We start from the raw sequence: 46259 nt of genomic DNA on the forward strand, positions 1-46259 counted from the left end.
GGACCTGGTCGGTGAGCTCCTCGTCGTAGCCGAACTCGTCGACCTCGTAGTCACCCGCCCTCGCCTGGCAGCCGGAGGAGGTCTACCTGTACCCGTTGTACGTGCGCCCGCTCACCGGGCTCAGCTCCCGCCCCCACCCCGCCACGGCCCCGGCTCCCGGCCCGGGCACGCTTCCCGGCGGCAACCCCGCCCCCGCCCCGGCTCCCGGCCCGGGCTCGCTTCCCGGCGGCAACCCTGCCCCCGCCCCGGCTCCCGGCCCGGGCACGCTTCCCGGCGCCAACCCCGCCCCCGCCCCGGGCACGCTTCCCGGCGCCAACCCCGCCACCGCCCCGGCTCCCGCCCCGGGCTCGCTTCCCGGCGGCAACCCCGCCCCCGCCCCGGCTCCCGGCCCGGCTCCCGGCCCGGCCGCCGTCCCCACGGCCGGCACGCCCGCCGCCCTCGCCGCCGATCCGCTCGACGAACTCGCCGACCGGCTCGACGCGTTCGCCGCCGTCGCCGTCCACCCGGACGAGATAGCCGCGCTCCTCGAATCCGACGGCATGACCGACGACCACATCCGCCTCACCTACGGCCGCGCCGACTCCTTCGCCCTCGCCGAGGACCTCTACGCCAGGACCGAGCGCCGCCACCCAGCCCCCGAGGCACCGCCCACGCGGCCCTGGCACGCCGGCCTCGGCGGCTGCCTCCTGCGGGGCCTCGTCTTCGCCCTCCCCGGCCTCGCCTACGTCCTCGGCGCCCCGCTCCTCGCCGCCGGACCCGGCCGCCACGGACTGCCGCCCGGCGCCGTCCCGCTGTTCGCCGGGGCGGTCACCGGCTGGGTGTGGAACCAGGCCCTCGCCCACCGCGCGTACACCTGGCTCGGTCTGGGCGACCGCCGCGCCGCCGTCCGCGCCCTGCTCCTCGGCGCCCCCGCCGGCGCGTTCGCCGGGGCGGCCGTCGCGGCCGCCGCCGCTCGGCCGGGGGAGGGGCCCGCCGTCCTGTTCGGGACCGGGCAGGCCCTCTACCTGGCCGCGGCCACCGTCCTCCTCGTCCTCGGCCGGGAACGGGCCCTGCTGTGCGCGCTGCTCCCGCTCGCCGGCGCCGTCCCCGCCTTCCGCCACGACCTGCCCGAGCCACTGCGGATCGCCCTGCTGCTCCTGTCGCTCACCGCGACCGTCGCCTTCGCGGCGCTGGTGCTGCGCCCCGGGCTCGCCCGGCCCGTCCGGGGCCGGGGAGGGCCGCCGCTCGCGGCCTCCGTCCCGTACGGCCTGTTCGGCCTCGGCAGCGGACTGCTCGTGCTGTACGCGGGCACCGACGCCGTCATCGCCCTGACCCTCTCCATGGGCCCGGCCGAATGGCTCCTGCACCGCTTCCGCGGCGCCACCCTCGCCCGGCTGCGGCTCCTGACGACGGCGTCCGCGTTCCGCCGCGCCGTCACCGTCACGCTCGCCGGCTGCCTCGGCGGCTATCTGGCCGTGCTGCTCGCCCTCACCGTCACCGCCGCGCTGCTGTGGCCCGGCGCCGCGCCCGTCTCCGCCCCGCGGATCGGCTCGCTGCTGCTCGTCGGCGCCGTGCTGTGGCTGGGGCTGCTGCTCCAGGCATTCGGGGCGGTCGTCGCGGCGGCCGCGGTCTGCCTGCTCGCCGCCGCCACGCAGGCCCTCGCCCCGGCGGCGGGGCCGGTGGCCGCGGGCGCGGCGGCGACGCTGCTCGGGGTGCTGACGTGTGTCCTGCTGGTACGACCGACCGCGCACCGCTTCTAGGGGGCCCGACGTGACTCCTCCGCCCACCACCCCGCCCTCGCCCTCCCTCCTGGTGCCGTTCTACGAGCATCCCGCCGACCGCCCCGAGGACTGGGCCGCCGTCGTCGCGGCGGCCGCGGCCCTCTACGGCGTCGTCCTCAACCCGGCGAGCGGCGCGGGGCAGGCGCCCGACCCGGCGTTCACCGAGGTCGCCGCCCGGCTCCGGGACGCCGGGGTGCGGGTGCTCGGCTACGCGGACACCGACTACGGCCGCCGCCCGCACGCCGAGGTCGTGGCCGACCTGGTCCGGCACCGCGACTGGTACGGGGCCGACGGCGCCTTCCTCGACCAGGTGCCGACCGAGCCGGGCGCGCTGCCGCACTACCGCCGCCTCGCGGTCGCCGCGCGGGCCGCCGGGGCGCGCACCCTGGTCCTCAACCACGGCGCCCACCCGGCCCCCGGCTACGAGGACCTGGCCGACCTGCTGGTCACCTTCGAGGGGCCCTGGGACTCCTACCGGGGCCTCGACCTGCCGGTCGCCGACCACTACTGCCACCTGGTGTACGCGGCCCCCGCCGACGCCCGCCCGACGACCCCGGTCCACTGCGCGGTCCCCGGCACCGGGGCGCACCCCTGGGGCACCCTGCCCCACACCCTGGAGCCCGCCCGGTGAGACGCCTCCTCCCGCTCCTGGCCCTGCTGCTGTGCGCGGCGGCCTGCACGACCGCGCCGTCCCCGGACGACCGGGGCCCCGCCCCCCGCTGGCAGCCACGCCCCGGGCTCGCCTGGCAGTGGCAGCTCAGCGGCCGCCTGGACCCGTCCGTGGACGTCCCCGTCTACGACATCGACGGCTTCGACCACCCGGCGGCCACCGTCGCCGACCTGCACCGCCGGGGCCGCAAGGTCATCTGCTATCTGTCCACCGGCGCCTGGGAGGACTTCCGCCCCGACGCCGGCCGCTTCCCGAAGTCCCTCCTCGGCAAGGGCAACGGCTGGCCCGGCGAACGCTGGCTCGACATCCGCCGCACCGACCTCCTCGCCCCCCTGATGGCCGCCCGCCTCGACATGTGCCGCGCCAAGGGCTTCGACGCCGTCGAACCCGACAACATGGACGGCTACACCCACGACACCGGCTTCCCCCTCACCGCCGCCGACCAGCTCCGCTACAACCGCCTGATCGCCCGCCTCGCCCACGACCGCGGCCTCGCCGTCGGCCTGAAGAACGACCTGGACCAGATCCCCCAGCTCCTCGACGACTTCGACTTCGCGGTCGACGAACAGTGCGCCCAGTACGACGAGTGCGAACTCCTGACCCCCTTCGTCCGGGCCGGCAAGGCCGTCTTCCACGCCGAGTACGAGCTCGCCCCGGAGGACTTCTGCCCCGAGACCCGCCCCCTCGGCCTCAGCTCGATCCGCAAGCAGTACGACCTGGGGGCCTGGCGCCTGGGCTGCTAGGACTCACCCCGCTTCGTGGTGAGGTAGCAGGTCACCCGGCCCTTGGCGGACCCGCCCGCGGGCTCCGGGGTCCACCAGGCCCAGATCCGGGCCACCTTGGGCATCCAGCCGGGCCGGGCGACGTCGTGGGCGTACTGGCACGCGGTGTCCGCGCGCTCCTGGGTGTCCTTCCGGGTGGTGCCGGCGCGCAGCGTGATCTGGGTGAACACGCGGGCGTCGTGCGGCCCGGAGCAGGAGACGCGCACCACGATGTGCGCGAGCCGCTGACCGTTGTCGAAGTCGACGCAGCCCCCGTCCTTCACGTCGCGCAGGGGCAGGACGTCCTTCGAGGCCGTGCGGACGTCGCCGGTGGGGGAGGCCGTCGTCGCCGACGTGCCGTGCCCGCGGAGGGTCAGTTCCATGGTCAGCCCGGTGAAGCCGGCGAAGGGGCCGTCCTTCCGGAGGAGACGGGTGAGATCGGCCCGGGCGCGGGTGATCCGGCCCTGCCGGTCCGTGGTCACGGTGAGCGGAACCGGCTCCTGCGTGACGCTGGTGCCCAGCGTCACCGCCAGATGCCGTCCCAGGTCGTCGGGGAACAGGATCCGCAGAACGGGAAACGGCAGCCCGGCCCGGTAGGTGCGGCCGTCGGGGCCGTCGCTCCGCGCGCTCGCCTCGGCGCTGCCGATGCCCTCCAGGAGGGTGCCGCCGACGGGTGCCTCGGTGCCCCGGAGGTGCTCCAGCGGGCCGTTCGGGCCCTGTTGGGTGGTGTCGGCGGTGGTGTAGCGGATCCAGTAGGAGGAGGAGTCGGCCCGGTAGTGGATCCGCTGACCGTCGACCAGGTACGCGGCGGAGGGGGCGCCGGGCGTGCGTGCGGCGGTCTGGCCCACCAGGACGGTCCGGGTCGGCTCGGGGAGTCCCGCCGGAGTCGTCCACGCCACGTCGGCCTGTCCCCGCCCGCCGGCGAAGTCCAGGCGCCCGCTCGTCGTCCGGACGACGTCGCCCTTGCCCGAGGCGGACTTCCCCGAGGTGAACGTCAGCTTCTGCGTGAAGCTCGCGTCGCCCGCCTTCCGGGTCTCGCGCACGGCGAGCAGCAACTGCCGGTCCAGCCTCCCGTCGAACACCGGGTGCTTCGCCGGCGCCGCCTTCGGGGCGGGGGAGCCGCCCCCGGAGCAGGCGGTCAGGAGGAGGGACGCGGCGCCGAGTATCGCGCCGGTGCGGGCAAGGCGTCTGATCATGTTCACATGACCGCGCGGGGTGGCGGATGGTTGCGTCGCAAACCGGACGCCGTCGGTTCAGCCCAGCGTCAGCGCCACCAGGGCCACCGTCAGTGCCGTTTCCTCCGCCGCGCCGAAGACGTCTCCGGTGACCCCGCCGAAGCGCCGCACGCACCGCCGCAGCAGGAGTTCCGCCGCGCCGAGCGCGGCCGCCGAGGCGAGCAGGGTGCGGACGGCGTCGTACGGGGAGAACAGGGCGCCGGACGCGGCGCACAGCAGGAGGACCGCCCCGGTCGCGAGGGCGGCCGCGCGGGTGGGGACGGTGGCGGCGACGAGGGCGCCGAGGCCGTCGGGGCGGGCGGGCGGGACGCCGTGGCGGGAGGCGTGGGTGAGGGCGAGGCGGGCGAGCGTCGCGGCGAGGGCGGCGGCGACCGCCCCGTGCGCCCAGCCCCGCCCGTAGAGCTCGTGCAGCGCGGCCACCTGGGCGAGCAGGGCGAGGAGCACCGTGATCACGCCGAAGGGGCCGATGTCGGACTGCTTCATGATGCGCAGGGCGTCCTCGGCGGGCTTCGCGCTGCCGAGGCCGTCGGCGGTGTCGGCGAGGCCGTCGAGGTGCAGCCCGCGGGTCAGCAGGGCCGGGACGGCGACGGTGAGGACGGCGGCGAGCAGCGGGCCCGAGCCGAGCAGCAGGAATCCGCCGCCGACCCCCGCCGCGGCGAGGCCGACGACCAGGCCCGCGAGCGGGGCGCAGAGCATCCCGGCGCGTGCCGCGTCGCGGTCCCAGCGGGTGACGCGGGCGGGGAGCACCGTGAGGGTGCCGAAGGCGAAACGCAGGCCGTCCATCCGCGGAAGGGTAGTGCCCCACCCCGACCATCAAATCGGCCATACTGGCACGAAACTGACCAACCGGCAGAGGGTGGCATGGGTCACTGGTTCTCGCGCAACATCGTCGAACCCGGGAAGCTCCCGCTGTTCCTGGCCCTGGCCTCCTTCCTCCTGACCTTCCTGGCCACCCGGACCGTCACCCGGCTCATCCGGGCCGGCAAGGGCCCCTTCCGCAACGTCTCCTCGGGCGGACTGCACATCCACCACGTGGTGCCCGGGGTGGTCCTCACGGTCCTCGGCGGCTTCGGGGCGGTCGCCAGCGGCCGGCACGGCGTCGGCTCGGCCGTCTTCGCCGTGGTCTTCGGGATCGGCGCCGGGCTCGTGCTCGACGAGTTCGCGCTGATCCTCCACCTCGACGACGTCTACTGGTCCGAGGACGGCCGCAAGAGCGTCGAGGTCGTCGTCCTCACCGCGGCGCTCGTCCTGCTCGCCCTCGCCGGCTTCTCCCCGCTCGGCGTGGACGACATGACGGCCGACGAGCGGCAGGACCGGGCCTCCTTCCTGCTGACCCTGGCCCTGAACTTCCTGCTCGTCCTCGTCACGGCGGTGAAGGGCAAGTTCCGGATGGCCGTGATCGGCACCCTGATCCCCTTCGTCGCGATCGTCGGCGCGGTACGGCTCGCCCGCCCCGGCTCCTGGTGGTCCCGGCACCTCTACGCCCGGCGCCACCGGGCGCGGGCCCGCGCCGAGGTCCGCGCCCACCGGCACGACCGCCGCTGGAGCCGGGTGCGCCGGAAGGTTCAGGACCTGATCGGCGGCTTCCAGGAGCGGGCCTCCGGCCGAGGCCCCACGCCACCGCGCTGACGCCGCCCCCACCACTCCCGGACGGCGACGATCACCAGCACGGCCGCGATCGCGGCGAGGTGCTCCTTGCCGGCCAGGTTGTTCTTGACCATCACCTCGACGACCATCGCCACGATCACCAGGCCCCCGGTCCACCAGGCCCGGTAGCGCCGGCACACGTATACGGCGAGGCCGACCACCGCCGCCGAGGGGCCGGTGTCCACCACCAGCCGGTCGGAGGCGGGCAGCCCCAGCGGGCCGTCGGGCCCGAGGGCGATGCCGACCCGGGCGTACAGCGTGCCGGCGAGCGTCGCCGCGTACGCGAGCGCCAGCGTCCGCCACCGGCCCAGGCAGATCTCGGCGATCCCGAAGACCAGCAGGATCTGCGCGAGCGCCCCCCACACCGGCAGGTCGAGCGCCGGCACGAACAGCGACAGCGGGGTACGCAGCAGGGCGAGCCACAGCGGGTCCTCGGCCCGCACCGAGCCGATGTCCTGCACCGGCTGGTAGCCCCAGTCCTGGTTCTGCACCAACTGGAACAGCGAGGTGAGGCACACGGCGGCCAGTGTCATCGGGACCGCCCGCCACCCCCTGGCCACCAGCGCCGCCCGTACGGTCCCGAACAGCGGGCCCCACTCGCGCCGGGCGAAACCTCTGAGCGAGGGGCTCACCGCCGGCCCTCCAGGTGCTTGCGGTGCAGCCACTTGGGCAGCCCCGGAGCCTCCAGGAAGCCCTCGGCGCGCCCCGCCGCGAGGCCGATCCGCAGCAGGTCGGCGCTCTTCTCGAAGAGCATGAATCGGGGCTCCCAGATCGGTCGGTACTTGGCGTTGGCGCGGTACAGCGACTCGATCTGCCACCAGCGGGAGAAGAAGCCGAGCAGCGAACGCCACAGGCGCAGCACGGGTCCCGCCCCGAGCTTCGAGCCGCGTTCGAAGACGGACCGGAACATCGCGAAGTTCAGCGAGACCTGAGTGATCCCGATCTCCTTCGCCCGCTGCAACAGCTCGATGACCATGAACTCCATCAGGCCGTTCTCGGAGTCCCGGTCACGCCGCATCAGGTCCAGCGACAGCCCCTTCGGCCCCCACGGCACGAAGGACAGCAGCGCCCGCAGCTCCCCTTGGCCGTCGGTGCACTCCAGCATCACGCACCGGCCGTCGCGGGGGTCGCCGAGCCGTCCGAGCGCCATGGAGAAGCCGCGCTCGGTGGCCCCGTCGCGCCAGTCGTCGGCCTTGCGCAGCAGCTCGTCCATCTCGTCGGCGGGGATGTCCTCGTGCCGCCGGATGCGGACCTCGTAGCCGGCCCGCCCGACCCGGTTGTAAGCCTGCCGGACCGTGCGCATGGCCCGCCCGTCGAGGGTGAACTCGGCGGTCTCCACGATGGCCTCGTCCCCCAGCTCCAGCGCGTCGAGCCCGTGCCGGGCGTAGATGGTGCCGGCCTCCTCGCTCGCCCCCATCACCGCCGGGATCCAGCCGTGCTCGCGGGCCTGGGCCAGCCACGGCTCGATGGCGCCGGGCCATGCCTCCGGGTCGCCGATCGGGTCGCCGGAGGCCAGCGACACCCCGCCCACCACCCGGTAGGCGACGGCCGCCTTCTCGCTCGGCGACCACACCACGCTCTTCTCGCGGCGCAGCGCGAAGTAGCCCAGCGAGTCCCGCTCGCCGTGCTTGTCGAGCAGCGCCCGCAGCCGGTCCTCGTCCTCCTCGGTGAGCGGGTCGACGGCCCGCCGGGAGCGGAAGGCGGCGAAGAGCACCGCGAAGAGCAGCACGGTGGACATGACGTTGATGACGACGTCGACCCAGCCGGGTGTGGCGATCCCGGCGAAGCGGCTGTCGTCGGCGGCCAGCGTGACCAGGCGCATCACCCCGTACCGCCAGCGCTCCAGGAAGGTGGAGGGCCCGGTCGCGGTGTTGGTGGCCGTGACCAGCGCGGCGGCCAGCAGGGAGGTGACGAGCAGCCCGCCGGCCGCGACCACCGCCGCCAGCAGCGGGTTGGAGCGGTCGCCCTTGGCGTAGAACTCCTTGCGTCCGAGCAACAGCGCGAGGAAGAAGGCGGCCGTCAGGACCAGGGAGATCCAGTTCTGCGCGTGCCGCCGGATCTCGGGGAAGAACATCACCAGCGTGAACAGCAGCAGGAAGAGCCCGCAGAGCACCACGTTGAGGATCCACGCGGCCCGCTTGCGGCGGCGCATGGTGATCGCGAGGAAGAGCGTGAAGACGCCGGAGGCGAAGCCGGCGGTCAGCAGATACGGGGTGAAGTAGTCGTCCTCGTTGTGCCGGCGCAGGTCCTGGCCGAAGGAGACCCAGACGGCGCTCAGGAAGTTGACGAACGTGACGGCCCGCAGATACCAGACGGCGAACGCGGCGCTGCGCCGTGAACGGACCGTGCCCTGGGGCGCTCCTTCGGTGGACAAACGGACCTCTCCCATGAAAAGCGATCATATGGGGCATCGCTTCGCATGGCCGGGCGCCGGATGCGCGCGCTCGCGCGTCGCACCCGGTGCCCTGGTCCTCCGGCTCAGCTCTCCTCGGCCGCCACAGCGTCCGGAATGGTCACTTCCGGCAGCTCCGCCGCCAGCGCGGCGGCGGCTCGGACGAGCGGAAGCGCGAGCAACGCCCCGGTTCCCTCGCCCACAGTGACGCCGTGGTCGAGCAGAGGGTTGAGCGCCATCCGGTCCAGCGCCTTCGCCTGCGCCGGCTCCCCGCTCACCTGACCCGCCAGCCACCAGTCCGGCGCCCGGAACGCCGCCCGCTGCGCCACCAGCGCGCAGGCCGCGCCCACCACACCGTCGAGGATCACCGGCGTCCGCCGCACCGAGCACTGCAGCAGGAACCCGGTCATCGCCGCCAGGTCCGCGCCGCCCACCGCCGCGAGCAGCTCCACCTGGTCACCGAGCACCGGCCGGGCCCGCCGCAGCGCGTCCCGGATCGCCGCGCACTTGCGCATCCAGGCCAGGTCGTCGATCCCGGCGCCGCCCCGGCCGGTCACCACCGAGGCGTCCGTCCCGCACAGCGCCGCGATCAGCGTCGACGCCGGCGTCGTACCCCCCACACTGACGTCCCCGAGGACCACGAGATCGGTCCCCGCGTCGGCCTCCTCGTCGGCGACCGCGACGCCGAGCTCCAGAGCCGCCCGCGTCTCCTCCGCCGTCAGCGCGTCCTCGACGTCGATCCGCCCCGAACCGCGCCGCACCCGACGCCGCGTCACCTCCGCGGGCAACAGCTCCGGATCGCAGTCCAGACCCGCGTCCACCACCCGCACCGGCACCTGCTGCGCCCGCGCGAGCACCGCCACCGGGCTCGCCCCGTCGAGCACCGCGCGCACCAGCTCGTACGCACCGCCCGCGGCCCGCCCGGACACGTCCAGCGAGGCCACCCCGTGGTCGCCCGCGAACAGCACCACCTTCGGCTGCTCCACCGGCCGCACCGGCACCCGGCCCTGCGCCGCCGCCAGCCACTCGCCCAGCTCGTCGAGCCGCCCGAGCGCACCGGGCCGGACGGCCAGCCGAGTCCGGCGCTCCTCGGCGTCGCGCCGTATCCCCCCGTCCGGGCGCTCGATCAGATCGGAGAAGTCGTCGAGGTTCACGATGGATTCCACCTACGGAGTCAAACAGTCATGGGGCTCGCACCCTACCCGCGCAGCACCAGCGCCTGCCCGGCCACCACGAGCACCACCTGCTCGCACTCGTCCCCGAAGGCCGCGTTCAGCCGCCCCAGCTCGTCCCGGAAGCGCCGCCCCGCCGCCGTCGACGGGACCACCCCGGATCCCACCTCGTTCGTCACCGTGACCACCGTGCGGCTCGTCTCCCGCACCGCCGTCACCAGCTCCGCGATCCGGGCGGCCAGCTCCTCCCGGCCGCCGGCCGCCCACCGCTCGTCGTCCCAGGCGCCGACCCGGTCCATGGCGTCGGTCAGCCACAGCGACAGGCAGTCGATCAGCAGCGCGCACCCGTCCTCCCGCAGCAGCGGTACGAGGTCGCAGGTCTCCGCCGTCCGCCACGACCCGGGCCTGCGCTCCCGGTGCAGGCTCACCCGCCGCGCCCACTCCTGATCGCCCTCCCGCGTGCCGCCCGTCGCCACGTACAGCACTTCGGGGAAGGTCTCCAGACGCCGCTCGGCCTCCACCGACTTGCCCGACCTGGCCCCGCCCGTCACCAGCGTCCGCCGCGGCACCTCCGGTACGGCGTGGTACTCGCCGACGTACAGCGTCGTCCCGTCCGGCACCGCCCGCGCGCCCGCCGCCGCGAGCCGCCGGTCCAGCTCGGCGCCCGTCGGGGTGTCATGGTCCAGGTGCACCGCCACCACGTCCGTACTCGCCCCCACGGCCCCGCTCGCCCGCAGCCGGGCCAGAGCGTCCGGCCGACCCGTCACGTCCGCCACGACCATGTCGTACGGGGTACGGCCGTCCTCCAGGCCCGCCGGAGCGCCGCCCGGCGGCAGATACAGCAGCCGCTCCCCGTCCGCCGAGGTCACCTCGTACCCCGTGCCCGGCGCGTCCATCGGCACGGCCCGCACCGTGTGCCCGCTGATCAGCGTCAGCTCCCGCCCGTCCGGCACCCGCCCGGCCGCCGGCAGCCCCGCCGGCACCTCCACGGCGGGACCGTCGTGCGGATGCGTCAGCAGCACCTGCCGCACCCCGACCAGCGAATGCCCCGACCGGGCCGCCGCCAGCGCGGCGCCCGGCGTCAGATCGAGCAGCAGGGCTCCGTCCACGAGCAGCGAGGTCGCGGCCCGCGCCCGCTCCCCACGGGACAGCGCGCACACGGCGCAGGGGCAGCCGGGGCGGGGGAGTCCGAGGGGTGCGCCGGTGCCGAGCAGTGTCAGTTCCACGCTCAGATCCTCCCGCGTCACCGCGAGGGGTGCGCGCCCGGCTACGCTGCGGGCAGGAAACCGATCATCCGGAGGCGGACATGGCATGGACGTGGCGGTTCGAGAAGTCCGACGGCACCGAGGTCACCCCGTCGGTGACGCCCGAGGAGTTCACCACCCAGGGCGACGCGGAATCCTGGATCGGTGAGCACTGGCGCGACCTCCTGGACGGCGGCGCCGACCAGGTGACCCTCTCCGAGGACGGCACGAAGGTCTACGGCCCGATGCCGCTCGACGCGGAGGGCTAGAACGCCCGGCGGCCACACGAAAGCGGGGGCCGACCCGGCCCCCGCACACCACCCGCCCCGGGCCCTCGCACCACTCGCCCCGGGCGTCCGTCGCCTGCGGACCACCTGCCCCGGCCCCGGCGCCTGCGGACCACCTGCCCCTGGGCCTCGGTGCCCGCGCGCCACTCGCCCCGGGCGTCCGGCGTCTGCGTACCGCCCGCCCCCGGGCCCCCGGGCCCTCGCGCACCACGCGCCGCCCCCCGAGCCCCCGGCCCCCCGGCCCCCCGCACACCCACCCACCCCCTAGATCTCGCCGAGCGTCACCTCGGCCCTGTTCTCCCGCGCCCCGCGTGTGAAGACCACCGTCACCTTGTCGCCCGGCTTCCGCGCGGCCAGCGCCTCCGCGAGCGAGGTGATCGTCGTGATGGGCTCGTCGCCCACGCGGGTGATGACGTCCCCCGCCCGCAGCCCCGCCTTCGCGGCCGCCCCGCCCGCCGTCGCCTCGACGATCGCGACCCCGGCCGGCCGGTAGTCGTCGTCCAGGACCGTGCGCCCGGTGATGTTGAGCGCGGCCCGGCCCGAGTCCGTCACCTTGCCCGTCCTGATGATCTGGTCGGCCACGGTCCGCACCATCGACGCGGGGATCGCGAAGCCGATCCCCGGCGCCGAGCCGCCGCCCAGCTCCGGGTCCGTCGCCGCGAGGGTCGGGATGCCGATGACCTCGCCGTCCAGGTTCACCAGCGCGCCCCCGCTGTTGCCGGGGTTGATCGCGGCGGAGGTCTGGATCATGTTGGCGATCGTCGCGCCGGTGCCGCCGCCCCGGCGGCCCTCGCTGACCGTGCGGCCGGTCGCGGAGACGATGCCCTGGGTGACGCTGCCGGACAGGCCGAGCGGCGAGCCCATCGCCAGGACGATCTGCCCCATGTCGACCTTGCCCGAGTCCCCGAACCGCGCCGCCTTCAGCCCCTGCGGCACGTCGTCGAGCCGGATCACGGCGAGGTCCTGCTCGGGATAGGCGGCGACGAGCCGTGCCGTGATGGGTTGGCCGCCGGTCGCCGCGGTGACCTTGAAGGACCTCTCCCGGCCGACGACGTGCGCGTTGGTGACGATGTGCCCCTTGCCGTCGTAGACGACCCCGGAGCCCAGGCTCTCCGACGCGTCGATCTGGACGACCGACGGCAGGACGTCCCTGATCACGGCCTGGTAGTCGTCCTGGAGCTCGTTGGAGACGAGCGGGGCCGCGGCCTGGGTGGACCGCTCGGCGCGGGGCACCGGAGCCGGGGAGCAGCCGCCGGCCAGGGTGACGGCACAGGCTCCGGCGGCGAGGGGGAGCAGGAGGCGTCTCATGTCCGCAGTCTCCGTGCCGCCCGCCCGGCGCGCCTCGGCAAGGCACCCGAACAGGGGGCCCGGGCCGCGCGAGGCTCCGGCCCGCACGCCCCGCACCCCCGGCCCGTCAGGCCCGCCCGCTCAGCCCCGTACCCCGCACAGGTGCAGCAGCCCGGCGATCCGCCGGTACGGGTCGGTCCGCCCGGCCCGGTCCTCGGCGGCCAGCAGCCGTTCGAGCTCGTCGGCGGCCGGGAGGCCGAGGTCGCCGGGGATCGTGTCGGTGAAGACCCGCACCCCGTACCAGGCGTGCAGCGGCGCCGCGATCCCGGCCAGGGTGGAGGTGAGCGTGTCGAGCCGGTCGGCCCGGACCTTCACGCCGGCGCCGTCCTCGTACACGTCGGAGTCGAAGCCGGCGAGCGCGCCCACCCAGTCCCCGGCGAGACCCGGCCGCATGGCGAGGGCCTCGGCGTTCCGTACCACCAGGGACAACAGGCCGCCCGGGGCGAGCATGCGGGCCAGACCGGCGAGCAGGGCGTCGGGCTCGTCGGCGTACATGAGCACGCCGTGGCAGAGGACGATGTCGAAGCTGCCGGGCAGGAAGTGCACCCCGGTCTCGCGTCCGTCGCCCTCGATCAGCCGGACCCGCTCGCGGATGCCGGCCGGTTCGGTCGCCAGCGAGTCGCGGGCGGCCTTGAGCAGCTCCGGGTCGGCCTCCATGCCGGTCACGGTGTGTCCGGCGCGGGCGAGGCGCAGGGCCTGGGTGCCCTGCCCCATGCCGACGTCGAGGATGCGCAGCCGCTGCCCCACGGGGTAGCGGCCGGCTATCTGCTCGTCGAGCTGGCGGGCGATCAGTTCCTGGCGGACGGTGTCACGCAGCCCACCGGGAACGACCGGCCAGTGGCCGACCACGGGCAGCGCCTCGCCCGGACCGGAGTCGGCGCTCAGGGCCGCTCTCCGCGCTTGACCTGCGGCTTGGGCAGCCGCAGTCGGCGCATCTGGAGCGTGCGCATCAGGCCGTACGCGACGGCGCCGCGCTTGGGCTCGTTCGGGAACCGCTCGTTGAGCTGCTTGCGCAGCCGGATGCTCAGCCCGATCGAGTCGATGACGATCATGACGATCACACCGGCCCAGAGCAGCAGCGAGATGTTCTGCAGGGAAGGGTTGGCGTTGCCGAACAGCGACAGCACGAGGATCACCACGGCCATCGGCAGGAAGAACTCGGCCACGGCGAAGCGGGAGTCGACGAAGTCGCGGACGAAGCGCCGCACCGGGCCCTTGTCGCGGGCCGGCAGATAACGCTCGTCACCGCTGGCCAGGGCCTCGCGCTGGCGGGCGAGGTCCATACGGCGGGCCTCCCGCTGGCGCTTCATGGCCTCCTTGCGGTCCAGCGGTGCGGTCTGCGCACGCCGGCGCTGGGTCTGTGCCTCGCTCCTCTTGGGTGTCGGGCGGCCCTTGGGGGCCTCGGGGTCGCGGGGCTGCTTGGAGAGGTCCGCCGTCACCTTCTCGGTGGGGGCCTTCTCATCCTTCGAACGGCTACGGAACACAAGGCCAAGCGTACGTGCTGCCGGGCATGGACCCCAGCGTCTGCGGGAACGATCCGCTCACACCCTGCGTCTGACCCGGTACGACCCCGGGGTCCGTCTACTCCCTGGGCCGGAGGGTCCGTGATCGTCACTCGTCCTTGGGGAGGAGCACATCGGGCCCCGAACAGTGCGGTAATGGAGTTGGGAACCGTACTGTGGTTCATGTTGGAGTGCTGGAGCCGAGTCCGTCAGAAGGGGGCGCGCGAAGCCCATGAGCGGTGTCATGAAGCGTATGGGGATGATCTTCCGCGCGAAGGCAAACAAGGCCCTCGACCGGGCCGAGGATCCGCGCGAGACCCTCGATTACTCCTACCAGAAGCAGTTGGAGCTCCTGCAGAAGGTGCGCCGGGGTGTCGCCGACGTGGCGACCTCCCGCAAGCGCCTCGAACTGCAGTTGAACCAGCTCCAGAGCCAGTCCGCCAAGCTGGAGGACCAGGGCCGCAAGGCGCTGGCGCTCGGCCGCGAGGACCTGGCCCGCGAGGCGCTGTCCCGGCGGGCGGCGCTGCAGCAGCAGGTCAGCGACCTGGAGGTGCAGCACCAGACCCTGCAGGGCGAGGAGGAGAAGCTCACCCTCGCGGCGCAGCGCCTCCAGGCCAAGGTCGACGCCTTCCGCACGAAGAAGGAGACGATCAAGGCGACCTACACGGCGGCGCAGGCGCAGACCCGGATCGCCGAGTCGTTCTCCGGCATCTCCGAGGAGATGAGCGACGTCGGTCTGGCGATCCAGCGGGCCGAGGACAAGACCGCCCAGCTCCAGGCGCGGGCCGGCGCGATCGACGAGCTGCTCGCCTCGGGCGCGCTGGACGACCAGTCGGGCCTGGCGAAGGACGACATCCAGGCCGAGCTCGACCGGCTGTCCGGCGGTACGGACGTGGAGCTGGAGCTCCAGCGGATGAAGGCGGAGCTCGCGGGCGGCCCGTCCGCGCAGCAGCAGGCCCTGGAGGGCGGCTCCGGCCAGAATCAGGGCCAGAACCAGCAGCAGTCCCAGCCCCGCTTCGACAAGCAGTAGCCGACCCCGACCAGCGGTAGCCGACCAGTCAAGGACGCGTCATGATCGTACGGATCATGGGGGAGGGCCAGTGGAAGCTGGCCGACAGCCACTTCGCCGAGCTCAACGTGCTCGACGAAGAGCTCCTGGGGGAGATGGACGGCGGCGACGAGGCGGGCTTCCGCCGCACGCTGCACGCCCTGCTCGACAAGGTCCGCCTGCTGGGCGAACCGCTCCCGGACGAGGCCCTGGAGCCTTCCGAACTGATCCTGCCCGCCCCTGACGCGAGCCTCGACGAGGTCCGCGAGATGCTCACCGACGACGGTCTGATCCCGGGCTGACGCCCTGCTCCGGCTCCCCCCGCCCCGCCCCCCGCCCGGGAGGCGGGGCGGCGCCGTCTCCCGAACCCCGTACCGTTCCCTGGTGTGACGACCACCGGCGCCGCCCTCGCCCGTACCCGCCACTGGCTGCGGAACCACCGGCTCGCCTTCGACGCGGGTCTCGCGTTCGTCGTGCTCGCCTGCATGATCACCGGCTCCTTCGCGGACCCGCACGGCAGCCCCAACGGCCCCACCTTCGGCGACCGCGCCCCCACCGTCACCGGTGTCGTGCTCATGCTGCTCGGGGCCCTCGCCCTGGTGTTCCGCCGCCGCTGCCCGATCCCGGTGCTCGCCGTGACCGTCACGGTGTCCCTGTTCGGCCTGGTCGGCGAGGAGCGGCCCGCGCCGGTCGCGATGAGCGCCGTCATCGCCCTCTACACCGTCGCCTCCCGCACCGACCGGCCCACCACCTGGCGGCTCGGCATCGCCACCATGGGCGTGCTGACCTGCGCCGCCATGGTCTTCGGCCCCACCCCCTGGTACGCGCAGGAGAACCTGGGCGTCTTCGCCTGGACGGGCATGGCCGCGGCGGCCGGCGACGCGGTGCGCAGCCGCCGGGCGTTCGTCGACGCCATCCGGGAGCGGGCCGAGCGCGCGGAACAGACCCGCGAGGAGGAGGCCCGGCGGCGGGTCGCCGAGGAGCGGCTGCGGATCGCCCGCGACCTCCATGACGTCGTCGCCCACCACATCGCCCTGGTCAACGTGCAGGCCGGAGTGGCCGCGCACGTCATGGACAAGCGCCCCGACCAGGCGAAGGAGGCCCTCGCGCACGTCCGTACCGCCTCCCGCTCGGCCCTGGACGAGCTGCGCGCCACCGTGGGCCTGCTGCGCCAGTCGGGCGATCCGGAGGCGCCGACGGAGCCGGTGTCGGGCCTGGCCGTCCTCGACGACCTGCTGGCCACCTTCCGCAACGCCGGTCTGCCGGTCGAGCTGACCCGCACCGACGGCGGCACCGCCCTGCCGGCCGCCGTCGACCTCGCCGCGTACCGGATCATCCAGGAGGCGCTGACCAATGTGCGCAAGCACGCCGGACCGGACGCCCGGGCCGAGGTCAGCGTGCTGCGGGTCGGCCGCACGGTCGAGATCACCGTCCTCGACGACGGCCCGGCGCAGCCGGCCCCGGCGGACGACGGCGGCGGTCACGGACTGATCGGGATGCGCGAACGGGTGACGGCGCTCGGCGGCACGCTGACCGCCGAACCCCGCTACGGCGGCGGCTTCCGGGTGCAGGCGATACTGCCCGTGACCGGCCGCACGGGGGAGGACGAGGAATGACGGGAACCGGGGCGACACCGCCCATCCGGGTGCTGCTCGCCGACGATCAGGCCCTGCTCCGCAGCGCCTTCAGGGTGCTGGTGGACTCCGAGCCGGACATGGAGGTCGTCGCGGAGGCCGCCGACGGGGCCGAGGCGGTGGCCCGGGCCCGGGAGACGAAGGCGGACGTGGTCCTGATGGACATCCGGATGCCCGGCACCGACGGCCTCGCCGCGACCCGCATGATCACCGCCGATCCGGAGCTGTCCGCCGTACGGATCGTCATGCTGACCACCTTCGAGGTCGACGAGTACGTGGTGCAGTCGCTGCGCGCCGGTGCCTCCGGCTTCCTCGGCAAGGGCGCCGAGCCCGAGGAGCTGCTCGGCGCCATCCGCATCGCGCACGCGGGCGAGGCGCTGCTGTCCCCGGCGGCCACCAAGGGCCTGATCGCCACCTTCCTCGCGCAGGGCGGCGGCGCCGACCCGGAGCGGGCCACGGCCGCCTCGTACGGGGAGCGGCTCGGAGCGCTCACCGCCCGCGAGCGGGAGGTCCTGGTGCTCGTGGCGGGCGGCCTGTCCAACGACGAGATCGCCGAGCGGCTCGACGTGAGCCCGCTGACCGTCAAGACGCACGTGAACCGGACCATGGCCAAGCTGGGCGCCCGGGACCGGGCCCAACTGGTCGTCACGGCCTACGAGTCGGGGCTGGTACGCCCAAGGGTGGAGTGAGGCGGGGGCCCGGCGTACTCCAGACGCGGTATGCGCGGCATAAGGAATTGGGTCCGGGGGCCGAGGAACCGGCCGCCTCCATGGCTGATCGTGAAGGCGGGCACCCTCAGGGGCTCTTCGCGCCCGCCCGGTCGCCCGCCTGCCGAGTACGCCACAGAAACGAGTCCCCATGTCCTGGCTGTCCAGATTCAGCCTCGCGCAACGGGCCCTGATCGGGCTGATGTCCCTCGTCGCGCTCCTCTTCGGAGCGATCGCGATACCGCAGCTCAAGCAGCAGCTCTTCCCGTCGATCGAGCTTCCGATGGTCTCGATCATCGCCCCGTACCAGGGCGCCTCGCCCGACGTGGTCGAGAAGCAGGTCGTCCAGCCGCTGGAGAACAACCTCAAGGCCGTCGACGGCATCGAGGGCATCACGTCGACCGCCTCCGAGGGCAGCGCCGTCATCATGGCGAGCTTCGACTACGGGGACGAGGGGACCGAGCAGCTCGTCGCCGACGTCCAGCAGGCGGTCAACCGGGCCCGGGCCACGCTGCCCGACACGGTCGACCCGCAGGTCGTCGCCGGCTCCACCGACGACATCCCCACCGTCGTCCTCGCCGCCACCTCCGACAGGGACCAGCAGGCCCTGGCGGACCTGCTGGAGCGGACCGTCGTCCCGGCCCTGGAGGACATCGACGGCGTCGCCCAGGTCACCGTCGACGGCGTGCAGGACCTCCAGGTCTCGGTCACGCCCGACGACCGCAGGCTCGCCGCGGCCGGCCTGACCCCCATGAAGCTCGCCGAGGCCCTCAGGAACGGCGGCGGCACCCTGCCCGCCGGCGCGTTCTCCGAGGACGGCAAGAGCCGCACCGTCCAGGTCGGCGGCGGCTACACCTCGCTCCAGCAGATCGAGGACCTGCGCATCAAGCCCGAGAAGGGCAGGGCGGTCCGCCTCGGCGACGTCGCCACCGTGAAGCAGGAGGAGTCGAGCCGGGACTCCCTGACCCGTACCAACGGCCGGCCCAGCCTCGCCGTCATGGCCACCATGGACAAGGACGGCAGCGCCGTCGCCATCTCCGACGCCGTCCGGGACAAGCTGCCGGAGCTGCGCCGGGACCTCGGCGCCGGCGCCGAGCTGACCGTCGTCTCCGACCAGGGCCCGGCCGTCGCCAAGTCGATCTCCGGCCTCACCACCGAGGGCGCGCTCGGCCTCGTCATGGCCGTCCTCGTCATCCTGGTCTTCCTCGCCTCGCTGCGCTCCACCCTGGTCACGGCGGTGTCCATCCCGCTGTCGGTGGTCCTCGCCCTGATCGTGCTGTGGACCCGCGACCTGTCCCTGAACGTGCTGACCCTCGGCGCGCTGACGATCGCGATCGGCCGGGTCGTCGACGACTCGATCGTGGTCCTGGAGAACATCAAGCGGCACCTGGGCTACGGCGAGGAGCGGCAGGCCGCCATCCTCACCGCGGTCCGGGAGGTGGCCGGCGCGGTCACCTCCTCGACGCTCACCACCGTCGCCGTCTTCCTGCCGATCGGCCTGGTCGGCGGCATGATCGGCGAGCTCTTCGGCTCCTTCTCGCTGACCGTCACCGCCGCGCTCCTCGCGTCGCTGCTGGTCTCGCTGACGGTGGTCCCGGTCCTCTCGTACTGGTTCCTGCGCGCCCCCAAGGGCACCTCCGAGGACCCGGAGGAGGCCCGCAGGCTGGCCGAGGAGAAGGAGAGCCGGAGCCGGCTGCAGCGCGTGTACGTGCCGGTGCTGCGGTTCGCGACCCGTCGCCGTCTCACCAGCGTGGCCATCGCCCTGGTGGTGCTCGTCGGCACCTTCGGCATGGCGCCGCTGCTGAAGACCAACTTCTTCGACCAGGGCGAGCAGCGGGTCCTCACCGTCAAGCAGAAGCTGGCGCCCGGCACCAGCCTGGCCGCGTCCGACGAGGCCGCGAAGAAGGTCGAGAAGGTCCTCGCCGACGCCGAGGGCGTCAAGGACTACCAGGTGACCGTCGGCTCCTCCGGCTTCATGGCGGCCTTCGGCGGCGGCACCGGCGCCAACCAGGCGTCCTTCCAGGTGACCCTGGAGGACTCCGCCTCGTACGAGAAGACCCGCGACGCCATCGACGCGGGGCTCGGCACGTTGGACGGCATCGGCGACACCTCCATCGCGGCCGGGGACGGCTTCGGCAACCAGGACCTGAGCGTGGTCGTCAAGGCCGGTGACCCGGAGGTCCTGAAGAAGGCGTCCGAGCAGGTCACGAAGGCGGTCGCGGAGCTGAAGGACGTCACCGACGTGCGGAGCGACCTGTCGCAGTCGGTGCCCCGGATCTCGGTGCGGCCGAACGACCGGGCGGCGGACGCGGGCTTCGACGCCACCACCCTCGGCATGATCGTCTCCCAGGCGGTGCGCGGCACCCCGGCCGCCAAGGCGGTCCTGGACGACACCGAGCGGGACGTCCTGATCACCTCGGCCAAGCCCGCGACCACGCTGGCCGAGCTGAAGGCGCTGCCGCTCGGCCCGGTGAAGCTGGGCGACGTGGCCGCCGTCGAGCTGGTGCCCGGCCCGGTCTCCCTGACCCGGATCGACGGCGCCCGCGCGGCGACGATCACGGCCAAGCCGACCACCGACAACACGGGCGCGGTGAGCGCCGCGCTCCAGACCAAGCTCAACGACCTGGACCTGCCGGACGGCGCCACGGCCACGATCGGCGGTGTCTCCGAGGACCAGGCCGAGGCGGCGAGCAGCATGGCGCTGGCGATGCTGGCGGCCGTGGCGATCGTCTTCATGCTCCTGGTCGCGACCTTCCGGTCGCTCGTCCAGCCGCTGATCCTGCTGGTCTCCATCCCGTTCGCGGCGACCGGCGCGATCGGCCTGCTCGTGGCGACGGACACGGCGATGGGCGTCCCCGCGATGATCGGCATGCTGATGCTGATCGGCATCGTGGTGACCAACGCGATCGTCCTGATCGACCTGATCAACCAGTACCGGGCACAGGGCCTGGGCGTGGTCGAAGCGGTGGTCGAGGGCGGCCGGCACCGGCTGCGCCCGATCCTCATGACGGCCCTGGCGACGATCTTCGCGCTGCTGCCGATGGCGCTCGGCGTCACCGGCGAGGGCGGCTTCATCGCGCAGCCGCTGGCCGTGGTGGTGATCGGCGGTCTGATCACGTCGACGCTGCTGACCCTGCTGCTCGTGCCGACGCTGTACGCGATGGTGGAGCTCCGCAAGGAGCGCCGCGCGAAGAAGAAGGCGGCGAAGCGGGCGGCGAAGTCCAGGAAGAAGGGCGACGGGGACGACAACCCGCAGCAGCCGGACGTCACCCCGGCGGACGCGACGCTGCTGGACGCGCTGGATCTCTGATCCGGGACCGGTGAACGGCGAAGGGGCGCCCCGCGAGTCCGCGGGGCGCCCCTTCCGTGTCCGTACCGAGGAATCGTTACGGCAGCGCCAGCATCCGCTCGAGCGCCAGCTTGGCGAAGGACTCGGTCTCCCGGTCCACCTGGATCTGGTTGACCAGGTTGCCCTCGGCCAGCGACTCCAGCGTCCACACCAGGTGCGGCAGGTCGATCCGGTTCATGGTCGAGCAGAAGCAGACCGTCTTGTCGAGGAAGACGATCTCCTTGCCCTCGTCGGCGAACCGGTTCGCCAGGCGGCGGACCAGGTTCAGCTCGGTGCCGATCGCCCACTTCGAGCCGGCCGGGGCCGCCTCCAGGGTCTTGATGATGTACTCCGTCGAGCCCACGTAGTCGGCCGCGGCGACGACCTCGTGCTTGCACTCGGGGTGGACGAGCACGTTGACGCCCGGGATCCGCTCGCGCACGTCGTTGACCGAGTCCAGCGAGAAGCGGCCGTGCACCGAGCAGTGCCCCCGCCACAGGATCATCTTCGCGGCCCGCAGCTCCTCGGTGGTCAGGCCGCCGTTCGGCTTGTGCGGGTTGTAGACCACGCAGTCGTCCAGGGACATGCCCATGTCGCGGACGGCGGTGTTGCGGCCCAGGTGCTGGTCCGGCAGGAAGAGCACCTTCTCGCCCTGCTCGAAGGCCCAGTCCAGGGCCTTCTTCGCGTTGGACGAGGTGCAGATGGTGCCGCCGTGCTTGCCGGTGAATGCCTTGATGTCGGCGGAGGAGTTCATGTACGAGACGGGCACGACCTGCTCGGCGACGCCGGCCTCGGTCAGCACGTCCCAGCACTCGGCGACCTGCTCGGCCGTGGCCATGTCGGCCATCGAGCAGCCGGCGGCCAGGTCCGGCAGGACGACCTTCTGGTCGTCGCCGGTCAGGATGTCCGCCGACTCGGCCATGAAGTGCACGCCGCAGAAGACGATGTACTCGGCCTCCGGCTTGGCGGCGGCGTCGCGGGCGAGCTTGAACGAGTCGCCGGTGACGTCCGCGAACTGGATGACCTCGTCGCGCTGGTAGTGGTGCCCGAGGACGAAGACCTTGTCCCCGAGCTTCTCCTTGGCCGCGCGGGCGCGCTCCACCAGGTCGGGGTCGGACGGCGACGGAAGGTCGCCGGGGCACTCCACGCCGCGCTCGCTCTTGGGGTCGGCCTCGCGGCCGAGCAGGAGAAGGGCGAGCGGCGTCGGCTGGACGTCCAGGGGCTGGGCGGTGGTCACGTCACGCACCCTTTCTGCGGTGAGCCTCGAAAAACCTTTTCGTCGAAATGACGCTATCTATCATAACCGGTTCACGTCACTTTGACGATGTCCATAGTGTCGATGTGACGAATTCGCCTTCCGCGTCGCTGGACACGGTGTGCGAGCATGAAAGGGAAAGACACGCCTCGGCCCGGAATGAATCCGCGGCCCCGCCGGTTGCAACCGTCGGCAAGCAGTCTCCGTACCAACCCGGGAGAGAAGCAGATGTCCGTATCGGACGAGAAGACCACTGTCAGCGACGGCATCCTCCTGTCCGACGCCGCCGCGGCGAAGGTCAAGGCCCTGCTCGACCAGGAAGGCCGTGACGACCTGGCCCTGCGCGTCGCCGTTCAGCCCGGTGGCTGCTCCGGCCTGCGTTACCAGCTCTTCTTCGACGAGCGTTCGCTCGACGGCGACGTCGTCAAGGACTTCGGCGGCGTCAAGGTCGTCACCGACCGCATGAGCGCTCCCTACCTGGGCGGCGCCTCGATCGACTTCGTCGACACCATCGAGAAGCAGGGCTTCACCATCGACAACCCGAATGCCACGGGCTCCTGCGCCTGCGGCGACAGCTTCAGCTAAGCCGGCCGGCCTCGACGAGGCCGTGGGCACGCGCGAGGGCGGCACCCGGAGTCCCGGGTGCCGCCCTCGCGCGCGTCGGGCCGGTCCGTCCGCGCTACTTCCGCGGGACCGCCTGCCCGCTCGCCCGGTCCACGACCCGCCGGTCACCCAGCGGCTCCTGGAGCGTCACCGTCTTCGTCACCTCGACGGCGACCATGATGCAGGCCCTGCCCGGCTCGGTCGGCTTCTCGTCGACCCGGACCAGCACCTTCTCCGGGGTCTCCTGAGCGGTCACCGTGTACGTGCTGCACACCCCGCCCCAGAACGTCACCGACAGCTTCCGCCCGTCGGTCTCCGTCCGGTACGAGTCGATCCGGCGCACCGGCTCCTTCGACTCCTCCGGCGGCGCCGGGGACTCCTGGGCCACCGCCGACCGCACCACCGTGAACGGCTTCGCGCCCGGCTTCTCCCGCGCCTGGAACAGCCAGGCCGGTACGAGCGCCTGCTCGCCCTTCACGTCCTGGGCCGCGAGCCCGAAGACGGCGCCCGTGACCTCCACCACCTTCGGCGAGGCGGCCTCGCCGGAGGACTCGCAGGGCGCCTGCGGCAGCCCGGCCGACTCGCTCATGACGTCCGCGGGCGGAGCCGTCGCACAGCCACCGATCCCGACCGAGCCGGATCCCTTCGCGTCCGCGTTCAGCGCGTCGAGGGCCTGCCGCGCCCCGATCACCGGCTGCGGCGCGCTCTTCACCGGCTCCTTCAGACGGCCGCTGCCGGCCACGACGGAGCCGTCCGGCCCGACGTGCAGGCCGGTCGACCAGCCGTACGTGGGCAGGCCGCCCACCACCGGGTCGGCGTTCACCACCCGCACCGAGCCGTTCATCACCTGGCGCGCGTCCAGCTTCGCGTCGTCCTGGCCGATCGCCTTGAGCACCGGCGCCACGGCCGCCTTCGCCGCGGCCTCGCTCACCGGCGAACCCCCGCCGGCCGGCGGCTTCGCCTCGCCCGGTGGCGGGCACGCCTTGCCCTTCAGGCACGTGTCGCCGATCGGCCCGCCGTCCTGGCGGCTGAGGCTCCAGCTCCCCGGCGCCTTCGCCGAGACGTCCAGGCGCAGGCCCGAGCCGTCCTTCTCCGGGGCGAGCTGCCACACCTCGCCCACGAGCCGCGGCGTGCCCGGGACGCCGAGCGCCTGCCCCAGCCGGGCCACCTCCGCCGAGGTGACCCGGCCCTCGGGCCGGTGGACAGCGGCCGAGGAGGGCCCCTGGGGGAGGGGTCCCTTGGCCTGGTAGACGGTGCCGTCGCCACCGCCGGGGTCGGGCTCGCCCGGGGCGATCCCCGGACCGTCGCCGCCCCTGGCCGCGTCCCGCGCCGCCGGGGCCTCGCGTACCGCCTCACCGCTCCCGTCGGACGCCGTGGCGGCGTAGTAGACGCCCCCGCCGCTCACGAGGACGACGCCCGCCGCCACCGAGGCGACGAACAGCGGACCGCGCCTCCTCGGCCGGACCTCCGGTCGGATCTCCGTACTGCTCACCACACGCTCCTTCCCAAGGACACCCCTGGGACGGGAGCGACGCCCGATCGGTTCCGGGCGGCGCCGGACCGGACCCTCAGATTCCGTACTCGGAGGTGGCGGCGATCAGCCGGGCCGAGTCGGCCGGGACGTCCACGCCGTGGATCAGCGCGGGGGAGACCGGAGCGGCCTCGGGAGCGGACGGCGTCACCCAGTGCGGGGCCATCCGCGCACCGTCGCCGCACAGCTCGGCGAGGCTGAAGTCGGACTCCTGGGGCTCACGAGGAGCGGGGTACGGGGTCATGGCGGCACGGTACGCACGGCCGGGCTCCGCGGAAAAGACCTACTCTGGGGTAGTTTCCGCTGTTCGGCTTCGGCGTGCGCACCCGGTAGCGTGAACTGTCATTACCGTCCTCCCCGCAGGAGCGTCCCAGCCGTGCGTATCGCAGTCACCGGCTCCATCGCCACCGACCACCTCATGACCTTCCCGGGCCGGTTCGCCGACCAGCTCGTGGCGGACCAGCTCCACACGGTCTCGCTCTCCTTCCTCGTCGACAACCTCGACATCCGGCGGGGTGGCGTCGGCCCGAACATCTGCTTCGGCATGGGCCAGCTCGGTGGCAACCCGATCCTCGTGGGCGCGGCCGGCTACGACTTCGACGAGTACCGCGCCTGGCTGGACCGGCACGGCGTCGACACCGCCTCGGTCCGGATCTCCGAGGTCCTGCACACCGCCCGCTTCGTGTGCACCACGGACAAGGACCACAACCAGATCGGCTCCTTCTACACCGGCGCCATGAGCGAGGCCCGCCTCATCGAGCTCAAGGCCGTCGCCGACCGCGTGGGCGGCCTGGACCTGGTCCTCATCGGCGCCGACGACCCGGAGGCGATGCTCCGCCACACCGAGGAGTGCCGCGCCCGCGCGATCCCCTTCGCCGCCGACTTCTCGCAGCAGATCGCCCGCATGAACGGCGACGAGATCCGCACCCTCCTCGACGGGGCCACCTACCTCTTCTCCAACGAGTACGAGAAGGGCCTCATCGAGTCCAAGACCGGCTGGACCGAGCAGGAGATCCTGGAGCGCGTCGGCCACCGCGTCACCACCCTCGGCTCGCGCGGCGTGCGCATCGAGCGCGTCGGCGAGGACCCGATCGAGGTCGGCTGCCCGGAGGAGGAGGCCAAGGTCGACCCCACCGGCGTCGGCGACGCCTTCCGGGCCGGCTTCCTGACCGGCCTGTCCTGGGGCGTCGGCCTGGAGCGCGCCGCCCAGGTCGGCTGCATGCTCGCCACCCTGGTGATCGAGACCCTCGGCACCCAGGAGTACACGCTGCGCCGCACCAACTTCATGGAGCGCTTCGCCAAGGCGTACGGCGACGAGGCCGCCGCCGAGGTCCAGGCGCACCTCGCCTGACGGAGGGGTTCCACCCCGCCCCCGCCCCGCCCGTGCGGGCAGTCGTCCCGCTGGGGGTCCCCCCAGGGCGAAGCCCTAGGGGGAGGGACGGGTGGGCACACGGGACGGCGCCCTTCGCGGGCGCCTCCGCCCCTGTGCCCGCCCGCACCACGAGAGCGGCGCCCTTGCCGGCGGGTCACGTCACGCGGCGCACCACGTAGGCCGTGCCGCCCTTCGGGGACGGCTCCTCGCCCACGTACTCCTGGCCCCGCATCTCGCACCAGGCCGGGATGTCCAGGCGGGCGGCCTCGTCGTCGGAGAGCACGGTCACCGTGCCGCCCACCGGCACCCGGCCGATCACCTTGGCCAGCTCGATCACCGGGATCGGGCAGCGCTTCCCGAGCGAGTCCACCACCAGCGTCTCCGCAGCGCCGGGCGCCGCCGCCGGCTCCGGGGCGCCGAGCCGGTCCCGTACGGACCCGACCAGACCCGGCAGCACCTCCAGGAAGCGGTCCACGTCCTCCTCCGCCGTACCGGCCGGCAGCGACACCCGGACGTTCCCCTCGCTCAGCACCCCCATGGCGCGCAGCACATGGCTGGGCGTCAGCGTCGAACTCGTGCACGACGAACCGGACGAAACGGAGAAACCCTCCCGGTCCAGCTCGTGCAGCAGCGTCTCCCCGTCGACATAGAGACAGGAGAAGGTGACGAGATGGGGGAGCCGGCGCACCGGATCGCCCACCACCTCCACGTCCGGCACCAGCTCCGGCACCCGCGCCCGGATCCGGTCCACCAGACCCCGCAGCCGCGCCGCCTCGGCCGCCGCCTCCGCCCGCACCGCCCGCAGCGAGGCCGCCGCCGCCACGATCGCCGGCAGGTTCTCGAAACCGGGTGCCCGCCCCGCCTCCCGCTCGTCCGCCGGACCCCGCGGCGCGAACCGGACACCCTTGCGCACCGCGAGCAGCCCGACCCCCGCCGGCCCGCCCCACTTGTGCGCGCTCGCCGCCAGCAGCGACCAGCCCTCCGGCACCGGGCCCCAGCCCAGGGACTGCGCCGCGTCCACGAGCAGCGGCACCCCGGCCGCCCGGCACGCCTCCGCCACCTCGGCCACCGGCTGCTCGGTCCCGACCTCGTGGTTGGCGGACTGCAGACAGGCGAGCGCCGTACGGGAGTCCAGCGCACCCGCGAAGACCTCCGGGTCCACCGCGCCGGACCGCCCCACCGGCACCTCGGTCACCGACCCGCCGGCCGCCGTGTGCGCCTCGCCCGCGAGCAGCACGGAGGAGTGTTCGACCGCCGACACCACGAGCCGGTCCCCGACACGCCGACGGCCCGCGAGGGCTCCGGAGATCCCGGCGTGAACCGCGCGCGTCCCCGAAGGAGTGAACACCAGCTCGTCCGGGCGGCACCCCACCGCCTCCGCCGCCGCCTCCCGCGCCGCGTCCAGCAGCATCCGGGCCCGCCGCCCCTCCCGGTAGAGCCGGGCCGGGTCGGCCCAGCCCTCGTCCAGGGCGGCGAGCAGCGCCTGACGGGCGACGGGGTGCAGCGGGGCCGCGGAGGCGGCGTCGAAGTACGGCATCCGCCCACGCTAACCCCGCCGGGATGATCCGCCGTCAGAAGGCCCGCGCGCCGCCGGTCCGCCCCCGGTGCGCCGCCGTACGGCCCCGGAGGCCCCGCCGCGGAAGCCGGGAGTCCACCCCTTCGGGGAGTCGGACGGCGCGTTGGGCACCCTCCCCGCGCGACCCCAAATAGCGTCCAGTAGGGTTTGGTCCGCATAAACATCCAAACCCCTGCCCGCGGCCGGGGCGGCGACCGACCAGCGAGACGGACGGCCGTGGCCGACCAACGCGGGCCGAGACTCTCGGGAAGGCGCTACGTGAGTCCCAACGGCTCCGACCGCTCGTCGCGGCGCCCGATGCGGCGGAAGCTGCCGCAGGTGCTGACTGCGGGCCTGATCCTGGCGACAGCCACCGGCTGCTCGTACAACTGGGAAGACTTCCCCCGCCTGGGCATGCCCACCCCGGTGACGGAAGAGGCTCCGCGGATCCTCTCCCTCTGGCAGGGCTCGTGGGCGGCTGCGCTCGCCACCGGCGTCCTGGTGTGGGGCCTGATCCTGTGGGCGACCATCTTCCACCGGCGCAGCCGCACCAAGGTCGAGGTACCTCCGCAGACCCGGTACAACATGCCCATCGAGGCGCTGTACACGGTGACCCCGCTCATCATCGTCTCGGTGCTCTTCTACTTCACCGCGCGTGACGAGTCCAAGCTCCTCGCTCTCTCCGCCAAGCCCGCCCACACCATCAACGTGGTCGGCTACCAGTGGAGCTGGGGCTTCAACTACATCGAGAACGTGCCCGGTGTGACCGGCGACGCGAAGACGGACAAGAACCTCGCGACGCTTCCGGACCGGTACAAGAACGCGCTGCCGGACAACGCCGGCGGCGTCTACGACTACGGCATCCCCGGCACGCGGAACCCGCAGACCGGCAACCCGGGTCCGACCCTGTGGCTGCCCAAGGGGGAGAAGGTCCGGTTCGTCCTGACCTCCCGTGACGTCATCCACTCGTTCTGGGTGGTCCCCTTCCTGATGAAGCAGGACGTCATCCCCGGTCACCCGAACGCCTTCGAGGTCACCCCGACCCAGGAGGGCACCTTCCTCGGCAAGTGCGCCGAGCTGTGCGGTGTCGACCACTCCCGGATGCTCTTCAACGTCAAGGTGGTCTCCCCGGAGCGCTACCAGCAGCACCTGAAGGAGCTGGCGGAGAAGGGGCAGACCGGCTACATCCCGTCGGGCATTGCGCAGACGGACCCGGCCAGGAATGCGGAGAAGAAGCAACTGTGAGCATCCTCAACGAACCCCAGGGTGCGGCCGCGGCTGAGGACTCGTACGAGAACGAGCTCCCGGTACGCCGCAAGCAGCCCGGCAACGTCGTGGTGAAGTGGCTGACCACCACCGACCACAAGACCATCGGTACGATGTACCTGGTCACGTCGTTCGCCTTCTTCTGCATCGGCGGCCTGATGGCGCTCTTCATGCGCGCCGAGCTGGCCCGTCCGGGCACGCAGATCATGTCGAACGAGCAGTTCAACCAGGCGTTCACGATGCACGGCACGATCATGCTGCTGATGTTCGCGACGCCGCTGTTCGCCGGTTTCGCGAACTGGATCATGCCGCTCCAGATCGGCGCCCCCGACGTCGCGTTCCCGCGACTGAACATGTTCGCCTACTGGCTGTACCTGTTCGGCTCGCTCATCGCGGTGGCCGGCTTCCTCACCCCGCAGGGTGCGGCCGACTTCGGCTGGTTCGCCTACGCCCCGCTGTCGGACGCGGTCCGCTCGCCGGGTGTCGGCGCCGACCTGTGGATCATGGGTCTGGCCTTCTCCGGCTTCGGCACGATCCTCGGCTCGGTCAACTTCATCACCACGATCATCTGCATGCGCGCTCCCGGCATGACGATGTTCCGCATGCCGATCTTCACCTGGAACGTGCTGCTGACCGGTGTCCTGGTCCTGCTCGCCTTCCCGGTCCTGGCCGCCGCGCTGTTCGCCCTGGAGGCGGACCGCAAGTTCGGTGCCCACGTCTTCGACGCGGCCAACGGCGGTGCCCTGCTGTGGCAGCACCTCTTCTGGTTCTTCGGACACCCCGAGGTGTACATCATCGCCCTGCCGTTCTTCGGCATCATCTCCGAGGTCATCCCGGTCTTCAGCCGTAAGCCGATGTTCGGCTACATCGGTCTGGTGGCCGCGACCATCGCGATCGCCGGTCTGTCCGTGACCGTGTGGGCGCACCACATGTACGTCACCGGTGGCGTGCTCCTCCCGTTCTTCTCCTTCATGACGTTCCTCATCGCCGTACCGACCGGCGTGAAGTTCTTCAACTGGATCGGAACGATGTGGAAGGGCTCGCTGTCCTTCGAGACCCCGATGCTCTGGGCCGTCGGCTTCCTGATCACCTTCACCTTCGGTGGTCTGACCGGCGTCATCCTGGCCTCGCCCCCGATGGACTTCCACATCTCCGACTCGTACTTCGTGGTGGCGCACTTCCACTACGTCGTCTTCGGCACCGTGGTCTTCGCGATGTTCTCCGGCTTCCACTTCTGGTGGCCGAAGTTCACCGGAAAGATGCTGGACGAGCGCCTCGGCAAGATCACCTTCTGGACGCTGTTCGTGGGCTTCCACGGCACGTTCCTGGTGCAGCACTGGCTGGGCGCAGAGGGCATGCCGCGTCGTTACGCGGACTACCTGGACGCCGACGGCTTCACCGCCCTGAACACGATCTCGACGATCTCGTCCTTCGTGCTCGGTCTGTCGATCCTGCCGTTCTTCTACAACATCTGGAAGACCGCCAAGTACGGCAAGAAGATCGAGGTCGACGACCCGTGGGGCTACGGCCGTTCGCTCGAATGGGCGACGTCCTGCCCGCCGCCGCGGCACAACTTCCTCACCCTGCCGCGGATCCGTTCCGAATCCCCGGCGTTCGACCTGCACCACCCTGAGATCGCGGCTCTCGACCAGCTCGAGAACAAGCCTCACGAGGTGGCGGCCCTCAGCGGCGGCAAGGAGGCCGGCAAGTGAAGATCCAGGGCAAGATGTTCATCTGGCTGAGCGTCTTCATCCTTGCCATGGCGGTCCTCTACGGCGTCTGGTCCAAGGAGCCGGTCGGTACGACGGCGCTCTTCCTGGCCTTCGGCCTGTGCATCATGGTCGGCTACTACCTGGCCTTCACGGCCAAGCGGGTCGACGCCATGGCGCAGGACGACAAGGAGGCCGACGTCGCGGACGAGGCCGGCGAGGTGGGCTTCTTCGCCCCCCATAGCTGGCAGCCGCTCTCGCTGGCCCTCGGTGGTGCGCTGGCCTTCGCCGCGATCGCCATCGGCTGGTGGCTGCTGTACTTCTCCACGCCGCTGATCCTGGTCGGTATCTTCGGCTGGGTGTTCGAGTTCTACCGCGGTGAGAACCAGAACCAGTAGAGCAGCGCTCTTGTAGTACCCCGAGGGGCCCGGTCACTTCGTCCGACGAAGCGGCCGGGCCCCTCGTTTGCCCCGCTCGGCGCGCTGGGCGCGAGGAAAGTTCTTACCGTGAGGTCATGAACGACACGCCGCGCAATCGGACCGTTCCGATCTGCACTCTTATGGCCCTCACCGTCGTCGCGGGCGCCACCGCGTGTGCGGGCTCCGGAGACCATCCGCTGTCGGCGAGGCCCTACGACGCGGCGGACCAGGTCGCCTTCAACGCGCCCGCCGGCGGGCGGAAGGCCGACCCCGACAAGCCGCTGGAGATCACCGCCAAGGGCGAGGAGGGCCGGATCACCGACGTGACCGCCCTCGACGAGTCCGGGCACCACCTGGCCGGCGAACTCACCGCCGACGGGCGGAAGTGGCGCTCCACGGCCGCGCTCGCGGCCGGCGCCCGCTACACGGTCCGGGTGGCCACCGAGGACGAGGACGGCGCCCCAGGGGCCCGTACGTTCACCTTCGAGACGGCACCGGCCAAACGGGTCCTCACCGTCACGTTCGGCCCGGAGGCGGGCAAGTACGGCGTCGGGCAGCCCGTCACCGCCGACCTGAGCCTCCCGGTCAAGGACAAGGCGTCCCGCGCCGTCGTCGAACGGGCGCTCAAGGTCCGCTCCGTCCCCTCGGTCGAGGGCTCCTGGTACTGGGTGGACGACAAGAAGCTGCACTACCGCCCGAAGGAGTACTGGCCCACCGGCGCGACCATCGACGTGACCGCCAACCTGGCGGGCATCAAGGTCGGCGACAAGCTCTACGGCGGCGCGTCCAAGCCGCTCAGGCTCACCACCGGGGACCGCATCGAGGCCGTCGCCGACGCCGGCACCCACTACATGACGGTGCGCCGCAACGGAGAAGTGATCAACACCATTCCGGTGACCACCGGAAAACCGGGCTTCTCCACCCGTAACGGGATCAAAGTGGTGCTCGGCAAGGAGTACTACGTCCGGATGCGGGGCACCAGCATCGGCATCTCCGAGGGCAGCTCCGAGTCCTACGACCTGCCGGTCTACTACGCCACCCGGGTCACCTGGAGCGGCGAGTACGTCCACGCCGCCCCCTGGTCCGTCGGCTCCCAGGGCGTGGCCAACGTCAGCCACGGCTGTGTCGGCATGTCGACCGGCAACGCCGCCTGGTTCTACAAGACCGTCCGCCCCGGCGACATCGTCAAGACCGTCAACAGCTACGGCAAGATGATGGACACCTTCGGCAACGGCTTCGGCGACTGGAACCTGCCCTGGGACCAATGGCGCAAGGGCAGCGCCCTGGTGGCCGACACGGGCAACCCCCTGGCCACCGAGGACGCCAAGGCCCGCCTGAGGCCCTCTCTCTGAAGGGTGGGTGCTACGCGTCGATCGACAGGCGCGAGCGCAGCAGGGCAGCCAGGGACGCCGCGAACTCGACCGGTTCCACCGGGAGGGTGACCGCGGCGTCCGCGCGGCTCCAGGTGGCCAGCCAGGCGTCCTGCGGGCGGCCGATCAGCAGCAGGACCGGAGGGCAGTGGAAGACCTCGTCCTTGATCTGCCGGCAGACGCCCATGCCGCCGGCCGGCACCGCCTCGCCGTCGAGCACGCACACGTCGATGCCGCCCTGCTCCAGGGCCGTCAGCACGGCGGGCAGCGTCGCGCACTCGACGAACTCGACCGGGGGAACATCGGCGGCGGGCCTGCGGCCGGCCGCGAGGCGGACCTGCGCGCGGGTGTTCGCGTCGTCGCTGTAGACCAGGACCGTGGCGCTCGACTGCATCGTTCCTCCGTGAAGGTGGTCGGTCGTTGCGCGGATGCTACTCCGCTCCACAGCCCGTCAACACCCGTTCAACACCTGTTCGAAGGGTGGCGGAAGGCCGCTTCGATGGGCCGTTCGGGCTGGACACGCACCCCGGACACTCCGAACGGCACCCCCCGGAGTGAGGGCGGGATAAGCGACCGACATAATGTCGGTCGTGGCGACAGTAACGACAGTAGAAACAGGGCACGCGCACCCGTCGGTCAATCGACCGAACCTCACCAGCGTCGGAACCATCATCTGGTTGAGCTCCGAGCTGATGTTCTTCGCGGCCCTCTTCGCGATGTACTTCACCCTGCGATCCGTGATGGGCGCGGAGTACTGGGCGGAAAAGGCGGACGCCTTGAACCTCCCGTTCTCCGCGACGAACACCACGATCCTGGTGCTCTCCTCCCTCACCTGCCAGCTCGGCGTCTTCGCCGCGGAGCGGGGCGATGTGAAGAAGCTCCGGTCGTGGTTCATCATCACGTTCGTGATGGGCGCGATCTTCATCGGCGGCCAGGTCTTCGAGTACACCGAGCTGGTCAAGCACGAGGGCCTCTCGCTCTCGTCCGACCCGTACGGCACGGTGTTCTACCTGACCACCGGCTTCCACGGCCTGCACGTGACGGGCGGTCTGATCGCCTTCCTGCTGGTCCTGGGCCGGACGTACGCCGCCAAGAGGTTCACTCACGAGCAGGCAACCGCCGCCATCGTCGTGTCCTACTACTGGCACTTCGTCGATGTCGTCTGGATCGGCCTCTTCGCCACGATCTACTTGATCAAGTAATCGGGCCCCGCCTCCGGGCGGGCCGACTCATCCAGCAAGCATCGACGCAGAAGATCCTGACACCGGGGTAATCCGTGAAAAAGCTCTCCGCACGACGACGCCATCCGCTGGCGGCGGTCGTCGTCCTACTTCTCGCGCTGGCGGCAACTGGGGGGCTGTACGCCGCGTTCGCGCCCGCGGGCACGGCCAAGGCCGATGAAACCGCCCAGTCCCTCGCCATCGAGGAGGGCAAGAAGCTCTACTCCGTCGGTTGCGCAAGCTGCCACGGAACCGGCGGTCAGGGCACCTCTGACGGCCCGTCCCTGGTCGGCGTGGGCTCGGCGGCCGTGGACTTCCAGGTCGGCACGGGCCGCATGCCGGCCCAGCAGCCGGGCGCCCAGGTCCCGAGGAAGAAGGTCATCTACTCGCAGGCTGAGATCGATCAGCTCGCGGCGTACATCGCCTCCCTCGGTGCCGGTCCGATCACACCGACGGAAGGCCAGTACGACCCTGCCGGCGCGAACGCCGCCAAGGGCGGCGAGCTGTTCCGCTCCAACTGTGCCCAGTGCCACAACTTCACCGGTGAGGGCGGCGCGCTGACCCACGGCAAGTACGCCCCGAGCCTCGAAGGCGTCAGCCCGAAGCACCTCTACGAGGCCATGCAGACCGGCCCGCAGAACATGCCCTCCTTCCCCGACACGACGATGCCGGAGCAGCAGAAGAAGGACATCATCGCCTACGTCCAGGCCGTCAACGGCGAGAAGGCCGACAACCCGGGTGGTCTCAAGCTGGGCGGGCTCGGTCCCGTCAGCGAGGGTCTGTTCGCGTGGATCTTCGGTCTGGGCGGACTGATCGCAGTTGCCATCTGGGTCGCGGCCCACACCGCTAAGGCCAAGAAGTCATGAGTACCCAAGAGAATTCAGAAGAGAACCTGCCGACCGAGCAGGACACCGCGCACGGCGCGGTGAAGGTCGCCGACGACCCGTTCGCCGACCCGGGCCTTCCGCCCCACAAGCCGCGCATCCAGGACATCGACGAGCGGGCCGCCAAGCGGTCCGAGCGCGCGATCGCCTTCATGTTCACGCTGTCGATGCTGGCCACGATCGGCTTCATCGCCTCGTACGTGATCTTCCCGGTCGACAAGATCGTGTACATCTGGCCCTTCGGCCGGGTGTCCGCGCTCAACTTCGCCCTGGGCTGGACGCTCGGCCTGGCCCTGTTCTTCATCGGCGCGGGCGCGGTCCACTGGGCCCGTACCCTCATGTCCGATGTCGAGGTCGCCGACGACCGTCACCCGATCGAGGCGTCGCCCGAGGTCAAGGCGAAGGTCATGGCGGACTTCGCGGCCGGTGCCGCCGAGTCCGGCTTCGGCCGCCGCAAGCTGGTCCGCAACACGCTCTTCGGCGCGCTGGCCATGGTGCCGCTCTCCGGTGTCGTGCTGCTCCGTGACATGGGCCCGCTGCCCGAGAAGAAGCTCCGGTCCACCATGTGGGCCAAGGGCAAGCAGCTCATCAACATGAACACGCACGAGCCGCTGCGTCCCGAGGACGTCGCGGTCGGTTCGCTGACCTTCGCGATGCCCGAGGGCCTGTCGGAGCACGACCACCACTTCCAGACCGAGATCGCCAAGGCCGCCCTGATGATCGTCCGGATCCAGCCGGAGGACATCAAGGACAAGCGCGAGCTCGAGTGGTCGCACGACGGCATCGTCGCCTTCTCGAAGATCTGCACCCACGTCGGCTGCCCGATCTCCCTGTACGAGCAGCAGACGCACCACGTGCTCTGCCCGTGCCACCAGTCCACCTTCGATCTGTCCGACGGCGCCCGCGTCATCTTCGGCCCGGCCGGCCACGCCCTCCCGCAGTTGCGGATCGGCGTGAACGACAAGGGCTTCCTGGAGGCGCTCGGCGACTTCGACGAGCCCGTCGGCCCTGCCTTCTGGGAGCGCGGATGAGCACTGTGACCAATACGCAGAAGAAGGCCCCCGCCGGTGAGCGGGTCGCCGACTGGGCCGACGGCCGCCTGGGGATCTACACGCTGGCCAAGGCCAACATGCGGAAGATCTTCCCGGACCACTGGTCCTTCATGCTGGGCGAGGTCTGCCTCTACAGCTTCCTCATCATCATCCTGACGGGCGTCTATCTGACGATGTTCTTCCACCCGTCGATGAACGAGGTGGAGTACACCGGACCGTACGTCCCGCTCCAGGGACAGCTCATGTCCGAGGCGTTCAACTCGACCATGCACATCTCCTTCGAGGTGCGCGGTGGTCTGCTCATCCGGCAGATCCACCACTGGGCGGCGCTGATCTTCCTCGCCGGCATGTTCGTGCACATGATGCGCGTGTTCTTCACCGGCGCGTTCCGCAAGCCGCGTGAGATCAACTGGCTGTTCGGCTTCCTGCTGTTCTTCCTGGGCATGTTCACCGGCTTCACCGGTTACTCGCTCCCGGACGACCTGCTCTCCGGCACCGGTGTCCGCTTCATGCAGGGCGCGATCCTGTCCGTGCCGATCGTCGGTACGTACCTGTCGATGTTCCTGTTCGGCGGGGAGTTCCCCGGCGGCGACTTCGTCGCCCGGTTCTACTCGGCGCACGTGCTGCTGCTCCCGGGCATCATGCTCGGCCTGGTGGTCGCTCACCTGATCCTGGTGTTCGTCCACAAGCACACGCACTTCGAGGGCCCCGGCCGCACGAACAAGAACGTCGTCGGCATGCCGCTGCTGCCGGTGTACATGGCCAAGGCCGGAGGCTTCTTCTTCCTGGTCTTCGGTGTCATCGCGGTCATCTCGGCGATCGCCTCGATCAACCCGATCTGGGCGCTCGGCCCGTACCGTCCGGACCAGGTGTCGACCGGCGCCCAGCCCGACTGGTACATGGGCTTCGCCGAGGGTCTGATCCGTGTCATGCCGGGCTGGGAGATCAACATCTGGGGCCACACCCTGGTCCTGGGCGTGTTCATCCCGCTGGTGATCTTCCCGCTGGTGCTCGGCGCGATCGCGGTCTACCCGTTCATCGAGTCCTGGATCACCGGCGACAAGCGCGAGCACCACATCGCGCAGCGCCCGCGCAACGCTCCGACGCGCACCGCCTTCGGTGTCGCCTGGATCACCGCGTACATGATCATGCTCGTCGGTGGTGGCAACGACCTCTGGGCCACGCACTTCCACCTGTCGATCAACGCGATCACGTGGTTCGTCCGGATCTTCTTCTTCGTCGGCCCGGTCATCGCGTTCATCGTCACCAAGCGGATCTGCCTCGGCCTCCAGCGCCGGGACAAGGACAAGGTGCTGCACGGTCGCGAGTCCGGCATCATCAAGCGCCTGCCGCACGGTGAGTTCGTCGAGGTCCACACCCCGCTCAGCCAGGGCGAGCTGCACAAGCTCACCGCGCACGAGCAGTACGCGCCGGCCGAGCTGCCGCCGGCCGTCGACGAGAACGGTGTGGAGCGCAAGATCGGCCGCATGGAGAAGCTCCGGGTCAAGCTCAACCGGGGCTACTACGGCGCCGACAACCAGGTCGCCAAGCCCACCGTCGAGGAGTACAAGGAGATCCAGAGCGGCCACGGCCACCACTGATCCCCTTGACCTCCTGATGTAGGTCGCCACGGCGAGAGCCCCGTCCATTCGATGGACGGGGCTCTTCGCCGTACCGGGAGATCGATAGGGTGGGGACACCCGTGGAGACACGCCCGTACGACACACCAGGAGCGACCATGAGCGCTGTGAACCCCGCTGGAGGCGACACCGCGGCGGGCCGCTCCTGGCCCGTCGTCCTGGACGGTCTGCTGAGCGGCCGCGACCAGAGCGCCGAGGACACGGCCTGGGCCATGGACCGGATCCTGCGCGGCGAGGCGACGGACGCGCAGATCGCCGGCTTCGTGGTCGCCCTGCGCGCCAAGGGCGAGACCGTGGAGGAGATCACCGGTCTCGTCCGGACCATGTACGCGCACGCCAACACCATCGAGGTGCCGGGCGCCACCGTCGACATCGTCGGCACCGGCGGTGACGGCGCCAAGACCGTGAACGTCTCCACCATGTCGGCGATCGTCGTGGCCGGCACGGGCGCCAAGGTCGTCAAGCACGGCAACCGGGCCGCGTCCTCGGCCTCCGGTGCCTCCGACGTCCTGGAGAAGCTCGGCGTCAACCTGGAGCTGACCCCGCGGCGGGTGGCCGAGGTCGCCGAGGAGGCGGGGATCACCTTCTGCTTCGCGGTCAAGTTCCACCCGGCGCTCCGCCATGTGGCCATGGCCCGCAAGGAGCTCGGCATCCGCACGGTGTTCAACTTCCTGGGACCGCTGACCAATCCGGCCCGGGTCAGGGCCCAGGCCACCGGAGTCGCCGACGCCCGGATGGCGCCGATCGTCGCCGGGGTGCTCGCCGAGCGCGGCTCCTCCGCGCTGGTCTTCCGGGGCGACGACGGCCTGGACGAGCTCACCACCACCGCGACCTCGCGGGTCTGGATCGTCCGGGACGGCACCGTCCGCGAGGAGCACTTCGACCCCCGGGACGTCGGCATCGACCTGGTGCCCGTGGAGGCCCTGCGCGGCGCCGACGCCTCGTACAACGCCGACGTCGCCCGGCGGCTGCTCGCCGGCGAGACCGGTCCGGTACGGGACGCGGTGCTGCTCAACTCGGCGGCGGCGCTGACCGCCCTGGAGCCGGGGGAGGGCACCCTGGCGGAGCAGTTGCGGGCCGGCATCGAGAGGGCGGCCGAGTCCATCGACTCCGGTGCCGCCCGGCGCGCCCTGGAGCGGTGGGTCGCCATCAGCAACGCGTAGGCGGCGCGACGCGCGGCCCCGTCCGGAATGCGGACGGGGTTGCGCGTCGACGATCACCTGGCATAGCTTCTGAACCAGGTCATGAGTGACAGCCATCAAGGCCCCGGCCGGCTGTCCGGCAACCCTCCGTCCGTGGCGGGGTGCCCCGGGTGAAGACCAGGCCGTGGACAGAAAGGTCCGCGGCAAGCGCGGACCCCTGCACACTCTCGACAGTGTGTGGCCCTGGGGTCCTTGGTCCTCAAGGGAGCAGTCTCGTGAGCAAGCGAATGCGTTAGGGCCTCGAAGCCCCTTCTTCGCCATCCCCTTTTCCCTTTTTCCGTGCCTCCGCGGTCGTGTGTCCCGTCGCGTCGAGGCGCTGAATTCGCCTGCCTTGTACGGGAGTTCGCCATGTCCGTGATCACTGCTGCCACCGACCCGTCCGTCTGTGCCCCGCTGGCCGTCCTGGGCCGGGACGTCACCGTCCCGCTCGTCACCGGCGGCGAGGTCACCTACGCCGCGCTCGACTACGCGGCCAGCGCCCCGGCCCTCCAGCGCGTGTGGGACGACGTCGCCGCGTACGCCCCCTACTACGGCAGCGTCCACCGCGGCGCCGGCTACCTCTCCCAGTTGTCCACCGACCTCTTCGAGAACAGCCGCACCACCGTCGCCGCATTCCTCGACTGCCGCCCCGAGGACCAGGTCGTCTTCACCCGCTCCACCACCGACTCGCTCAACCTGCTCGCCCGGGCGCTCCCCGCCGACTGCCAGGTCTTCGTCTTCGAGACCGAGCACCACGCCTCCCTGCTGCCGTGGGGAGACGCCCGCGTGACCTACCTCGACGCGCCGCGCACCCCGGCCCAGGCCGTCGAGATCCTCGAGCGCGCGCTCGCCGAGCGCGACCCCTACGGCCCGGCCCTGGTCTGCGTGACCGGCGCGTCCAACGTCACCGGTGAGCTGTGGCCGGTGCGGGAACTGGCCGCCGCGGCGCACGCGCACGGCGCCCGGATCGTGCTCGACGCCGCCCAGCTCGCGCCCCACCACCCCGTCTCCGTACGGGACTTGGACGTCGACTGGGTCGCCTTCTCCGGTCACAAGCTGTACGCCCCGTTCGGCTCCGGCGTCCTCGCCGGCCGGGCCGACTGGCTGCGGGACGCCGAGCCGTACCTCGCGGGCGGCGGCGCCTCCCGCACGGTGGCGCGCCGCGCCGACGGTGGCGTCGACGTCGAGTGGCACACCACCGCGGCCCGCCACGAGGCCGGCTCGCCCAACGTCATCGGTGTCTACTCCATCGCCTCCGCCTGCAAGGCCCTCACCGAGGCCGGTTTCGACCGGCTCGTCGCCCGCGAGCGGTACCTCATCGCGAAGGTCCGCGAGGGCCTGGCCGACGTGCCCGAGGTGCGGGTCCTGTCGCTCTTCGGCGAGGACGCCCCCCGGGTCGGCGTCCTCTCCTTCGTCGTCGAGGGCTGGAACAGCTCCCACTTCGCCGCCGCGCTCTCCGCCGAGTACGGCATCGGCGTCCGCGACGGCCTGTTCTGCGCCCACCCGCTGGTGCGCACCCTGCTCGGCAGCGACCCGCAGGACCCGGGCGCGTGCGGCGCCCCCGAGGCGAACCCGGGGGAGAGGTCGCTCAACGCGATCCGGGTCAGCTTCGGCGCGGGCACGCCCGACGAGCACGTGGAGCGGTTCGTCGGCGCGGTGAAGGAGCTGGTCCGCGACGGCGCCCGCTGGACGTACCGCACCGAGGACGGCCGCTGCGTCCCCGACCGGGGATGACCGCTCCCTCATACGGGTGAAGCCGGCCTCCCGCGGGGGAGAGGCCGGCTTCGCCGCTGTCCGTACGGCCTCAGGACTCCAGGCCGATGGCGAAGGCCGCGTCCAGGTCGTGCTGGGAGTAGGCGCGGAAGGCGACGTGCGTGTCGGTGGCCTCGACGCCCGGGATCTTGGAGATCCGGCCGGGGATCACATCGGCCAGGTCGTCGTGGCGCGGCACCCGGACCATGGCGATCAGGTCGTAGGTCCCGGTGACCGAGAAGACCTCGCTGACGGAGTCGATCGCGGCGATCGCCTCGGCGATCTCGGGGATGCGGTCCACGCTGGTCTTGATGAGCACGATCGCGGTGATCACGGCTGGCTTTCTCCCTCGGTGGCCGCGGCTGGGGGTTTCACTCTATCGGCACGTCTGTACCGCGCCCACGCGTAGACGAACCCGAAGCCGAAGCCCAGCACGTGCGCCAGATACGCCACGCCGGGCCCCGACCCCGCCGAGCGGGCCGCCAGCCACTGGAGCACGAACCAGAAGATCAGCACGATCCAGGCCGGGAAGCGCAGCGGCAGGAAGAAGAGGAAGGGGAAGAGGCTGGTCACCCGGGCGCGCGGAAAGAGATAGAGGAAGGCGCCGAGCACCCCCGAGATCGCCCCCGACGCCCCGACCAGGGTCTGCGCGCTGTCCGCGTGCGCCGTCGCGTAGCCGAGCAGCGCCAGATATCCGCAGCCCAGATAGAACAGGCCGAAGCCGATCCGGCCCATCCGCTCCTCGGTCATCGCCCCGAAGACGTAGAGGAACAGCATGTTCCCCAGCAGGTGCAGCCAGCTTCCGTGCACGAAGAGGGCGGTCAGCGGGGTGAGCAGGGCGCGCGGATCGCCGCGCGTCAGGTCGGCGGGAATCACCCCCCAGCGCTGGAAGTACGTGCTCTGCGCCACGAGCAGCTCGTCACCGGTGCCGTACACCGGATTCAGTCCCGCCACCGGACTCACGGCGAAGAGCAGCACGCAGCCGGCGATGAGGCCGTAGGTCACGGTCGGTCCGTTCCGGGCGCCCCGCCAGGCGCCGAGGGTCACGCCCCGCCAGTCGATCATGGACAGATCATGGCGTACCGGGGCCCACAGGGACAGAGTGCCTCGCCGTGACACGGGGTACCCGCGAGGCCGTAGGGTTACGGGCAGTACTCCCGCAGTTCGACGGCGCACCGCGGGCCCGTGACGCTCGTACGGAAAGAGGACGGCACGATGACGACGGTTCCCCTGCCGACCGCCGACACCCGCTGGCGCTGCACGCTCTGCGGCAACCTGACCCGCTTCGATGTGACCCGCTCGTCCAAGGTCGTCGAGTACGTCCATCTGGACCTCGCCGGAGAGCCCAAGGTGGAGGAGCGCGAGGTGGTCAGTGAGACCATCGAGTCGGTCCGCTGCCGCTGGTGCAACGCGGTGGACCAGATCGAATTGGTGGACAGGCCGGGCGCCGCTTCCTGAGAAGCGGCCCCTCGAGGGCGACGACAGGGAGAGGGGTGACGGATCGTGGCGCAGCCCGCGCACGGTGATGAGCCGACGGGCTCGGCGGACGACGCCGCCGAGGTGCTCGACCGGCCCCTGCCCGAAGCCGTACGGCGGAAGGTCGTCGCGCTGGTCGCGGACGCCTTCGGCGGGCTGACCGTCGCCGAGCTGCCCGCCCCGCTGCGGCAGTACGCCCGTTTCACCGCCCCCCGGCGGGCCAAGTTCGCCGGGAACGCGATGGCCGCCGCCCTGGAGAGCGACCCGCTGTTCCGGCAGCGGATCGGGGAACGCTTCAAGGAGTCCCAGCCCGAGCTGGCCGGGGCCGTGGAGGCCGGTGCCCCGCCCGCCGCCGCCGACCCGGTCGACGTGGCGGCCGCCGCCTATGTGCTGCGCCCGGCCGGCTGGGGCAAGCTGGTCGCCGCCGCCGGCGAGGAGGCGCAGCGCGCCGACGCCGAGCGGGCCGACGAGGCGAGCCGGCGCGAGCTGGAGAGGCTCCGCGAGGAGGTCGCCGGCGCCAAGGAGCGCGCGAGGGCCGAGACCGAGCAGCTCCGGCACGATCTGGAGGCCGCCCGCAAGGAAGCCGAATCGCTTCACCGCAAGCTGCGCAGCGCCCAGAGCGACGTCAAGCGCGGTGAGGCGGCGCTGCGGCGCGCCCAGGCCGAGATCGACACCGCCCGCACCGAGGCCGCCGCCCAGGTCTCGGCCGCCGAGAGCGAGACCCGCCGCCTCAAGGCCCGGCTCGGCGAGGTGGAGGCCGCCCTGGAGGCCAGCCGGCGGGCCGCCCGCGAAGGCCGCTCGGTGGAGGACATGCGGCTGCGGCTGCTCCTGGACACGGTGCTCGACGCGGCCCAGGGGCTGCGCCGTGAACTCGCCCTGCCCCCGGTCTCGATGCACCCCGCGGACACCGTGGACGCCGTCGAGCCCGGCCGGATGTCGCCGAAGGACATCGCCGCGCGCGCCCTGTCCGAGACCGACCCGGCCCTCCTCGACCAGCTCCTCGAACTGCCCCAGGCGCACCTGGTGGTGGACGGCTACAACGTCACCAAGACCGGCTATCCGACGATGCCGCTGGAGAAGCAGCGGCTGCGGCTGCTCGGCGGTCTGTCCGCGCTCGCGGCCCGCTCCGGCGCGGAGATCACCTGTGTCTTCGACGGCGCCGAGCTCGCGGCGCCGGTGCTGCTCGCCCCGCCGCGCGGGGTGCGGGTGCTGTTCTCGAAGCCCGGTGTGACGGCCGACGAGCTGATCCGTCAGCTCGTGCGCGCGGAGCCGCCGGGCCGCCCGGTCGTGGTGGTGTCCACCGACCGGGAGGTGGCCGACGGGGTCGCCAAGTCCGGTGCGCGGCCCGTGGCCTCGGCGTTGTTGCTGAAGCGGCTTTCGCGCCTCTCGTGACGTCTCGTCACCGCTGAGCCCTCGTGGGCGTGATGTCCGGATTGTTGTCCGCGCAGGGTCAACTGTCCACTACTGCCCGTGGGATGTATGTAAATAACTTGTCGAGCGGGCGAGATTTTGCCCGTGGGGATTTGAACTGATCACAAGATGGTCACTAGGGTCGGGCCTCGAACCTTCGCGCGGTTGATCATCCATCGGGGATGACAGCGATGGTCCCGCCTGCCGCAGTTCTGGCCTGGCGGCTCGAGGAAGAAGGAGCTCGCCTTCGTGGCGTCCCACCGTCGACCCAAGCAGCCCAGCCGCACCCGTGTGACCGTGCTCACCGCCACCGCCGCGGCAGCCGTCGCACTGTCCGCCCAGACCGGCGCACAGGCGGCCCCCAAGCCGAAGATCGACGAGGTCAAGTCCAAGGTCGACAAGCTGCACCACGAGGCCGAGGAGGCCACGGAGCAGTACAACCTCGCCGAGGAACGCAGGGGCAAGCTGCAGAAGGAGATCGGCGCCCTCCAGGACAAGGTCGCCCGCGGCCAGGAGGAGCTCAACACCCTGCGCGGCCAGATCGGTTCGGTCGCCAGCGCCCAGTACCGCTCCGGCGGCATCGACCCGGCGCTCCAGCTCTTCCTCTCCTCCGACCCGGACACCTACCTCGACAAGGCGTCCGCGATCGACCAGCTCGGCGCCAAGCAGGCCGACGTCCTGCAGTCCATCCAGGCCAAGCAGCGCACCCTCGCCCAGCAGCGGGCCGAGGCGACCACGAAGCTCGCCGACCTCGAGGACGTCCGCAAGACCCTCGGCGAGAAGAAGAAGAAGTTCCAGGGCAAGCTGGCCGAGGCGCAGAAGCTCCTCAACACCCTGACCGCCGCCGAGCGCGCCAAGATCCAGCAGGAGGAGCAGCGCGCCAGCCGCGCCGCCGGCGACCGCGTCGACCTCGGCAACGAGGTGCCCGCCTCCCAGCGCGGCGCCGCCGCCCTCAACGCCGCCGCCACCCAGTTGGGCAAGCCGTACGTCTCCGGCGCCGAGGGCCCCAACTCGTACGACTGCTCCGGTCTGACGCAGTGGTCCTACCGGCAGGCCGGTGTCGGCATCAGCCGCACCACCTACACCCAGCAGAACGACGGCGTGAAGATCGGCCGCAGCCAGCTCAAGCCGGGCGACCTGGTCTTCTTCAACGGCCTGTCCCACGTGGGCCTGTACGCGGGCAACAACACCATCCTGCACGCCCCGAAGCCGGGCGCGGTGGTGCGCTACGAGTCGATGGACTACATGGGCACCTTCCAGTTCGGCGTCCGCATCTGACGCCTGGGCACGCCACGGACCACGCCCCCGATCGGGTGGTTCGCCGGACCCCGAACTGACCTGACGCCCCGCCGGTGACCTGTGTTCTCCGGCGGGGCGTCACTTTGCGTGTGCGGCGCCTTCGTTGGAGGCGGCGGTGGGAGCGGCTACTGTCTGCCGCGCCAGTCCGTCGAGCCGAACAGGAGCGTGATCCTTGGCGACCCACCGACGACCCGCCAGGGTCACCGTCCTCACCGCGGCGGCCGCCACCGCCGCCACCGCACTCGGAGCCGTCCCCGCGACCGCCGACCCGGGCGGCGCCACGCCGGAGTCCACCCGGGCCACCGTCGACCGGCTCTTCGAGGAGGCCGAGAAGGCCACCGAGGGGTACAACCGGGCCGACGAGAAGGCCGACCGGCTGCGCACCACGGTCTCCCAGGCCCAGGACAGCCTCGCCCGCGGCCAGGAGCGGATCAACCGCATGCGCGGCGCGCTCGGTTCGGTCGCCGGCGCCCAGTACCGCTCCGGCGGCATGGACCCGGCCCTCGCCCTGCTGCTCTCCTCCGACCCGGACAGCTACCTCGAACGGGCCTCCGTCCTCGACCGGGCCACCGCCCGCCAGGGCGCCGCGCTCGGCGAACTCCGCCGCGAGCTGCGCGAGCTGGCGCAGGAACGGACCGAGGCGAGCCGGGCCCTCGCCGAACTCGAGCGCAGCCGCGCCGAGGTCGCGAAGCACAAGCGCACCGTCGAACGGAAGCTCGCCGAGGCCCGCCGGGTGCTCGCCGCCCTGTCCGCCGAGGAACGGGCGAGCTTCGAACGGGCCTCCCGCTCCGGCCGCGAGGCCCTCGGCGAGGAACTCCCGCCGCTCGGCGACCTCGGCCCCTCGCGCGCCGCCGCCGCGGTGATCGCCGCGCGCAGCGCCATCGGCAAGCCGTACGTGTGGGGCGCGACCGGCCCGTCCGCCTTCGACTGCTCGGGCCTGATGGTCTGGTCGTACCGCCAGGCCGGCATCGCCCTGCCCCGCACCTCCCAGGCCCAGCGGAACGCGGGCCGCCGCGTCCCGCTCTCCCAGGCGCAGCCCGGCGACCTCGTCACCTACCGCGGCGACGCCAGCCATGTGGCGATCTACGCCGGCAACGGCCAGGTCATCCACGCCCCCTACCCGGGCGCGCGGGTCCGCTACGACCCGGTGAACATGATGTCCCACGCGACGGTGACCCGGGTCTGACCCGGCCCCGTACGATCGGGGGCATGACGGAACGGGGCAGGCGGGCGGCGCGCGGCGCGGCCGTGTGCACGCTGTCGGCCCTGCTGGCCCTCGCCGGCTGCACCGCCCCCGCACCGGACGAGCCCGCCCGCGCCGAGGTGCAGCGCCTCCTCGACCGGCGCGCCGAGGCCCTGCAGAGGCGGGACGAGGCCGGCTACCTCGCCGCCCTCGACCCGGCGCTCGTCCCCGCCGCGCGGACCGAGTTCGGCCGCCTGGCGAAGATCCCGCTCGGCGGCTGGGCCTACCGGGTCACCGACGTCGACCCGGCCGGCCCGGGACGGGCCACCGCCGAGACCGAACTCGGCTACCGCGTCGAGGGCTACGACTCCGCCCCCGCCACCCTCCGGCGGGTCCTGGACCTCGCCGAACGGGACGGCCGCTGGTACGTCACCGGGGACCGCGCCGCCCACGGCGCCCCGCAGCCGCTGTGGCAGCAGGGCGAGGTCCGCGCGGTGACCGGCCGCCGCAGCCTGGTCCTGGGCGTCGGCCAGCGCCCCGAGCGGCTGCGGGAGATCGCCGACGCGGCGGACCGGGCCGTGCCCGCCGTCGGCGCCGCCTGGCCCCGGCCCTGGGCCGGGCGGATCGTGGTCCTGGTCCCGGCGTCGGTGGACGCCATGGGCCGGCTGCTCGGCGCGCCCGCCGCCTCCTACCGCGGGATAGCGGCGGTCACCACCGGCGAGGTCGGCGGCGGCCCCACGGCGCCCGCGGACCGGGTGATCGTCAACCCGGACGCGTACGGGGTGCTCGGCGGCTTCGGCCGGCAGTTCGTCCTCACCCACGAGACCACGCACGTCGCCACCCGGACCCGGACCACCCCGTCCACCCCGGTCTGGCTCTCCGAGGGCTTCGCCGACTGGGTCGCCTACCGCGGCACCGGCCGCACCCCCGCCCAGGCCGCCCCGGAGCTCGCCCGCGAGATCCGCGCGGGCCGGCTCCCCGCCGCCCTGCCGGACGACAGCGCCTTCACCTTCGGCGGCGACGCGGACACGATGGCCCGCGCCTACGAGAGCGGCTGGCTGGCCTGCGCGCTGATCGCCGACCGCTGGGGCGAGCGGAAGCTCACCGCCTTCTACGACGCGGTCGGCGCCCACCCGCGCCGCGAGGGCGCCGTGGAGAAGGCCCTCGCGGACGTCCTGGCCACCACACCCGAGGAGTTCACGTCCCGCTGGCGGGCGTATCTGGGCGAGAAGCTGGGCTAGGCCGTGTCTTTTGGATCTTGCCGGGCTCGCGACTCCCCCAGAGCTTCGCCTGGGAGGTGCCCCCATGCGCACGCACGCTCGCCGCGTTGTCGTCGGTCGCCGATGTC

43 protein-coding genes and 1 riboswitch are annotated in these 46259 nt (G+C 72.2%); of the genes, 27 read left to right on the plus strand and 16 right to left on the minus strand.

Translation table 11 applies throughout. The features are described from left to right. Positions 1-101 precede the first annotated feature (101 nt). Genes ABZ135_RS33090 through ABZ135_RS33100 form a run of 3 tightly spaced genes read left to right on the plus strand, consistent with a single transcriptional unit; the run spans position 102 to position 3173 of the window. Positions 102-1739, plus strand: a complete 1638-nt coding sequence (locus ABZ135_RS33090; protein WP_356701174.1) for a hypothetical protein — start codon at positions 102-104, stop codon at positions 1737-1739. Positions 1740-1749: 10 nt separating this feature from the next. Further along, positions 1750-2391, plus strand: coding sequence for a spherulation-specific family 4 protein (locus ABZ135_RS33095; protein WP_356701106.1), 642 nt, complete (start codon positions 1750-1752; stop codon positions 2389-2391). Then, complete coding sequence (locus ABZ135_RS33100; protein WP_356701108.1) at positions 2388-3173, plus strand: endo alpha-1,4 polygalactosaminidase; 786 nt, start codon at positions 2388-2390, stop codon at positions 3171-3173. Before ABZ135_RS33095 ends, ABZ135_RS33100 begins: the two co-directional genes overlap by 4 nt. Here the strand turns inward: ABZ135_RS33100 and ABZ135_RS33105 are convergent. Both ABZ135_RS33105 and ABZ135_RS33110 read right to left on the minus strand, forming a co-directional pair. Further along, entirely contained in the window at positions 3170-4387 is a 1218-nt protein-coding gene (locus ABZ135_RS33105) for a hypothetical protein (protein WP_356701110.1), read from the minus strand. The genes ABZ135_RS33100 and ABZ135_RS33105 overlap by 4 nt on opposite strands. A gap of 57 nt (positions 4388-4444) precedes the next feature. Next, positions 4445-5209 (minus strand): adenosylcobinamide-GDP ribazoletransferase, encoded by a 765-nt coding sequence (locus ABZ135_RS33110; protein WP_356701111.1) that lies wholly within the window; start codon positions 5207-5209, stop codon positions 4445-4447. Positions 5210-5287: 78 nt separating this feature from the next. Here ABZ135_RS33110 and ABZ135_RS33115 point away from each other — a divergent pair, with 78 nt between their 5' ends. Beyond that, on the plus strand, positions 5288-6055 hold the full coding sequence (locus ABZ135_RS33115; protein ID WP_356701113.1) for a hypothetical protein: 768 nt from the start codon (positions 5288-5290) through the stop codon (positions 6053-6055). Here ABZ135_RS33115 and ABZ135_RS33120 read toward each other — a convergent pair. The 4 genes from ABZ135_RS33120 to ABZ135_RS33135 all read right to left on the minus strand — a co-directional run bounded on the left by ABZ135_RS33120 (position 5992) and on the right by ABZ135_RS33135 (position 10863). Next, positions 5992-6705 (minus strand): hypothetical protein, encoded by a 714-nt coding sequence (locus ABZ135_RS33120; protein ID WP_356701115.1) that lies wholly within the window; start codon positions 6703-6705, stop codon positions 5992-5994. The genes ABZ135_RS33115 and ABZ135_RS33120 overlap by 64 nt on opposite strands. After that, positions 6702-8462, minus strand: coding sequence for a phosphatidylglycerol lysyltransferase domain-containing protein (locus tag ABZ135_RS33125; protein WP_356701117.1), 1761 nt, complete (start codon positions 8460-8462; stop codon positions 6702-6704). Before ABZ135_RS33125 ends, ABZ135_RS33120 begins: the two co-directional genes overlap by 4 nt. A gap of 89 nt (positions 8463-8551) precedes the next feature. Beyond that, the gene (locus ABZ135_RS33130) at positions 8552-9619 is read right to left on the minus strand and encodes a nicotinate-nucleotide--dimethylbenzimidazole phosphoribosyltransferase (RefSeq protein WP_356701176.1); all 1068 of its coding nucleotides are present in this window, start codon (positions 9617-9619) and stop codon (positions 8552-8554) included. Positions 9620-9663: 44 nt separating this feature from the next. Further along, positions 9664-10863, minus strand: a complete 1200-nt coding sequence (locus ABZ135_RS33135; protein WP_356701118.1) for a bifunctional adenosylcobinamide kinase/adenosylcobinamide-phosphate guanylyltransferase — start codon at positions 10861-10863, stop codon at positions 9664-9666. Between the two features lie 80 nt (positions 10864-10943). Here ABZ135_RS33135 and ABZ135_RS33140 point away from each other — a divergent pair, with 80 nt between their 5' ends. Beyond that, on the plus strand, positions 10944-11150 hold the full coding sequence (locus tag ABZ135_RS33140; protein ID WP_356701119.1) for a hypothetical protein: 207 nt from the start codon (positions 10944-10946) through the stop codon (positions 11148-11150). A gap of 282 nt (positions 11151-11432) precedes the next feature. On the opposite strand, the gene ABZ135_RS33145 is transcribed toward ABZ135_RS33140, so the two are convergent. The 3 genes from ABZ135_RS33145 to ABZ135_RS33155 form a co-directional block, all read right to left on the minus strand. Further along, positions 11433-12476 carry a trypsin-like peptidase domain-containing protein gene (locus tag ABZ135_RS33145; protein ID WP_356701121.1) on the minus strand — a complete coding sequence of 348 codons (1044 nt, stop codon included), beginning with the start codon at positions 12474-12476 and terminating at the stop codon, positions 11433-11435. A 120-nt stretch (positions 12477-12596) separates the two neighbouring features. Beyond that, entirely contained in the window at positions 12597-13370 is a 774-nt protein-coding gene (locus ABZ135_RS33150; protein ID WP_356701178.1) for a methyltransferase domain-containing protein, read from the minus strand. 26 nt (positions 13371-13396) lie between these two features. Then, the gene (locus ABZ135_RS33155) at positions 13397-13999 is read right to left on the minus strand and encodes a DUF3043 domain-containing protein (protein WP_356701123.1); all 603 of its coding nucleotides are present in this window, start codon (positions 13997-13999) and stop codon (positions 13397-13399) included. 250 nt (positions 14000-14249) lie between these two features. On the opposite strand from ABZ135_RS33155, the gene ABZ135_RS33160 reads away from it, so the two are divergent. The 5 genes from ABZ135_RS33160 (at position 14250) to ABZ135_RS33180 (ending at position 20716) form a co-directional block, all read left to right on the plus strand. Continuing rightward, positions 14250-15047, plus strand: coding sequence for a PspA/IM30 family protein (locus tag ABZ135_RS33160; RefSeq protein WP_356701125.1), 798 nt, complete (start codon positions 14250-14252; stop codon positions 15045-15047). 41 nt (positions 15048-15088) lie between these two features. Continuing rightward, positions 15089-15367: a hypothetical protein gene (locus tag ABZ135_RS33165; protein ID WP_356701127.1), complete on the plus strand. Its 279-nt coding sequence runs from the start codon at positions 15089-15091 to the stop codon at positions 15365-15367. A gap of 84 nt (positions 15368-15451) precedes the next feature. Next, positions 15452-16681, plus strand: a complete 1230-nt coding sequence (locus ABZ135_RS33170) for a sensor histidine kinase (RefSeq protein ID WP_356701129.1) — start codon at positions 15452-15454, stop codon at positions 16679-16681. Then, on the plus strand, positions 16678-17388 hold the full coding sequence (locus tag ABZ135_RS33175) for a response regulator transcription factor (protein WP_356701131.1): 711 nt from the start codon (positions 16678-16680) through the stop codon (positions 17386-17388). Before ABZ135_RS33170 ends, ABZ135_RS33175 begins: the two co-directional genes overlap by 4 nt. Before the next feature lie 169 nt (positions 17389-17557). After that, positions 17558-20716, plus strand: a complete 3159-nt coding sequence (locus tag ABZ135_RS33180; RefSeq protein ID WP_356701133.1) for an efflux RND transporter permease subunit — start codon at positions 17558-17560, stop codon at positions 20714-20716. A gap of 76 nt (positions 20717-20792) precedes the next feature. On the opposite strand, the gene nadA is transcribed toward ABZ135_RS33180, so the two are convergent. Next, the gene (gene nadA / locus ABZ135_RS33185; RefSeq protein WP_356701135.1) at positions 20793-21980 is read right to left on the minus strand and encodes a quinolinate synthase NadA; all 1188 of its coding nucleotides are present in this window, start codon (positions 21978-21980) and stop codon (positions 20793-20795) included. Between the two features lie 237 nt (positions 21981-22217). On the opposite strand from nadA, the gene ABZ135_RS33190 reads away from it, so the two are divergent. Next, positions 22218-22574, plus strand: coding sequence for an iron-sulfur cluster assembly accessory protein (locus tag ABZ135_RS33190; protein WP_019885637.1), 357 nt, complete (start codon positions 22218-22220; stop codon positions 22572-22574). Positions 22575-22668: 94 nt separating this feature from the next. On the opposite strand, the gene ABZ135_RS33195 is transcribed toward ABZ135_RS33190, so the two are convergent. Continuing rightward, the gene (locus ABZ135_RS33195; RefSeq protein WP_356701137.1) at positions 22669-24084 is read right to left on the minus strand and encodes a hypothetical protein; all 1416 of its coding nucleotides are present in this window, start codon (positions 24082-24084) and stop codon (positions 22669-22671) included. 76 nt (positions 24085-24160) lie between these two features. Continuing rightward, entirely contained in the window at positions 24161-24367 is a 207-nt protein-coding gene (locus ABZ135_RS33200; RefSeq protein WP_356701139.1) for a hypothetical protein, read from the minus strand. A gap of 132 nt (positions 24368-24499) precedes the next feature. On the opposite strand from ABZ135_RS33200, the gene ABZ135_RS33205 reads away from it, so the two are divergent. Next, positions 24500-25474 carry a carbohydrate kinase family protein gene (locus ABZ135_RS33205; RefSeq protein WP_356701141.1) on the plus strand — a complete coding sequence of 325 codons (975 nt, stop codon included), beginning with the start codon at positions 24500-24502 and terminating at the stop codon, positions 25472-25474. A gap of 175 nt (positions 25475-25649) precedes the next feature. Here the strand turns inward: ABZ135_RS33205 and ABZ135_RS33210 are convergent, their stop codons facing one another. After that, positions 25650-27032: an aminotransferase class V-fold PLP-dependent enzyme gene (locus ABZ135_RS33210; RefSeq protein ID WP_356701142.1), complete on the minus strand. Its 1383-nt coding sequence runs from the start codon at positions 27030-27032 to the stop codon at positions 25650-25652. 297 nt (positions 27033-27329) lie between these two features. Between ABZ135_RS33210 and coxB the strand changes: the two genes are divergently transcribed. The 4 genes from coxB to ABZ135_RS33230 all read left to right on the plus strand — a co-directional run bounded on the left by coxB (position 27330) and on the right by ABZ135_RS33230 (position 31796). Next, positions 27330-28295, plus strand: coding sequence for a cytochrome c oxidase subunit II (gene coxB, locus ABZ135_RS33215; protein WP_345489086.1), 966 nt, complete (start codon positions 27330-27332; stop codon positions 28293-28295). Then, positions 28292-30028: a cytochrome c oxidase subunit I gene (gene ctaD, locus ABZ135_RS33220; protein ID WP_356701144.1), complete on the plus strand. Its 1737-nt coding sequence runs from the start codon at positions 28292-28294 to the stop codon at positions 30026-30028. Before coxB ends, ctaD begins: the two co-directional genes overlap by 4 nt. Next, on the plus strand, positions 30025-30423 hold the full coding sequence (locus ABZ135_RS33225) for a cytochrome c oxidase subunit 4 (RefSeq protein ID WP_356701146.1): 399 nt from the start codon (positions 30025-30027) through the stop codon (positions 30421-30423). Before ctaD ends, ABZ135_RS33225 begins: the two co-directional genes overlap by 4 nt. Before the next feature lie 116 nt (positions 30424-30539). Further along, the gene (locus ABZ135_RS33230) at positions 30540-31796 is read left to right on the plus strand and encodes an Ig-like domain-containing protein (protein WP_356701148.1); all 1257 of its coding nucleotides are present in this window, start codon (positions 30540-30542) and stop codon (positions 31794-31796) included. A 10-nt stretch (positions 31797-31806) separates the two neighbouring features. Here ABZ135_RS33230 and ABZ135_RS33235 read toward each other — a convergent pair whose 3' ends face one another. Next, positions 31807-32208, minus strand: a complete 402-nt coding sequence (locus ABZ135_RS33235) for a hypothetical protein (protein ID WP_356701149.1) — start codon at positions 32206-32208, stop codon at positions 31807-31809. A gap of 187 nt (positions 32209-32395) precedes the next feature. On the opposite strand from ABZ135_RS33235, the gene ABZ135_RS33240 reads away from it, so the two are divergent. The 6 genes from ABZ135_RS33240 (at position 32396) to ABZ135_RS33265 (ending at position 39525) form a co-directional block, all read left to right on the plus strand. Further along, positions 32396-33016, plus strand: a complete 621-nt coding sequence (locus ABZ135_RS33240; RefSeq protein WP_356701151.1) for a heme-copper oxidase subunit III — start codon at positions 32396-32398, stop codon at positions 33014-33016. A 74-nt stretch (positions 33017-33090) separates the two neighbouring features. Continuing rightward, positions 33091-33900: a c-type cytochrome gene (locus ABZ135_RS33245; protein ID WP_356701153.1), complete on the plus strand. Its 810-nt coding sequence runs from the start codon at positions 33091-33093 to the stop codon at positions 33898-33900. After that, positions 33897-34949, plus strand: a complete 1053-nt coding sequence (locus ABZ135_RS33250) for a Rieske 2Fe-2S domain-containing protein (protein ID WP_356701155.1) — start codon at positions 33897-33899, stop codon at positions 34947-34949. Before ABZ135_RS33245 ends, ABZ135_RS33250 begins: the two co-directional genes overlap by 4 nt. Then, positions 34946-36571: a cytochrome bc complex cytochrome b subunit gene (locus tag ABZ135_RS33255; RefSeq protein ID WP_356701157.1), complete on the plus strand. Its 1626-nt coding sequence runs from the start codon at positions 34946-34948 to the stop codon at positions 36569-36571. The genes ABZ135_RS33250 and ABZ135_RS33255 overlap by 4 nt, the downstream gene beginning before the upstream one ends. 137 nt (positions 36572-36708) lie before the next feature. Further along, positions 36709-37773, plus strand: coding sequence for an anthranilate phosphoribosyltransferase (trpD, locus tag ABZ135_RS33260; protein ID WP_356701159.1), 1065 nt, complete (start codon positions 36709-36711; stop codon positions 37771-37773). Positions 37774-37850: 77 nt separating this feature from the next. Next, positions 37851-37968: riboswitch (SAM riboswitch) on the plus strand. A gap of 192 nt (positions 37969-38160) precedes the next feature. Further along, positions 38161-39525: an aminotransferase class V-fold PLP-dependent enzyme gene (locus ABZ135_RS33265; protein WP_356701161.1), complete on the plus strand. Its 1365-nt coding sequence runs from the start codon at positions 38161-38163 to the stop codon at positions 39523-39525. Positions 39526-39595: 70 nt separating this feature from the next. Here ABZ135_RS33265 and ABZ135_RS33270 read toward each other — a convergent pair whose 3' ends face one another. Both ABZ135_RS33270 and ABZ135_RS33275 read right to left on the minus strand, forming a co-directional pair. Further along, on the minus strand, positions 39596-39877 hold the full coding sequence (locus ABZ135_RS33270) for an Lrp/AsnC ligand binding domain-containing protein (RefSeq protein WP_356701163.1): 282 nt from the start codon (positions 39875-39877) through the stop codon (positions 39596-39598). After that, complete coding sequence (locus ABZ135_RS33275) at positions 39874-40608, minus strand: rhomboid family intramembrane serine protease (protein WP_356701164.1); 735 nt, start codon at positions 40606-40608, stop codon at positions 39874-39876. The genes ABZ135_RS33270 and ABZ135_RS33275 overlap by 4 nt, the downstream gene beginning before the upstream one ends. 150 nt (positions 40609-40758) lie before the next feature. On the opposite strand from ABZ135_RS33275, the gene ABZ135_RS33280 reads away from it, so the two are divergent. The 5 genes from ABZ135_RS33280 to ABZ135_RS33300 all read left to right on the plus strand — a co-directional run bounded on the left by ABZ135_RS33280 (position 40759) and on the right by ABZ135_RS33300 (position 46152). Then, positions 40759-41001: a hypothetical protein gene (locus ABZ135_RS33280; protein ID WP_345489112.1), complete on the plus strand. Its 243-nt coding sequence runs from the start codon at positions 40759-40761 to the stop codon at positions 40999-41001. Positions 41002-41046: 45 nt separating this feature from the next. Further along, positions 41047-42411: an NYN domain-containing protein gene (locus tag ABZ135_RS33285; RefSeq protein ID WP_356701166.1), complete on the plus strand. Its 1365-nt coding sequence runs from the start codon at positions 41047-41049 to the stop codon at positions 42409-42411. Between the two features lie 267 nt (positions 42412-42678). Continuing rightward, a complete protein-coding gene (locus ABZ135_RS33290; RefSeq protein ID WP_356701168.1) occupies positions 42679-43707 on the plus strand; it encodes an NlpC/P60 family protein in 1029 nt (342 codons plus the stop codon). A 193-nt stretch (positions 43708-43900) separates the two neighbouring features. Next, positions 43901-44914: an NlpC/P60 family protein gene (locus tag ABZ135_RS33295; protein ID WP_356701170.1), complete on the plus strand. Its 1014-nt coding sequence runs from the start codon at positions 43901-43903 to the stop codon at positions 44912-44914. A 23-nt stretch (positions 44915-44937) separates the two neighbouring features. Beyond that, positions 44938-46152: a hypothetical protein gene (locus ABZ135_RS33300; protein WP_356701172.1), complete on the plus strand. Its 1215-nt coding sequence runs from the start codon at positions 44938-44940 to the stop codon at positions 46150-46152. Positions 46153-46259: the final 107 nt, after the last annotated feature.

This window comes from Streptomyces sp. NPDC006339, assembly GCF_040612775.1.
GTDB lineage: Bacteria > Actinomycetota > Actinomycetes > Streptomycetales > Streptomycetaceae > Streptomyces.

What these genes read in the sequence shown, in the direction of transcription:
- ABZ135_RS33105 (WP_356701110.1), bottom strand. Translation starts at nt 4,387, where the DNA reads ATGATCAGACGCCTTGCCCGCACCGGCGCGATACTCGGCGCCGCGTCC.
- ABZ135_RS33110 (WP_356701111.1), bottom strand. Translation starts at nt 5,209, where the DNA reads ATGGACGGCCTGCGTTTCGCCTTCGGCACCCTCACGGTGCTCCCCGCC.
- ABZ135_RS33115 (WP_356701113.1), top strand. Translation starts at nt 5,288, where the DNA reads ATGGGTCACTGGTTCTCGCGCAACATCGTCGAACCCGGGAAGCTCCCG.
- ABZ135_RS33125 (WP_356701117.1), bottom strand. Translation starts at nt 8,462, where the DNA reads ATGGGAGAGGTCCGTTTGTCCACCGAAGGAGCGCCCCAGGGCACGGTC.
- ABZ135_RS33140 (WP_356701119.1), top strand. Translation starts at nt 10,944, where the DNA reads ATGGCATGGACGTGGCGGTTCGAGAAGTCCGACGGCACCGAGGTCACC.
- ABZ135_RS33145 (WP_356701121.1), bottom strand. Translation starts at nt 12,476, where the DNA reads ATGAGACGCCTCCTGCTCCCCCTCGCCGCCGGAGCCTGTGCCGTCACC.
- ABZ135_RS33160 (WP_356701125.1), top strand. Translation starts at nt 14,250, where the DNA reads ATGAGCGGTGTCATGAAGCGTATGGGGATGATCTTCCGCGCGAAGGCA.
- ABZ135_RS33165 (WP_356701127.1), top strand. Translation starts at nt 15,089, where the DNA reads ATGATCGTACGGATCATGGGGGAGGGCCAGTGGAAGCTGGCCGACAGC.
- ABZ135_RS33175 (WP_356701131.1), top strand. Translation starts at nt 16,678, where the DNA reads ATGACGGGAACCGGGGCGACACCGCCCATCCGGGTGCTGCTCGCCGAC.
- ABZ135_RS33180 (WP_356701133.1), top strand. Translation starts at nt 17,558, where the DNA reads ATGTCCTGGCTGTCCAGATTCAGCCTCGCGCAACGGGCCCTGATCGGG.
- ABZ135_RS33190 (WP_019885637.1), top strand. Translation starts at nt 22,218, where the DNA reads ATGTCCGTATCGGACGAGAAGACCACTGTCAGCGACGGCATCCTCCTG.
- ABZ135_RS33200 (WP_356701139.1), bottom strand. Translation starts at nt 24,367, where the DNA reads ATGACCCCGTACCCCGCTCCTCGTGAGCCCCAGGAGTCCGACTTCAGC.
- ABZ135_RS33210 (WP_356701142.1), bottom strand. Translation starts at nt 27,032, where the DNA reads ATGCCGTACTTCGACGCCGCCTCCGCGGCCCCGCTGCACCCCGTCGCC.
- ABZ135_RS33230 (WP_356701148.1), top strand. Translation starts at nt 30,540, where the DNA reads ATGAACGACACGCCGCGCAATCGGACCGTTCCGATCTGCACTCTTATG.
- ABZ135_RS33235 (WP_356701149.1), bottom strand. Translation starts at nt 32,208, where the DNA reads ATGCAGTCGAGCGCCACGGTCCTGGTCTACAGCGACGACGCGAACACC.
- ABZ135_RS33240 (WP_356701151.1), top strand. Translation starts at nt 32,396, where the DNA reads ATGTCGGTCGTGGCGACAGTAACGACAGTAGAAACAGGGCACGCGCAC.
- ABZ135_RS33250 (WP_356701155.1), top strand. Translation starts at nt 33,897, where the DNA reads ATGAGTACCCAAGAGAATTCAGAAGAGAACCTGCCGACCGAGCAGGAC.
- ABZ135_RS33255 (WP_356701157.1), top strand. Translation starts at nt 34,946, where the DNA reads ATGAGCACTGTGACCAATACGCAGAAGAAGGCCCCCGCCGGTGAGCGG.
- trpD (WP_356701159.1), top strand. Translation starts at nt 36,709, where the DNA reads ATGAGCGCTGTGAACCCCGCTGGAGGCGACACCGCGGCGGGCCGCTCC.
- ABZ135_RS33265 (WP_356701161.1), top strand. Translation starts at nt 38,161, where the DNA reads ATGTCCGTGATCACTGCTGCCACCGACCCGTCCGTCTGTGCCCCGCTG.
- ABZ135_RS33275 (WP_356701164.1), bottom strand. Translation starts at nt 40,608, where the DNA reads ATGATCGACTGGCGGGGCGTGACCCTCGGCGCCTGGCGGGGCGCCCGG.
- ABZ135_RS33280 (WP_345489112.1), top strand. Translation starts at nt 40,759, where the DNA reads ATGACGACGGTTCCCCTGCCGACCGCCGACACCCGCTGGCGCTGCACG.
- ABZ135_RS33300 (WP_356701172.1), top strand. Translation starts at nt 44,938, where the DNA reads ATGACGGAACGGGGCAGGCGGGCGGCGCGCGGCGCGGCCGTGTGCACG.